Genomic DNA, 56,035 nt, shown 5'->3' with positions numbered 1-56,035 from the left:
GCGGTACCTGCGGCGTGAAGCAGGTGGTCTCCGAGGACGGGCCGGAGCGGCACATGTTCGAGCATATCGCCAGCCAGGGCCGCCGCATCGCCGAACTTCGCCACCGCCTGTCGCGGTCCGAGACGGGGCTGGCCGAGTTCCACTGCCTGCTCGCCCGCACCGAGGTCGCGCAACGGGAGGGCATGATCGACCGGCACATCCTCAACACGCGCGAGCATGTGGATTTCTGCCTCAACGTCACCGAGGCGGGCGGCACGATCTGGCTGGAGCCGGACAGCATCGTGACCTACCTGCACGACACGCCGCTGCGGCGATCGGACCTCGCCTATTTCATGCTGCGCTGGAGCGATGCCTGGGAGCGACGCAGCATCGAGCACGTCATCGCCAAGCGGGGCCTCACCACGCGCGGCACCATCGGCCGGCGGCTCAACAATGCCGGCTGGCGGCGACGGCAGTATCTCGTCGGCCCCTTCGTGGACCGCCTGGCGGCGAAGCTCCCGGTGGGGCGGCTGCGCTGGCCCGCAAAGGCGCTGATGATGCGCGGCGAGGCGGCGCTGAACGCGCTGTTGACGCGCGCGCATGCCCGCAAGTCCGGCGAGGCGCCCGTGGCCGCGCCGGAGGCGAAGGGCGGCGGCCCGGCTCCGTCGGCGCGTTGACGCCGTGGCCCCGGTCGCCTCCATCCTGGTCGCCGCCTACCGGGCCGAAGCACACCTGGCGCACGCGCTGAGCTCGGCGCTCGCCCAGACCTGCCGCGAGATCGAGGTCGTGGTGGTGGATGACGGGTCGGACGACGCCACCTTCGCCGTCGCCGAAGCTTTCGCGCGTCGTGATCCGCGCGTCGTCGCGCTGCGCCATGCGCGCAATCTTGGCCCGGCCGCCGCGCGCAACACCGCGCTCGCCGCCGCCCGCGGACGCTGGCTCGCGGTGCTGGATGCGGATGACGGGCTGGCGCCGGACCGCATCGAGCGGCTGGTCGCGCAGGCGGAGGCGCGCGGGGCCGACCTGCTCGCGGACGAGCTGATCCAGACCGATTTCGCGACCGGCGAACGCCTGCCGCACGAGCTTGCCGGCCGGATCGTGACCCATCCCGGCCCGGTGACCCTGGCCGAGATGGTGCAGAAGGATCGCCCGGACATGATCGGGCGGACGCAGTTCGGCTTCCTCAAGCCGGTGCTGCGGAGCGATTTCCTCCGCCGCACCGGTGTGCGCTACCAGGAGGACCTTCGGGCGGGCGAGGATTTCGTGTTCGCCTACGAATGCGTGGCGCGCGGCGGCCGCTACATGCTGACGCCGGAGCGCGGCTACATCTATCGCGTGCGGGCCGATTCCGTCTCGGGCCAGACGCGCTCGCATGTCGATCTCTGCATCGGCAACCGCCGCCTGCTCGCGCTCGCCGATCCGCGCGACCAGGCGCTGCTGCAGGCGCTGCGCCTGCGGCAGGGGCTGCTCGACTTCGCCTGCTTCAAGCTGCACTACGAGAACGGCCAGCGGCGCAGGGCATTGTCGCACGCGATCCGCGTGCCGCTCGGCTACATGGCGCGGCGGCTCGGGGCCGCGGCGGGGCGACGGGCCTCGGCGGCCTGCGGGCCGTTGCTCGGCCGGGCGGCGCGCCCGATCCGCGAGGGCGGGGCAGCCGAGTGACCGCCGTCGTCTTCGCCACGCGGAACGGGGCAAGGACGCTGCCAGCGATGCTGCCGCGCCTGCTCGGGCTGCGGGCACCGCCGGGCGGGCACCGCATCGTCGTGGTGGACAACGGCAGCACGGACGCGACGTCGGATCTGCTGCGCGCGGCGGCGGCGGCGAGCGCCGTGCCCTTCGCCGTCCTGGAGGAGCCGCGGCCGGGGAAGAACCGCGCGCTGAACCTTGCGCTGCCGTTCGTCGCAGATGAGCCGCTCGTCGTTCTCACCGATGACGACGTGCTGCCCGAACCCGACTGGCTGCAGCGGCTCTGCGCGGCGGCGGAGGCGAATCCCGACGCCGACCTGTTCGGCGGGGCGATCAGGCCGGTCTGGCCGGGTCCGATGCCGCGCTGGATCGCCGAATACGGCGTGCCGCTCGGCGTGGTCTACAGCGCGACGGATGCCGGGCGCACCGCCGGCCCGATCGGGGCGGACCTGGTCTGGGGGCCGAACATGGCCCTACGCGGCGCCGTGCTGCGCGCCGGCCATCGCTTCGACGAGAAGGTGGGGCCGGATGCCGGCAGCGCCGCGTACGGGATGGGCAGCGAGACCGAGCTCACCACCCGCCTCGCCAGCGCCGGCCATCGCGCCGTCTTCGTGCCGGATGCGGTGGTGGGTCACCTGGTCCGCCCGGAACAGCTCGAGGAGGGCTGGATCCTCGGCCGCGCCTTTCGTCACGGGCTCGGCTTCTTCCGCTACCATCCGCGCCCCACGCGTGGGCAGCTGCCATGGATCGCGGGCCTGCCACCCCGCTTCGCCGCCGATCTCGCCGCGCATGCGACAGGGGCGGCGGCGCTCCGGCATCTGCCGCGGGGCCGCCTGCGCTTTCAGATCCTGTGGCAGGCTGCCTGGCTCCGCGGCGCCGCGCGGTACCTCCGCAGCTGACCTGCCCACGCCGGACGGCGCGCCCGGCTCAGCCCACCCGCCGCGTCTCGGCGGCGAAGACGCTCAGGCCCAGCCATTGCTGCATGCTGCGGGCAAGCCCGACGTCGCCCAGCAATTCCAGCCGCCCTGCCTCCACCTCCTGGCGGATCGTGGCGAGGCCCATCCACACCGAGGTCATGCTGCGCAGCGAGCCGGTCACCGTCAGGTCCACCTCGAATCCCGGATCGACGCCGCAGAGATCCACGACCCCGCCATCCACCACCAGCCACCAGTTCCGGCGATTCTCCGGCAGTTCGGGGTATTGGAACTGAATCGTGCAACGCCGCGGCGGCAGCGGCTTCGGGTTGAGGTTCCGCCGCATGTCCCACATCAGCAGCGAGGGATCGAGGTTCTTCAGCGACAGCTGCGATTCCACCCAGCGCTGCCCCCAGAACCCGAAGCCGAGCACGATCGGCCGCAGATCCTCGCCCGCCGGGGAGAGGCGGTACTCGATGACCCCCCGCTCCCCAGGCGCCGCCACCACCACGCCGGCGCGCTCCAGCTCCTTCAGGCGTTTCGACAGCAGCGCCGGCGACATGCGCGGCACCCCGCGGCGGAGTTCGTTGAAGCGCGTGGTGCCGCAGAGCATCTCGCGCAGCACCAGCACCGTCCAGCGCGAGCAAAGGATCTCGGACGCCATCGCAACGGGGCAGAACTGCCCGTAGCTGCCGCGGTCTTCCACCGCACCTTCCTCCCGCCGACCCGCGCGCAGCCTGGCCCGGATCGCCCCCTGACCGTAGTTCAGATCGTGAACTGGCGGCAGCCCACGACGCGGCGCAATGCTCCCCCCGGCCAATCAATTCGGGAGGAACGACCATGAGCAGCACCATGAGCATCACCGGCCTGGCGCCCCGCGCCACCGATCCCGCCGACGACCTCGGCGCGCAGCCCGTCATCGAGCGCGCCCACCGCCTGGTGCCCGAACTCGCCGAGCGCGCCGCCGAATGCGACGCCGAGGACCGGTTCGTCGCCGCCAACTACGCGCTGCTGAAGCAGGCCGGGCTGGTGGAGGCCGGCGTGCCGCGCGAACTCGGCGGTGCCGGCGCCGATGTGCGGGAGCTTGCCGCGATGCTGCGCGTGCTGGCGCATGGCTGCAGCTCCACCGCGCTCGCCTTCTCGATGCACACCCATCAGGTCGCGGTGCCGGCCTGGCGCTGGCGCCACCAGAAGGTCGCGGCGGCGGAGCCGCTGCTGCGCCGCATCGCTGCCGAGCGCATCATCGTGCTGTCCAGCGGCGGTTCCGACTGGATCGGCGGCTCGGGCGAGGCGGTGCGGGTGGAGGGCGGCTACCGGGTGACCGGCCGCAAGGTGTTCTCCTCCGGCTCGCCGGCCGGCGACATCCTGATGACCGGCGCGGTGGTGCACGAGCCGGAGGGCGACGCCGTCATCCATTTCGGCGCCTCGATGAAGGCGCCGGAGGTGCGTGTGCTCGACAATTGGCGGGCGCTCGGGATGCGCGGCACCGGCTCGAACGACGTGGTGCTGGATGGCCTCTTCGTCGCCGATGCGGCGGTCGCCTTCAAGCGCAAGGCGGGCGAGTGGCATCCGGTGTTCCAGATCATCGCCACCATCGCCTTCCCGCTGGTCTATGCGGTCTATCTCGGCGTCGCGGAGCGGGCGCGGGACCTGGCCATCGGCATCGCGGGGCGCCGCCCGCCGGGCGAGGACGTGCTGCACCTGGCCGGCCGCATGGACACGGCGCTGCGTGCCGCCCGCCTGGCTCATGAGTGGATGATCTCGGCGGTGGAGCGCAACGCGCCCTCGGCCGAGACGGTGAACGAGGTGATGATCGGCCGCACGCTGGTGGCCGAGCACGCGATCCGCACCGTCGAGCTGGCGATGGAGCTGGCCGGCGGCGCGGCGTTCCAGCGCGGTGTGGGTCTCGAGCGGCTGTTCCGCGACGTGCAGGGCGCCCGCTACCACCCGCTGCAGGCGGGGCCGCAGGCGCGCTACGCGGGCGCCATGGCGCTCGGGCTGGATGTGTCGCGCATCTTCTGACGCGGTCGGAGCCGCGGAGGGGCGCCGCCCCTCCGCGCCGCCCGGCCAGGGGCGTCGGGAACGCCGGGTTCCGGCCGAGGTGCCGGCGAGGAGCAGGGTGGCTAGCCGAACACCTCGCCCCAGGCCGCCATCAGCGCCGAGTCCGCCTCCTCCATCGTCGCCGGCACGCCCAGCCGGTGCAGGCTGGTCACGCCGTGCTCGGCCACGCCGCAGGGCACGATGCCGCCGAAATGGCCGAGCTCCGGGTCCACGTTCAGCGCCACGCCGTGCCAGCTCACCCAGCGCGTCACGCGCACGCCGATCGCGCCGATCTTGTCCTCGGTGCCGCGCGTACGGTCCACCACCCAGATGCCGACCCGTCCCTCGCGCCGCTCGCCCTTGACGTTGAACCGATCGAGCGCGCGGATCAGCCACTCCTCCAGCCCGTGCACATAGGCCCGCACGTCGCGCGCCCGCACCGTGCCGTGCGGCCGGGTCAGGTCCAGCATCACATAGGCCGTCCGCTGCCCCGGGCCGTGGTAGGTCCACTGGCCGCCGCGGCCAGCGGCGAAGACTGGGAAGCGGGTCTCCAGCAGATCCTCCGGCCGGGCGGAGGTGCCGGCGGTGTAGGTGGGCGGGTGCTCCAGCAGCCAGACCAGCTCCTCCGCCTCGCCGGCGCGGATCGCCGCGACGCGTGCCTCCATCGCGGCCATTGCCGTGGCATAGGGCGTCAGGCCGGGGGCCGCGATCCAGGCCACGGAATCCGGTGCCGGCGGGGCGTGCGGGGGCGTTGTCGGGTCCGGAGTCATGGGCTATACGCCCCGCCTCTACCGGCTTTGCGGTCGTGGCGGAATGGTAGACGCGCCAGCTTGAGGTGCTGGTGGGGGCAACCCCGTGGAAGTTCGAATCTTCTCGACCGCACCAGTGCCCGCGACCGGAGTTCATTCCTCACGGAAAGTTGAGCCGCGTGGGCGCCGCGCCCCGGTCCTGACGGGCTAAGCTGCTGGCCGAACAGGAACTTCCGCGCCGGAGGCCAGCATGCCCGTGCCGCTTTTCCGGCCTCGTTCCGGTTACAACGCCTGCCGGGTATCGCGCGGGTGAACGGCGGCATGGATCCGGTGCCGGCCTTCGGTGAGGCCGACGTCAGCAATTGCGACCGCGAGCCGATCCACATCCCGGGCTCCGTCCAGCCGCATGGCCTGCTGCTGGTGCTGCACCCGCAGACATTGCAGGTTCTGCAGGCCGGCGGCGATGCCTCCCTGATCGCCCCCGCCACGGCCCGCCCCGGCCAGCCGCTGGCCGCCCTGCTGCCGGAGGCGGCGCGCGCGCAACTCGGCCGCCTGATGCACGATGCGTCGGAGGGGCTGCCGCGCGCGGTCGCGGTCACGCTGCCGGATGGCCGGCGCCTCGACATGACCACCCATCGCGCCGAGTGCGGCGTGATCGTGGAATTCGAGGCGCTGGCCGCCGCCGAAGCCGTCCCGCCGAGCCGGCTCGCGATCCTGCAGGACATGGTCGCCTGCCTGCAGCGCGCCGACAGCATCGACGGCTTCTGCCAGACCGCGGTGGAGGAGGTCCGCCGCGTCACCGGCTATGACCGCGTCATGATCTACCGCTTCGAGCCCGACGACAGCGGCGTCGTCGTCGCCGAGGCGCGGGAGGAGGCCGCCGAGCCCTATCTCGGCCTGCACTACCCCGCTTCCGACATCCCGCAGCAGGCGCGCGCGCTCTATCTGCGCAACTGGCTGCGCATCATCCCCGATGCGCGCTACGTGCCGGCACCGCTGGTGCCGCCGGTCTCGCCGCTCACCGGGGCGCCGTCGGACCTGTCGGTCTGCCTGCTGCGCAGCGTCTCGCCGCTGCATCTTGAATACCTGGCGAACATGGGCGTGCGCGCCACCATGACGCTGTCCGTCATCCGTAGTGGCGAACTGTGGGGGCTGATCGCCTGCCACCACGCCACGCCGCGCCACGTGCCGGCAGCAACCCGCGCGGCCTGCATGCTGTTCGCGCAGATGTTCTCGCTCCAGTTGGAGGCGAAGGAGCAGGCGGCGGCCTTCGCCGATGCCGAGCGCATGCACCGCCTGCGCGAGGCGCTGGTGCAGGCCACCGCACGGGAGGAGGACCTGGCGGCCGGACTGCTGCGCCAAGCGCCCGCGCTGCTGGAACTGGTGCCCGCGGAGGGCCTCGCGCTGCTGGTGGAGGGCAGCTACACCGCCATCGGCCAGGTGCCCGGGGAAGCCGCTGTGCGCGACTTCGCCGCCTGGGCGAGCGCGCTGCCGGGGGATGGCGTGCTGGCGCTCGATGCGCTGGCCGAAGCCTGGCCACCGGCGGCGGCCTTCGCCGAGGTGGCGGCCGGTGCACTGGTACTCTCGGTCTCGCGCGAGCCGCGGGACTGCCTGATCTGGTTCCGCCCGGAGCACCTGCGGACCGTCACCTGGGCCGGGGACCCGCGCAAGCCGGTGGAGGTCTCGGCGGCCGGTGCGCGACTGTCGCCCCGCCGCAGCTTCGAGGCCTGGCGCGAGACGGTGCGCGGCCGTTCCCGCCCCTGGCGCGCGACGGAGCAGGAGGCGGCGCAGGCGCTGCGCGCGGGGCTGCTGGAGGTGGTGCTGCGCCGGCTCGACCAGGTGGCGCAGGAACGCGCCCAGGCCCGGGAGCGGCAGGACCTGCTCCTCGCCGAGCTCGACCACCGGGTGAAGAACACCCTGGCCAATATCCAGGCGCTGGTCCGCCACAGCAGCAGCGGCGCGGCCGGGCTCGAGACCTTCGTCGCCGACCTGCACGCACGGCTGCGCGCGATGGCGCAGGCGCATAGCCTGCTCTCCTCCAGCCGGTGGGAGGGGGCGGGGCTGCGCAGCATCGCGGAGGAACAGCTGCGCCCCTATCTCGGCGGCGAGCCGGGTGCACACCGCATCAGGATCGAAGGGCCCGATGTGCGGCTGCGGCCGAAGCCGGCGCTGGCGCTGAGCCTGGCGCTGCACGAGCTGGCGACCAATGCGGCGAAACACGGTGCCCTCTCGGTGCCGGCCGGCCGCGTGCGGCTCTCCTGGCGGATCCAGGATGACCGGCTGCTGCTGGACTGGCAGGAGCGCGGCGGCCCCGCGGTGGCACCGCCCGGCCGTCGCGGCTTCGGCACCCTCGCGATCGAGCGTGGTCTTGCCTACGAGGTCGGCGGCAGCAGCCGGCTGAGCTTCGAGCCGGAGGGCGTAACCTGCCGGGTGGTGATGCCGCTCCGCCAGGTGACGGAGGCCGGCGCGGTGCTCGCCCGGCGCGCCACCCCGGCCGGCCTGCGCGGCCTTCGCGTGCTGGTGGTCGAGGATTCGGCGCTGGTCGCGATGGAGATCGAATCGGCGCTGCGGGCCGAGGGCGTGGAGATCCTCGGCCCGCTGGCGCGGCTGGGCGAAGCGCTCGCCGCGCTGCGGGGCGCGCCGCCGGATGCCGCGCTGCTCGACATCGACCTGGATGGCGTGCCGGTGTTCCCGGTCGCCGACCGGCTGGTGGAGCAGGGCGTGCCGGTGCTGTTCACCACCGGCTATGAGCCGCGCCTGGTGCTGCCGCCGCGCTACGCCACCGCCAGCGTGCTGGCCAAGCCGTTCCGCGGCGAGGATGTCGTGGCGGCGTTGCGGTCCCTGCTGGCGTTGCGCCCGCCGTCCGCGACATAGCCTGCCGCACTTCGGCCCGTGAACGGCTGGGTTGACAGCCGCGCCGTCAAAGCCTCTTGAAGCCGAGTGCAGTGGTCGGATACCGTCCGACCGTCGGGGTCGGGGAGTGGTGCGCGGTGAATCCGCTGGACGCAGCCCGCCGCATGACGCGCGATGCGTTGGGCGAGGGCGAGATTTGTGGCGCCTGTGGGTCCAGGGTCGCGGGCCTCTGTCATCCGCTGGATGCGGCCGGGCTCGACGATGTGCTGGCCGAGGCCGAGCAGCTGAACTTGTCGCATCGCGACGCCCTGTTCCATGAGGGTGACAGGGCGGCGCATGTGTTCACGCTGGTGCAGGGCACCGCGAAGCTGACACGGCTGCTGCCGGACGGGCGGGAGCAGGTGCTGGGCTTCCGCTTCGCCGGCGACGTGCTCGGCTATACCGGTGCGGCGCACTATCCCTTCGCGGCGCAGATGCTGACGCCGGCGCAGGTCTGCCGGTTGGAGCGTCGGAAGCTCGATGTGCTGCTGCGGCGCTACCCGGCGCTGGAGCGCCGGCTGCTCGACCTCTGCGTGCAGGAACTGGCGGCGACGCAGGACCAGCTCGTCACCGTCGGCCGCCGCACGGCGGAGGCGCGCGTGGCAGCCTTCCTGCTCTCGCTGGCGGAGGCCGGGCGGCGGCGCCACCATGTCGGCACCGTGCTCGACATGCCGATGACGCGCAGCGACATCGCCGACTTTCTCGGCCTGACGCTGGAGACGGTGAGCCGCACGCTGACTGCGTTCCGCCGTCGCGGCTGGGTGCGGGAGCCGAGCCATGGCCGGATGGAGATCCTGCGCCGCGACCCGCTGCTGGAACTGACGGAGGGTGGCGCCGAGGGCTGAGCCTCAGCCGGTGCGACGATGCGCGCCCCAGGCCACCGCCGCGCCGGCCAGCGGCAGCGCCGCGATCAGCGCGAAGGCTGTTGCGTAGGAGCCCAGCAGCGAGACCGCAGCGGCGAAGATCAGCGGCCCCAGCACGACGCCCGTGAAGGTGACGCTGAGCACGCCGCCGGTTGCCGCGCCCGCGGCGCCGGGCGGCGCACGGCGTGCGACCTCCGCCATGGCGATGCCGGTCCAGCCGGCGGCGCAGGCGCCGAACAGGCAGAGCAGCAGCAGCACCGCCGCCGCGGGCCAATGCAGCGCAAGCGGCATCGCCAGTGCTGCCGCGGCGGTGCCCAGCCCGATCGCGGCCAGCAGCGCCAGCCCCGAGCGCGCGCGATCGGCCAGTACCGCCCAGAGCAGCCGTGCGGCCGCGCCGCTGGCCTGCACCGCGGCGGCCGCCGCGCCGGCCGCCACCGCGCCCCAGCCGAACTCCTGCACCAGCATCGTCACCGCGAAGGCGCCGAGCGAGAGTTGGACGGCCGAGAAGCTCGCGCCCATCACCGCGAGCGCCATCAGCCCGCGCCCGGACCGGAGCGCCGCCAGCGCGCCGAGCTGCGCCCCTGCTTCGGGTGCGGCGTCACGCGCTGCATCCCAGGGCCGGCGGAACACGCCGAGCCCGAGCGCCGCAGCGGCCAGCACGACCGCCACCGTCGCCAGCGCGCCGTGCCAGCCGAGCAGCAGCGCCGCCGAGGGAAGCAGCAGCCCCGCCAGCGTGCCGCCGACCGGCACGCCCATCTGCTTGATCGAGAACACCATGTTGCGCCGTGCCGGCGGCGCCAGCCGGCTCAGCACCAGCGTCGCCGGCGGCGAGGTGAGGCCATAGGCGACGCCGAGCAGCACGGAGCCGGCCGCCACGCCCGGAAGCCCGCCAAGCGCGACCGCCGCTGCACCGGCCGCGCCGGCGCCGAGCGCGAGCTGCGTGCAGCGCGCCGGGCCGAGCCGCGCCGGCAGCCGACCGAACGCCATCGAGGTGACCGAGGCCGCGGCATAGACGATGGCGACCTGCGTGCCGACCATCTCCGCCCCGACGCCGAGGTCGCGTGCCGCCATCGGCGCCAGCACCGGCAGCCCATAGACCGCCATGGTGGCCAGGACCTGGGCGAGGGTGGTCGCCATCAGCGCCGCGGCGAGGCCGTGCAGGCCGCCCGCCATCAGCCATCCTCCAGGCGGCGCGACAGCGCGGCGGCCTCGGCGCGCAGCTCCTCGCCGAGCGTGGCGAGGCCGGTGCGGCGCAGCTGCTCGCTGACGCCCACCATCACCAGCGCGTGCGAAACCCGCCCGCGCGGCATCACCGGCGCGGCGATCACGGTGACGCCCGCAATGTAGCGCCCCTCGTCCACCGCGTAGCCGGCGCGCGCCGTGGCGGCGATGTCGGCGCGCCATTCGGCGAGGCTCGGCGCGTTCTGCCAGCGCAGCGCGGCGAAGCGGCGTTCCAGCGCCGGCCAGGCGTGCCCGCCGAAGGCGGCGATGCAGCGCCCCGTGGCACTGATCAGCGCAGGGTAGCGGCTGCCGATATCCACCTGCAGCCGCAGCGCCTGGCCCGGGCGGGAGATCGCGACGACGACGATGTGCTCGAGGCCGGTCGCCTCCACGCCGATGGCGGTGGCGCCGTGGCGGGTGGAGAGCCTGTCGAGCACCGGTTGCGCCAGGTTGCTGAAGGCGTCGTGGCGCAGCATGCCGCGCGCGAGCGCGACGACGCCGCTGGCCAGACCGTAGCGCTTGGTCGCAGGATCGAAGGCGACGAGTTCCTCCGCCACCAGCGCGCGCAGGATGTGCAGGCAGGTGCTGGGCACGAGGCCGAGCGCGCGCGCGATCGGCTGCACGCCGAGCGGGCCCTCGCTGCGCGAAAGCAGGCGCAGGATCGCCGCGGCGCGCGCCACCGCAGGCACCTGGCGGATCACCGCCTCGCGCGCGGCGGGCTCGCGGAGGGGAGGCTGTTGAGCAGGAGGCACGTTGTCTCCATACAACAGCACATGTTATTTGACAACAGGGTCGGAGCCAGGGTTCACTGCCCGCGCGGCCGAAGCCGCAGGGATGGAACGCTGGATGCCGCGGCTGACCGACAGCACGGACTACGCCTTCGCGCAGGCGCACTTCGCGCCGGAGAAGCTGTGGGAATTCTTCGACGGCGATCGTGCCAGCCTGAACATCGCGCATGAATGCATCGACCGGCACGCGACGGATGCTGCGCGCATCGCGGTGCGCGTGGCGCATGCCGATGGCCGCGACGAGGCGGTGACCTTCCGTGACGTCGCCGACGCATCCGCCCGTTTCGCGCATTGGCTGGCGCGGCGCGGGATCGGCCCTGGCGAGCGGGTGGCGATCATGCTCGACCCATCGCACGCCTTCTATGCCGCGATGTTCGGTGCGATGAAGCGCGGAGCCGTCGCGGTGCCGCTGTTCACCCTGTTCGGGCCGGAAGGCGTGCGGCTGCGGGTCGCCGACTGCGCGCCGCGCGTGCTGCTCACCACCGCGGAGAAGGCCGAGGCCGCGTCCGGCATCCCGGGTGTCGAGGTGGTGGTGGCCGATGACGCCTGGTGGGCCGAACTCGCCACGCTGCCGACCGGATGGGAGGTGGCGACGCGCGCCGACGACATGGCGCTGTTCCAGTACACCTCCGGCACCACGCGCGAGCTGCCGGCGGCGGTCAAGCACACGCATCGCTCGATCGTGGTCCTGATGCTGGCCGCGCTCTACGGCACCGGCATCCGGCCGGGCGACGTCTTCTTCTGCCCTTCCTCGCCGGCCTGGGGGCATGGGCTGGCGCATGGCACGCTGGCACCGCTGGCGCTCGGCGTGACCACGGGCACCTATGCGGGCCGCTTCGATCCGGTGCGGCTGATGCAGGCGCTGCAGGAGTATCGCATCACCAACCTCTCCGCCGCCGCCACGCATTACCGCATGATGCGCACCAGCGGCGAGGCGCACCGCTTCCGCTTCGCGATCAGCAAGCTCTCCTTCACCGGCGAGCCGATCGACGCCGAGACCCTGCGCTTTATCGACGCCACCTTCGGCGTGCCGGCCTGCAGCATGTACGGCACGACGGAAGTCGGCGTCGTGCTGGTGAACTATCCCGGTGCTGCGGATTTCCAGGTGAAGCCGGGCTCACTGGGCAAGCCGGTGCCCGGGCTGCGCGTGGAGGTGCAGCGCGCCGACGGCACGCCCTGCGCAGCGGGCGAGATCGGCGAGATCAAGCTGTTCCGCCGCGGCGAATGGGTGCCGACCAAGGATCTCGGGAAAGTGGACGAGGACGGCTATTTCCACCACGCCGGCCGTGCCGACGACGTGATCATCTCCGCCGGCTGGACGATGAGCGCGGTCGAGATCGAGGATGTGTTGCTGCAGCATCCGGACGTGAAGGAGGCGGCCGCGATCGGCGTGCCGGACGCGGTGCGCGGCCAGGTGGTGAAGGCCTTCATCGTCAGCCCGCGCGCCGCGGACGATGCCTTCGCGAAGGAGCTGCAGGACTTCACCCGCATGCGGCTCAGCCAGCACGAATACCCGCGCCAGGTCGCCTTCACGGCCGAGTTGCCGAAGACGCCCGCGGGCAAGATCAACCGCAAGCTTCTCCGGGATGCCGAAGCCACTTCGGCCCCGGCCCGACATTGAACCGCTCGTGAAGGATAACGCCGTGTCCGCTGCACTGGCAGAACCGAAGAACCGCCTCTTCCCGAAGATCACCGACCAGGCGCTGGACGAGCTGCGCGCGCGCATCGGCGTGAAGATCGAGAACACGCTCGAGCCGTGGTGCCACGAGGCGACGCGCGACAACATCCGCCACTACGCGCATGGCATCGGCGACGACAACCCGCTGTGGTGCGACCCGGCTTATGCGGCGAAGAGCGCGCTGGGCGGCATCGTCGCGCTGCCGAGCTTCCTCTTCGCGACCAGCCGCATCATCTCCGGCTATGTCGGCGGCATCCCCGGCGTGCATGCGATGTGGGCCGGCGCCGACTGGACCTGGCACCGCTGGGTCCGCCGCAACGAGGCGATCACCACCGAGGCCTCGCTGAAGGACCTCGTCGAGCACAAGACGAGCTTCGCCGGCCGCTCGATCCAGCAGATCTACCATGTGCGCTTCTTCGGCGAGGGCGGCGAGCTGGTGGCCGAGGCCGACAGCTGGTGCTTCCGCACCGACCGCGACGCGGCGCGCGAATCCGGCACCAAATACAGCGCGCTGAAGGACAAGCCGCCGCGCCGCTACAGCGATGCCGAGCTCGAGCGGATCTGGAGCCTCTACGCCGCCGAGAAGCCGCGTGGCGCGACGCCGCGCTACTACGAGGACGTCGAGGTCGGCGAGGCGCTGCCCACCATGCCGAAGGGGCCGATGACCGTCACCGGCTTCATCGCCTTCGCCCAAGGGTGGGGCGGGCTCTATATCCGTGCCAACCGCCTCGCCTGGAAGCAGGTGCAGGCGCATCCGGGCCTCGGCATCCGCAACCGCTTCAACATCCCCGACTGCCCCGAGCGCGTGCACTGGGAGCCGGAAATGGCATTGATGGTCGGCGCGCCCGGTGCCTACGATTACGGGCCGGAGCGCTGCTCCTGGCTGACGCATCACCTTACGGACTGGATGGGCGACAGCGGATTCCTGGTGCGCGCGACGAGCAAGCTGCGGCGCCACAACCCTGAAGGCGACCTGCTGTTCATCGACGGCAAGGTCAGCGCCAAGCGCGTGGAGAACGGCCGCCACCTCGTGGAGGTGCAGCAGGAAGCGCGCAACCAGGACGGCGAGCTCTCCGTGGTCGGCAGCGGTACGATCGCGCTGCCGTCGCGCGGCAACTGAGACCAACGAGAACACGCTGAGGAGGAAACGTCGCATGAACCGAAGGGCAATACTGGCGCTGCCGCTGGCCGCTCTGGCACGGCCGGCACTCGGGCAAAGCTGGCCGACGCGGCCGGTGCGCATCGTCGTGCCCTATCCGGCGGGGCAGGGCACCGACATCTTCGGAAGGCGCTTCGCCGAGTTCTACCAGCGACGGTTCAACCAGCCCTTCGTCGTGGAGAACCGCGCCGGCGCCGGCGGAAATGTCGGCTCCGCCCACGTCGCGCGCGCGGAGCCGGATGGCTACACCCTGCTCTGGGGCACCAACGCCACCCATGCGGCGAACGAGTTCATGTTCGCCTCGCTCGGCTTCGACCCGGTGGCGGATTTCGCACCGATTGCCGCCATCCTGAGCCTCGGCATGGTGCTCTACACGCGCCAGGAATCGGAGCTGAAGTCGCTGCCCGAGCTGATCGCCGCTGCGCGTGCGCGTCCTGGGCAGGTCAGCGTGGGCGTGCCGAGCACCACCGCGCGCGTCGCCGCCGAGATGCTGCGCCGCGCCGCCGGCATCCAGATCCAGCAGGTGCCCTACAATGGCAGCGCCCAGGCGCTGACCGGCGCCCTGCGGGGCGATGTGCAGGCGGTGGTGGACACCATCGCCAGCTCGCTTGGCGGTATCCGCGGCGAGCGCATCCGCCCGCTCGGCGTCTCGCTGGGCAAGCGCTCGGAATCGCTGCCGCAGGTGCCGAACTTCCGCGAGCAGGGCGTGGACGTGGAGGTCACCGCCTGGAACGCCTTCTACGCGCCGAAAGGCACGCCGGCGGTGATCGTGCAGGCGCTGAACGAGGCCTCCAATGCCGGTCTCGCCGACCCCACGCTGCGCGCCAGCCTGATCAACAGTGGCGCCGAGCCGCTTGGCGGCACGCCGGAGCAACTCGCCGCCCTGATGCGCACCGATCGTGCGAAATGGCAGCCGGTGATCGAGAGCCTCGGCCTCAGGGCGGGCTAGCAGCCATGGCGGGTGAGGGGGAGGGTTGGGCCGGCCCGCTGGCGGGTCTCTGCGTGCTCGACCTCACCCGCGTTCTCGCGGGGCCGCTGGCGACGCAGTTCCTCGGCGATCTTGGCGCCGAGATCATCAAGATCGAGCCGCCATCTGGCGACGAGACACGCGGCTTCGCGCCCTTCATCGGCGGGGAGAGCCACTATTTCGTCGGGCTGAACCGCGGCAAGCGCAGCCTGGCGCTGGACCTGCGCCAGGCGGACGGCGCCGCGATCCTGCGCCGGCTTGCGGCGCAGGCCGATGTGCTGGTGGAGAATTTCCGCCCCGGCGTGATGGACCGCCTCGGTCTCGGCGCGGCTTCGCTGCTGGAAGCCAATCCGCGGCTGATCTACTGCGCGATCAGCGGCTTCGGGCAGAGCGGGCCGCTTCGCGACAAGCCTTCCTTCGACATCGTGACGCAGGCGCTGACGGGCGTGCTGAGCGTGAACGGCGTGGAGGGGCAGGCGCCGGTGAAGCTCGGCCTGCCGATCGGCGACATGTCGGGCGGCATCTTCGGGTCGATCGCCATCCTCTCGGCGCTTTATGAACGCCAGGCGACAGGGCGCGGCCGGCTGATCGACGTCAGCCTCTACGACGGCACCATGTCGCTGCTCGGCTACCTCGCGCAACTCGCCGTGCTGACGGGCAAGGACCCGGCGGCGATGGGCTCGCGGCATCCTTCCGTCGTGCCGTATGACGGTTTTCCGGCAAGCGACGGCACCATCATCATCGCCTGCCTCGCCGACCGCTTCTGGCCGAAGCTCTGCGCCGCGCTGGGCTGCCCGGAGATGGGCGATGATCCGCGCTACGCCACCATGGCGCTGCGCCGCGAGCATCGCGGCGAGATCGAGCCGCGCATCGCCGCCATCACGCGCACGCGCAGCGTGGCGGAGTGGGAAAGCGTGCTCGCCGCGCATGACGTGCCGCATGCGCCGGTGCTCGGCGTGACGGCGGCGCTGGCGCATCCGCATGCGGCGGCGCGCGGCATGGTGGAGGAGGTGGCGCATCCCACCGCCGGCACGCTGAAGCTGCTCGGCCGGCCGGTGAAGTTCCCCGGTGCGGCGCAGGTACCGCTGCAAGCGCCGCCCCGCCTCGGCGAGCATGGCGAGGCGGTGCTGCGGGAGATGCTCGGCCTCGACGAGGCCGAACTGGCGTCGCTGCGCGCGCGCGGGGTGATCGCCTAGGTCAGAGGCTGCGCGGCGGCAGCGCGAACCCGTCCTGGCCCGGCGTCTCAGCCCAGGCGCGGAAGGGCGGGGAGGGTTCCACCCGACCGCTGCGCAGCAGGTCGAGCCAGACGCCGGCAGCTTCGAGAAAGCGATTCACGCCGCAGGGCCAGAGTGCGAGGCTCATCGCCTCCGCCATCTTCGGCTCCGGCACGCCTTCCGCATAGGCGGCCTCCAGATCCGCGGTGAGCGGCCAGTGATGGCCGAGCGCCGCATGCGTGCCGATGAGCGCGAGCCGTGCGAGCGGCGGCGGCACGTCGAGGCCCGTGATCAGTGCCGCAGTGCCGTCGCGATAGGCGCGCGCCGCCGGCACTTCGGGGAAGTAGCCCTGCCAGTGGCGCTCGAGGAAGGCGAAGGTCGAGGAGCCGCGCGCCCAGCCAACCAGGCGGAACGCTGCCTCCGCCTGACGCCCGGTGCCGCCGGTGCGGAAGAACAGGTCCACGTGATGCGTGCCGACATGCTCCTCGGCCGCCGTCAGGATGGCGAGCCAGACGAATTCCTTCTCGAAGGCATCGAGATGGCGCTCCGCCAGGGTCAGCGCGCGGTACATGACGCCATAGGCGTCCTGCAGCTCGGGCAGGGCGGCGGCCATCGCGCCCTGGTGCGGCAGCAGGTAGCCGCGCCGCGCGCGGAACTCGGCAAGCCGCGCGCGCACGCTCTCCGGCGTGGGCGGGCCGGCGATCTCAGGATCAGCCGGCACGGATGCCTGCCGCCTGGATCACGCCGCCCCAGCGCTGCCGGTCGCGCGCGATGCGCGCGTCGAAATCGGCGGTGGAGCCGCCGAGGATTTCCATCCCCGCCTCGATCATTTTGCCGCGCGTCGTCGGATCGCGCAGCGCGGCCTGCAGCGCGGCGTTCCATGCAGCGCGGATCTCGGCCGGCATGCGGCCGGGACCGGAGAAGCCGAACCAATTGGTGACGTCGTAATCGGGCAGCCACTGCTTCACCAGCGGCAGGTCCGGCAGTGCCGGTGCCGCGGCGCTGCCGCCGAAGGCGATGGCGCGCAGCCCGCCTGCGCGGATCTGCCCGAGGAATTCCGGCATGTTGCCGAACATGAACTGCACGCGCCCGGCGACCAGGTCGGTCATGGCCGGCGCGCCGCCGCGATAGGGCACATGGGTGAACTCCACGCCCGCCATGCGCGCGAAGAGCTCCGCGGCGAGATGCGGCGCCGAGCCGGCGCCCGCCGATCCATAGGCCAGCCTCTGCGGGTTGGCGCGCGCATGGGCGATCAGCCCGGGCACGTCGCGGAACGGCGCCTGGGGGTTCGCCACGAGCACCGTGTAGATGCCAGCCAGCGCGGCGAGCGGCGTCAAGTCGGTCTCGACCGCGATCGGCAGGCTGACGCCCGGGATCTGGGGCGTGACGGTGAGCATGCCCATCGTCGTCATCACCACCGTATGCCCGTCCGGCGCGGCGCGCGCGCAGGCCTCGGCCGAGATCATGCCGCCCGCGCCGGAGCGCGTCTCGACGACCACCGTCTGGCCCCATTGCGGCCGCAGCGCATCGGCCATCAGGCGGCACAGCAGGTCGCCCGCGCCGCCGGGGGCGAAGCCACAGATGATGCGGACCTCGCGCGTCGGCTTCCAGGCCGGCTGCGCGGCCGCCGGCAGGCCGGAGCATGCCAGCAGGGCGCTGCCGGCCAGCAGGGTGCGGCGCAACAGTCGGGGCGGGGCTGCGGTCATCTCGATCCACTCCGTCTCGGGCGCCGCGGCTTGCGGCTGATGGCGAGGAGGAGCAGCCTATCTGGGATACAATGCGGATACAAGAACGCGGCGCCGCCCCCGGGCCGGCGCCGCGTTCGCGATCGGATCTACTCCGGCGTCACCGTCAGCACATTCGTCGCGATCGTCACCGTGCCCGGACCGGCGACGGTCACCGGCGAGGAGAGCAGCGACCAAGTCAGCGGATTGCCCCCGGTCGCCGCGTCGAACAACCCGATATGGGAGAGCGTGCCGGCGGCGGTGGTGAAGGTGAAGCTGAACGCCGCCGCATTGCGCTGCGTGCCGGTGCCGGTGAAGGTCACGCGCTGCCGTGCATAGCCGGTGCCGGCCGGCTCGCCGGTCAGGCCCGTGCTGTCGGCGCCGCCGGTGCCGATCGCCGCCCAGGCCGCCGTCGGCAGGCTCGGCAGCCGGCCGCAGAGCGCGCGTGCCAGCAGGTTCTTCGCGTGGTCGGTGAGGTCGGTCATCGCAATTCCTTTCAGAAGCTGCCGAGCAGGGAGATCGAGAGGTCAGCCGGCGTGTCGGCCAGGCCGTCCGGCGTGGCCAGCGGCCCGCGCGAGACGAGGGCGGCATAGGCGATGCCCTCCACCACGCATGGCGGCTCGCCCGCCGAGGGGATGAAGCCGCCGATGCGCGAATCGGCATCGGCTGCCGATTCCTCCTCGGGGCCGTGCCAGCCGAGGCCGCGCAGCGCCGCCTCCAGCACGGCGGGCGGGCCGTGCCAGCGGCAGAGCGTCCAGTCCGTCATGTCGCGTTCCTTTCGGCGTTCTTCAGGGCGCGCAGGCGCCGGCCAGGAGCAGCACCTTCGTGGTGCCGCCATCGGGGCTGAAGGCAAGCAGCGTGGCGAGGCCGCCGGCCCGGATCTTCGTCAGCCCGTCCGGGTTGGAGGGGGTCGCGCCGGTGAAGCCGCTCATCGCGATGCCGAGGTCACCGCCGGTGCGGTTCGCCACCAGGCACGAGAAGCCGTCACCCGTCGCCGCCCAGTCGATCGAGAGGGTCGCGCCGGTGTTGGCGCTCACCAGCCTGCCGTTGTGCGCGGCGAGCGTCAGCGGCGTGGCGCCGGCGGTGCCGACCACCGGCAGGCGACGCGCGGTGAACTGGGTGTCCACATAGCCCTTCGTCGCGGCCTGCTGCGTCGTGCTGGGATCGGCGGGCAGCACCAGCGGGCCCTGCAGCGTGACGGTGCCGGTGGAGGCGATGCGCAGCCTCTCCGCCATGCCGCCCGTGCCGCGCGTCTCCACCACGAAGGCGCCGGCCTCGGCACCCTCGGCCACCGTCTCGCTGATGCCGCCGGCGCGGGCGAAGGCGGTCTCGGTGCCGGCGGAGTTGTGGCCGCTGAACACCACCTCGCCCAGCCGGTGGCCATTGGCCGGCGTGGTGGAGACGCGGCGCAGCGTGACCGTCATCGGCGCCGTCATCGCGGCGGAAGCGCCGAACACTAGGCCGCCATCCGGGTTCACCCCCGGCAGGCCACCGATCTGCAGCGGCGCCAGGGCGCCGGTGCCGACCGAGAGCGCATAGGCCGTCGCCTGGTCCTGGTTCTCGAAGTCCAGCTCCGCGCCCTGCGTCTCCGACCGGCGCGTCAGCACGGTGATGCTGCCGTCGCCGCCGGCGCGCAGTGCCTGGGTGCGGTTGGCGACCAGCACGATGCGCGAGGCATCGGCGGTGGTCTGGCCGCTGAAGGTGGTCGTGCGCGTGTCGGATGCGACGACCGAGAGGCTGTCGCCGGCGGTGCCGAGATACACGCTGGCGCTCGGCAGGTCGCAGGCGACGAGGGTGAGGCCGCCATCCAGCACCTCCACCGTGCGCGCCGCGCCGCCGCCCCCGACCATCACGCCGACGAACTGGTTGTCGCCCTGGTTCGGCGCCGTGCTCTGCACGCGGATGGCGGTGGCCATGCTGCTGATGAAGCCGCCGACCCATTTGGTGCGGAACGCGCTGCCGCGGATCCAGGCGCCGATGGTCAGCGGATCGCGCAGGGTGAGGAGATCGTCCACGCTGCAATTGTGCAGCTGGATGGATTGCGCGCCGTCGCCGAGGTCGAAGCCGATATCGTAGCCGTAGCAGAAGCAGTTGATGAATTCGGCGACGTCGCTGGTTTCGATCCGGAATGCTGTGCCGGTGCGGCGGTTGTTCCAGACCGCCAGCGTGCCGTTGCCGGTCCAACTGCCGGAGAAGCTGCTGCCCTGCAGGTCCACCGTGGTGGTGTTCACCACCGTCGCCGTGGCGCGGATATTGGCGCCCGGCACCCCGTTGACGCCGTAGATGTTGACCACATCCCCGGTCACCAGGCCATGCGCGCTGCCGGTAGTGATGCGGATCAGTCCCGCGCCGTTGTTCGTCACCCCGGCGATCGACAGCGGAACCACCGAGACGTCGGCGAGGTTGCCGGTGAGGAACGGCCAGAAATGCACGTCGCTCATCCGGGTGATGTCGAAGGTGCGGCTGAGCCAGATGCCGTTGCGGTTGTCGCCGCGCATGCGCCGCAGGTTCAGCCGCTGCGTGTTGTCGGCGCGCAGCGCCAGGTCGAAGCCGAGCACCAGCAGATCCTCGAGCAGTGCGTCGTGATGGCTGCCCGATCCGTTGCCGATGGTGATCGCCGTGCCCGCCATGGCCCCGCGCAGCGTGATGGCAGCGCGCATGGTGGAGGGCGGCGCGCCCATGCCGTCCCGGATCACCGCGACGCGGCGCAGCGTGGCGGCGCGCAGCACGCGGATGGTGCGCGCGGCATCCAGCAGGATGGTGCCGGGGATCGTGCGGTAGTCGGCCGAGGGGCGCTGGCCGCCGGGGAAGATCGGCCCTTCGAGGCAGACATTCTCCTTCACCACGATCTCGGCCGCAGCCACGCGGTAGCGCTTCGGGCCGAGCCGCACGATGCCGCCGCCGGCCGCGGCCGCAGCGTCGATCGCCGCCTGGATCGCGGCGGCGTCATCGGCGGTGCCGTTGCCGATGGCGCCGTAGTCGCGGACATGGAACATGCGCTCGGCGAAGACGCCGGCGGTGATCTGCGCGAAGCTGGCGCGCCGCGTCTGCGCCGATCCGCCGCTGCCCTGCACCACGGGGGTGAGGTCGGCGGCGGCCAGCGCCGTGGCGGCCGGCAGGTCGGAGATTCGTGTGTCGGACATCGTGCCCTCTCGGCTGTTGGGAAGGTGGGAGCGGCGCGGCCGCTCAGATCAGCAGGCGGCCGTCATCCTGGGTGAGCAGCGCGAAGCCGCCCTGGTCGAGCAGCGCGAAGGGCTCGCCGACCGAGAAGGGGACGGAGGTGTCAACCAGCAGCGGATGGCCAACCGCTTCCACGCGCAGGCGGTAGCCGGTGCCAGCCGCCGGCGCAGACAGGGTGGTGCTGGCATTGCCGCCGCTCACCACCGCGGTCTGCGGCCCGCGCACCGTGGTGCCCTCGGCGTCGCTGATCGAGAAGGCGACCTCGGCCACCGGGCCCACCACGGAGGCCTCGGCGAGCAGCGTCCCGCCGGCGACGTAGCCGCCGGCGAGCGGCGCGAGCAGCACCGTCATCGCCACCGCGCTGGCCAGCGTGCGCACCGAGAAGAACTGCGCGGCGGAGCGGTTGACGCGGAAGGGTACGGCGAAGGTGTCCACCACCAGGCCCGATGCGACCTCGGTGCCGACACGCACGGTGGTGAGCGTCAGCGCATCCGCCGCCTGCAGCAGCATCGTGTCGCCGCTGGAAAGCCGCGCGGCGGCCGGCGCGAAGTAGTCGGGTGCCACCGCCTCCGCGCGCGTATCGGTGGTGCGGTACAGCCACAGCGTGAAGCCGCTGTTCACCAGCAGCGGGACGAGGGCATTGTTGTCGTAGGGCATGCGTGGCTCCGGTCGGACGCACGTGGCCGCGGCGCGCCGCAGCGGCGGGCCGGGACCAAGGGGCGAGGAACTTCGTCCGGCCGCGCGATGCGCGCGGCCGGTGCGGAGGGACGCTCCGGGAGAAGTGGGATGTGGGGGAAGCCGGGGCGGAGGCTGGACGCACCTCGCCCCGTGGCGGAACGTGTCTAGGCCGCAGCAACGCGGGAAGTCAAGAACTAAATCCTAGACTGGGACTTTCTGCCGCCATGCTGCGCCGCGATGCATGCGTGGTAGGGTTCTGGCGGAATCGGACTGGGAGGACATCGCGACATGCCCTTCATGCGACGCCTGGTGCCGCTCGGCGCCTGCCTCGCGATCCTGCTCGCCGCCCTGCCGGCGCGCGCGCAGGAGAAAGTGGTCAACGTCTTCAATTGGAACGACTACATCGACCCCTACATGGTCCAGCGCTTTACGCGCGAGACCGGCATCCGCGTGCGCTACGACGTCTTCGACAGCCTGGAGACGCTGGAAGGCCGGCTCTCCGCCGGGCGCACCGGCTACGACATCGTGGTGCCCACCAACGAACCCACCTTCTCCCGCCTCGCCCGTGCCGGCGCTTTCCGCCCGATCGACCGCGCGCTGGTGCCGAACCTCGCCAACCTCGATCCGGACTTGCAGCGCCAGGTCGCGACATCCGATCCCGGCAACCGCTTCGGCGTGCTGTATCTGTGGGGCACGATCGGGCTTGGGGTGAATGCGGAGCGGGTGCGTGCGCTGGCGCCAGATGCGCCGCTCGACAGCCTGGCGCTGCTGATGGACCCGCAGCACGCGCGGCGCATCGCCCGCTGCGGGATCACCATGATGGACAGCGCCATCGACGTGATCCCGACCGTGCTGCACTACCTCGGCAAGGATCCCAACAGCACAGAGCCGTCCGACCTGCGGGAGGTGGAGCGCGCCTTGCTGGCGATCCGGCCGTTCATCCGCAACTTCTCGACCGGCGGCGCCATTGAGGCGCTGGCCTCCGGCCAGTCCTGCCTGGCCTTCGCCTATTCCGGCGACGTGCTCCAGGCGGCATCCCGCGCGGAGGAGGCGAATCGCGGCGTGGAGGTGCGCTACGTCACGCCGAAGGAGGGTGCGCAACTCTGGTTCGATCTGCTGGCGATCCCCGCCGACGCCCCGAACCCGGAAGAGGCGCATGCCTTCATCAACTTCGTGCTGCAGCCGGAGGTGATGGCGAACATCACCAACCATGTCGGCTACCCGAACGGCATTCCGGCCAGCCGCCCCCTGGTGGAGCCGGAGGTGGCGAACGATCCGGCGGTGTTCCCGGATGCGGCGCTGCGCGCGCGCTTCTTCACCATCGGCCCGGTGCCGCAGGCGGCGGAGCGCGCACGGTCGCGCATGTGGGCGCGATTCAAGGCGGGGCGGTGACTCGCGTCGGATCGCGGGAGGGCGCAGGCCCACAGGGCCGAGCACCGGACGCGTGAATCCGCCGCGCGACAAGACGTTCCTTCGCGTCGAGGGATTGCGCAAGCGTTTCGGCGCCACCGCGGCGCTGGACGGCGTGGAGCTCGAGATCGCGGAGGGCGAGTTGTTCGCCCTCCTCGGCGGCTCCGGCTGCGGCAAGTCCACGCTGCTGCGCTGCCTCGCGGGGCTCGAGCAGCCGGATGCCGGGCGCGTGCTGCTGGCCGGGCAGGACATCACCGCCATGCCCGCCTTCGCGCGGCCGGTGAACATGATGTTCCAGTCCTATGCGCTGTTCCCGCACATGGATGTCGCCGGGAACATCGCCTTCGGCCTCCGCCAGGACCGGCTGCCGAAGCGCGACATCGCAGAGCGCGTCGCGGCGATGCTCTCGCTGGTGCAGCTGGAAGGCTTCGGCGGCCGTCGCCCCTCGCAGCTCTCGGGCGGCCAGCGCGCGCGTGTTGCGCTTGCGCGCGCCCTGGCGAAGCGGCCCCGCCTGCTGTTGCTGGACGAGCCGCTCTCGGCCCTCGACCGCAACCTGCGCGAGGCGATGCAACGCGAGTTGGTCGGCATCCAGGCGCGCACCGGCACCACCTTCGTCGTCGTCACCCATGACCAGCAGGAGGCGATGGCGATGGCGACACGGCTGGCAGTGATGGATCGCGGCCGGCTCGTGCAGGTCGGCAGGCCGGCCGAGGTATACGAGCAGCCCAACAGCCGCTTCGTCGCCGAATTCCTCGGCGCGGCGAACATCCTGGAAGGCACCGTCACGGCCAGTGGCGCGGAGGGGCAGCACATCGCCGGACCGGGCTTCGGCATCCTCGCCGCCGGCAGCGCGGCGCCCGGCGCGCAGGTGGCCGTGGCGATCCGGCCGGAGCGGCTGCGCCTGGAACGCGCGCCCATGCCGGCACCGCCTGCCCCGAACCAGGCCCGCGGCACCTTGCGCGGCGTCGCCTATCGCGGCGAGGGCTTCACCTTCCATGTCGTCCTGGAGGGCGGCGCGGAACTGCGCGTCAGCCAACCCAACCAGCGCCGTGTCACCGAAGCCCCTGTCGCCCCGGGCGAGCCGGTGCTGGTCAGCTGGGACGACGAGGCGCCGGTGGTGCTCACCTCGTGAGTGCGCAGGCGCTGCGCCGCCTGGTGCTGGCCGTGCCGGCGCTTTGGATGGCGGCCTTCTTCCTCGCCCCCTTCGCGATCCTGCTGACCATCGCCTTCGGCCAGGTGAGCGAGGGACTGCCGCCCTACACGCCGCCGCTGCGCCAGACGCCGGAGGGCTGGCGCTTCGTGCCCAGCGCGGAAAGCTTCGCGCTGCTGCTGGAGGACCCGTTCTACATCGAGGCGCTGCTGCGCTCCTTCCGTGTCGCCGCCGTCTCGGCGGCTCTCTGCCTGCTGCTGGGCTATCCGATGGCGCTGGCGATCGCCCGCGCGCCGGAGCGCGCGCGGATGCAGCTTCTTCTGCTGGTGATGCTGCCCTTCTGGACCTCCTTCCTGCTGCGGATCACCGCCTGGATCGGCATCCTGCAGGACCAGGGCTGGCTGAACGCGGCGCTGCTCGCGCTCGGCGTGATCGCGGAGCCGATTCCGCTGCTCTACAGCGAGTTCGCGCTTTATCTCGGCATGACCTATGGCTACCTGCCCTTCGCCGTGCTGCCGCTCTACGCCAGCCTTTCGAGGCAGGACCCCGATCTGCTGCAAGCCGCGGCGGATCTCGGCGCGACGCCGTTCCGCGCCTTCCTGCAGGTGACGCTGCCGCTCTCGCTGCCCGGCCTGCTGGCTGCCTTCCTGCTGGTGTTCATCCCGGCGGCCGGGGAGTTCGTGATCCCGGAGCTGCTCGGCGGCCCTTCCGCGCAGCTGGTCGGACGCGTGCTCTGGACCGAATTCTTCCAGAACCGCGACTGGCCGCTGGCCTCGGCGCTGGCGCTGGCGCTGCTGGTGCTGCTGGTGGCGCCGATCGTGCTCCTCCAGCGGCGACTGGGGGGCGCATGACCCGCCTCGGCAAGCTGGCGCTGCCGCTCGGGCTCGGCTTCGCCTTCCTCTACCTGCCGCTCGTGCTGATGGCGCTGTTCTCCTTCAACGACAGCCGGATGGTCACTGCCTTCACCGGGTTCTCCACGCGCTGGTACGCTTCGCTATGGCAGGACGAGGCGCTGATGCGCGCGCTGTTCCTCTCGCTGCGCATCGCCGCGGTCTCGGCGACGATGGCGACCGTCCTCGGCGTGCTGGCCGGGTTCGCGCTGGCGCGCCTCGGGCGCTTCCGCCTGCGCGGCGGCTTCGCGGCAGTGATGGCTGCGCCGCTGGTCATGCCGGAAGTCATCATCGGCCTGTCGCTGCTGCTGCTGTTCGTCGCCATGGAGGCGGCCTTCGGCTTTCCCGCCGGGCGCGGCGCCGGCACGGTGGCGATCGCGCATGCCACCTTCGGCGCGGCCTATGTCGCGGTGGTGGTACAGGCGCGGCTCGCCGAACTCGACACCGTGCTGGAGGAGGCGGCGATGGACCTCGGCGCGCGTCCCTGGACGGTGTTCACCCGCATCACCCTGCCGCTCGCCTCGCCCGCCATCACGGCGGGCTGGCTGCTGGCCTTCACCCTTTCGCTTGACGACCTGGTGGTGGCGAGCTTCGTCTCCGGCCCCGGCGCCTCCACCCTGCCGATGGTGGTGTTCTCCGCCGTGCGGCTGGGGCTGACGCCGGAGCTCTACGCGCTGGCGACCTTGCTGGTCCTGGCCGTGGCGGTCGGCCTGGCGCTGGCGTGGCGGCTGCTGCTGCGCCCGCCGCGCGCGTGAACGCCGCCACAATCCTGGCACGCTGACGGGCGAGGCTCCGCGCCATGTCTCGCCTTGCGCCCGGCCTGCTGCTGATCCTGCTGCTCGCCGGTTGTGCCGAGCGCTGGGTCCGGCCCGGCACGACCGAGGCCGAGGCGGATGCCGCCAATGCCGCCTGCCTGGACCGCGCGGCGGTCGCGGTGCCGCCGAACCTGGTCTTGACGATGATCGAGCCGGGCGGGTTCGACCGCGACCGCTACTGCCGCCGGGTGGACGGGCGGGATGTGTGCCGCACCTACACCCGCTACCGCCCGCCGCGCTATGACTGGGTGGACGCCAATGAGGGTCCGCGCGACGCCTGGCGGCGGCAGTGCATGGTCGAGCAGGGCTTCACCTTCCAGGGGTATCGCCCGCTGCGGCTGGAATAGGCGCCGGACCGGTGGACGCCCCCGTCTGTCGGGGTTAGGAAACATCCCGGCCGCGCCCCCGGGACCTTGACCCCTAGGGCGGGCAGGGAACGCCGGACCGCCATGAACCTGATCGCCGATCGCCTCGACCGCATCTCGCCCTCGCTGACCATCGCCATGTCGGCGAAGGCCCGCGCGCTGAAGGCCGCGGGGCGCGACGTCATCTCGCTGGCCGCCGGCGAGCCCGATTTCGACACGCCGCGCAACGTCAAGGACGCCGCCATCGCCGCCATCGAGCGCGGCGAGACGAAGTATACCGACGTCGCCGGCACCATGGCGCTGCGCAAGGCCTGCGCCGAGAAGTTCAAGCGCGACAGCGGCATCGACTACAAGCCGGAGGAGATCCTGGTCGCCACCGGCGGCAAGCAGGTGATCTTCGACGCGCTGATCGCCACCATCAATCCCGGTGACGAGGCCATCATCCCCGCCCCGTGCTGGGTGAGCTACCCCGATATCGTGGCGCTCGCCGAGGGCAAGCCGGTGATCGTGCCCTGCGGCCCGAACCAGGGCTTCAAGATCACGCCCGAGCAGCTGGAAGCCGCGATCACGCCGAAGACCAAGTGGTTCATCCTGAACAACCCCTGCAACCCCACCGGCGCCGGCTACACCGCGGCGGAGCTGAAGGGGCTGACGGATGTGCTGCTGAAGCACCCCGATGTCTGGATCTTCAGCGACGACATCTACGAGAAGCTGCATTACGGCGACTACAAGCCGGCGACCATCGTGCAGGTGGAGCCGCGGCTGAAGGACCGCACGGTCACGATGAACGGCTGCTCCAAGGCCTATGCCATGACCGGCTGGCGCATCGGCTTCGCGGGCGCGCCGGTGAACCTCATCAAGGCGATGGACAAGCTGCAGAGCCAGTCCACCTCCAACACCTCCTCCATCTCCCAGGCCGCGGCGATCGAGGCGCTGACGGGCCAGCAGGACAGCGTGGAGGAGATGCGCAAGGTCTATGAGCGCCGGCGCGACCTGGTGGTCGGCATGCTCAACAAGGCCGAGGGCGTGCGCTGCCCGACGCCGGAAGGTGCCTTCTACGTCTTCCCCGACATCCGCGGCTGCCTCGGCAAGACCAGCGCGTCGGGCAAGAAGATCGAGACCGACGAGGATTTCTGCCTGGCGCTGCTGGAAGAGCAGGGTGTGGCGGCGGTGCATGGCGCGGCCTTCATGTTCCCCGGCCATTTCCGCATCAGCTACGCCACGGACGATGCGTCCCTGAAGGATGCCTGCGGGCGCATCCAGGCCTTCTGCGCCGGCCTCAAGTGACCGCATGCGATGACCGCGGGGCCGCAGGCCCGACGGTCTGAATCGCATGGGCAGCCCGATGTTCCGCCTCCGTCCCGCGACGGAGGCGGATTTCGAGGCGGTGCTCGCGCTCTCCATCCGGACGATGCGCGGGCACCTGGAACGCATCGGCCGCTTCGACCCGGACCGCCGGCGGGCCCGCATGCGCCAGCATCTCGAAGCCGGCAGCCTGCAGGTGATCGAGCGCGACGGCGCGCCGATCGGCTGCCTCGGCCTCTATCCGCGCGGCGCGCAGCTCGAGCTGCACAGCTTCTTCCTCGAACCGGCGCTGCAGGGGCGCGGCCTCGGCGCCGAGGTCTTCGCCTGGCTGTGCGCGCAGCATCCCGGGCGCAGCTGGTGGATCGAGGTGTTGAAGGAAAGCCCCGCCCGCCGCTTCTGGGAGCGACAGGGCTTCACACTGATTGGCGAGCAGCCCTTCGACTGGGTGATGGAGCGCCCCGCGGATTGAGCACGGCCGGTCGCCGGACTAGGTTGCAGCCCGCTTTCCCGCCGGAGATTTCGCCCCGATGCCCGCCCTTGCCAGCCGCCTGAAGGATATCGAGGTTTCCGCCTCCGCCGTGATGACCGCCCGGGCACGCGAACTCGCCGGCCAGGGCATCAAGGTGATCAGCTTGGCGATCGGCGAGCCCGATTTCGACACCCCCGCCCATGCCATCGAGGCGGCGCACCAGGCGGCGCTCTCGGGCGACACCAAGTATCCGCCGCAGGACGGCACGAAGGCGCTGAAGCAGGCGGTGCAGCGCAAGTTCAAGCGCGACAACAACCTCGACTACGCACTCGACGAGATCATGGTCTCCAATGGCGGCAAGCAGGTGATCATGGATGCGCTGTTCGCCACCTGCGATCCGGGCGACGAGGTGCTGATCCCCGCCCCCTACTGGATCAGCTACGCGGAGATGGCGAAGCTCGCCACCGGCAAGCCCGTCACGGTCAACTGCCCGCAGAACAACGGCTTCAAGCTGCGGCCGGAGGACCTGGAGGCGGCGATCACGCCGAAGACCAAGTGGCTGGTCCTGAATTTTCCGAACAACCCCACGGGTGCGGCCTGCTCCCGGGAAGAGATGAAGGCGCTCGCAGACGTGCTGCTGCGCCACCCGCATGTCTGGGTGATGACCGACGACATGTACGAGCACCTCGTCTATGACGGCTTCGAGTTCTGCACTATTGCCCAGGTGGAGCCGCGCCTGAAGGATCGCGTGCTGACGGTCAACGGCGTCTCCAAGACCTATGCGATGACGGGCTGGCGCGTCGGCTTCTGCGGCGGGCCGAAGCCGCTCATCGCGGCGATGGTCAACATGCAGAGCCAGATCAGTAGCGGCATCAGCACCGTCGGCCAGGCCGCCGCGGCCGCCGCGCTCGACGGGCCGCAGGACCTTGTGGCGGAGCGTGCAGCGATCTACCGCGAGCGCCGCGACCTGGTGGTGGAGATGCTGAACGCAGCACCCGGCGTCGCCTGCCACAAGCCCGAAGGCGCCTTCTACGTCTTCCCCAACATCGCCGGCTGCCTCGGCCGCACCAGCGCCGGCGGGCGGAAGATCGCCAACGACACCGACTTCGCCCTGGCCCTGCTGGAGGAGAAGCATGTCGCGGTGGTGCAGGGCGCCGCCTACGGCATGAGCCCCTATATCCGCATCTCCTACGCCACCGACACGGCGAGCCTGCGCGAGGCCTGCACGCGCATCCAGGAGTTCTGTCGCTCGCTCGCATGAACACCCCGCTCATCCGCGCCGGCCGCAACTCCGATGCCGAGGGCTTCATCGCCCTGATCGACGCCTGCTGGTCCGAGTATCCGGGCTGCGTGCTCGACGTGGATGGCGAACTGCCGGAACTGCGCGCGCTGGCCACCTATTTCGCCGAGGCCGGCGGTGCGCTCTGGGCTGCGGAGGAGGGCGGCCAGGTCGTCGGCATGGCGGCGACGCGCCCGCTCGGCCACGACGCGGCGTGGGAGATCTGCAAGGTATATGTCGCGAAGTCCTCGCGCGGCAGCGGCCTGGCGCATCGCCTGATGCAGCAGGCGGAATCGCATGCGCGCGACGCCGGGGCGCAGCGCCTGGTGCTCTGGACCGACACCCGCTTCGAGGCCGCGCACCGCTTCTACGAGAAGCGTGGCTTCGTGCGTCAGGGCTCGATCCGCATCCTCGACGACATCTCCAACAGCCTGGAGTTCCGCTACACCAAGCCGGTGGCGGGCCTGGTGGTGGAGGCGCTGGACGCCGCCGCCGCCGCAAGCGCGGAACGACGGCTTTCCGAGATCCTGATCGCCTGCGTCGAGGCAGGCGCCAGCGTCTCCTTCCTGCCGCCGCTCGCGCCCGCCGTCGCGCGCGCCTTCTGGCAGCGCGTCTCCTCCGATGTCGCGCTCGGCAAGCGCCTGCTGCTCGTGGCCTGGCTGGAGGGCGAGTTGGTCGGCACCGTGCAGCTGGCGCTGGACATGCCGCAGAACCAGCCGCACCGCGCCGATGTCGCCAAGCTGCTGGTGGATCCCGCGGCGCGCCGCGCCGGCGTCGGCCGCGCGCTGATGCGCCGGGCGGAGCAGGCGGCGCGCGGCATCGGCCGCCGCCTGCTGGTGCTCGACACCTGGAGGGGTGATGCGGGGGAGGCGCTGTATCGCAGCATGGGCTGGAACGAGGTGGGCGTCGTGCCCGGCTTCGCGCTGCTCCCCGATGGCAGCTACGGCGACACGGTGTTCTTCTGGAAGCAGGTGAGCTGATGATCACGCCAGCCTGGGTGCGGATGATGGCCGCCTACAACAGCGAGATGAACCGCCGGCTCTACGCTGCCGCCGACCGCCTGACGCCGGCGCAGCGCTGCGCGGATCGCGGTGCCTTCTTCGGCTCCGTGCAGGGCACGCTGAGCCATCTGCTCTGGGGCGACCGCACCTGGATGCACCGCTTCGACGGCTGGGAGCAGCCGCCGGGCGGCATCCCGGCCAGCCCCGCGCTCTACGCCGACTGGGCGGCGCTGAAGGCGGAGCGCGCCGCGACCGATGCGGCGATCGAGGCCTGGGCGGCGCGGGTGGATCCCGCCTGGCTGGCGACCGACCTGACCTGGTTCAGCGGCGCCGCCAATGCGGAGCGCACGCGCCCCGTGGCCATGCTGGTCACGCATTTCTTCAACCACCAGACCCACCATCGCGGCCAGGTGCATGCGCTGCTGACCGGGTTCGGCGAGAAGACGGGCGATACCGACCTGCCCTTCATCCTCGATCCCGCCGCGCTCGCCCGAGGCTGACCGCTTGCGCGCCGCGCCCCCCGCGCGGCATGTTGCGCTACCGTGGCGGTTCGGGGGAGTGGGCGTTGGACGATACCGAGCGCACCAGCATCCGCCGCCCCGGCACGGCCGCCCAGCCGGCCGAAGAACCCGTGCTGCACGTGCTGCAGCTGGAGAACGATACCACCTCGCCGCCGCGACGCGTCCTCCTGGGCGCGCTGCCGCTGCGCATCGGAAGGGTGGAGGGCAACGATCTGGTGCTGCCCTCGCCGGAGGTGTCGCGCGGCCATTGCAGCGTGGTGCTGCAGGAGGGCCGCGCGGTGGTGACCGATCTCGGCTCCACCAACGGCACGCTGGTGGACGGGCAGCGGATCGCCCAGCCCACGGTTCTGGGGGAGGGGGCGCGCATCGTGATCGGCCCCTTCACGCTCGCCTATCTGCGCGGCCCGCGGCGCACGCTGGAGCGCGCGGCGGAGATCGAGCGCGACCTCGAACGTGCCGCCCGCTACGTGCAGGCGCTGCTGCCGCGGGTGGTGCCGGAGGGACCGGTGCGGGTGGACTGGCGCTTCGTGCCCTCGGTGGCGGTTGGCGGTGACGGCTTCGGCTATCGCACGCTGGCGGATGGCCGCTTCGCCGTCTGGCTGCTGGATGTGGCAGGGCACGGCGTTGGCTCGGCGCTGCTCGCCGCCTCGGTGATGACGATGCTGCGGGAGGGCGGGCCGCCCGGCGCCGATCCCGGCGATTGCGCCGCCGTGCTCGGCGCGCTGGATGCGGCCTTCGAGATGGACCGGCATGGCGGGCTGTTCTTCACGCTGTGGTACGGCGTGTACGAGCCGGCAACACGCCGGCTCTCGCATGTCGCGGGCGGGCATCACCCGGCCTATCTCGCGGTGCCCGGCAGCCCGTTGCGGCCCGTGGGCACGCGGAACCCGCCGGTCGGCGCAGGCTTTCCCGGGCGCGTCGCGCAGGTGGGCACCGAGGTGCTGCCGCCCCGTGCGCGGTTGCACCTGTTCAGCGATGGCGCCTTCGAGACGATGACGCCGGCCGGCGTGCAGAACGCGCTGCCCGATTTCCTGCGCGCGCTGGAGGCGCCGCCGGTGCCCGGCCTGCCCGAGCCGGAGCGGCTGTTGCGCATCGCGCAGGCGCTTGCTGCCGGCGCGCCCTTCGACGACGACGTCTCGATCCTGACGCTCGACTTTCCCTGAGCCAGACCCGAGTTGCCCGGACCGGGCCCGGGCAACTCGGGTCTCGCCCTTTCGAGCCGGCGATTCACGCCCTGGCGTGCCCGCCCGCGGCGTCCACACTCAGGGCGATCGCAGGCTATCCGCCGGTCGGGTCCAGGAAGCCGTCGAGCGCCGCCAGCACCTCCTCTGGCGCTTCCTCCGGCAGGTAGTGGCCGGAGTTCACCGCTGCACCGGCGACGGGGCCGGCGACGTAGCGGCGCCACACCTCCAGCGGCTGGTACCAGGCGCCGACCTTGCCCTTCGCGCCCCACAGCGCCAGCAGCGGGCAGGCTATGCGCTGGCCCGCTGCGCGACTGGCGCGGTCATGCGCGAGGTCGATGGTGGCGGCGGCGCGGTAATCCTCGCAGATCGCCTCCACCGTGCCTGCCAGGTGCAGCGCGGCGAGGTAGTCGGCGCGCGCCTCGGGGTGGAAGAAGCCGCGGTCCTTCGGCTCGCGCGAGGTCTGGATGTCGAACCAGTCCTCGACATCGCGCAGGATCATCCGCTCCGGCTTGGGATGCGGCTGGGCGAGGAAAAACCAGTGATAGTAGCCCATCGCGAAATCCATGTCGGCGGATTCGAAATGGTGCAGCGTCGGCACGATGTCCATCGTGCAGAGCCGCGCGACCGCCTGCGGCGCGTCCAGCGCCAGCCGGTGCGCCACCCGCGCGCCGCGGTCATGCGAGACCACCTGGAACCGTGCGAAGCCAAGCCCGCGCATCAACGCCAGCATGTCCGCCGCCATCGCGCGCTTGGAATACGTCGCATGATCCGCCGAGACCGGCGGCTTCGCGGAGAAGCCGTAGCCGCGCAGGTCCGGGCAGACCACGGTGAAGCGCTGCGCGAGCACCGGCGCGACCTTGTGCCACATCACATGCGTCTGCGGGTTGCCGTGCAGCAGCAGCAGCGGCGGGCCCTCGCCGCCGCGGCGCAGCCGGAGTTCCGCCCCGTCGCCGGCGCGTCGTTCCTCGACGAATCCCTTGAACATGCCTGCCGCCTCCACCCGTGTTCGCGGTCAGCCTAGCCGCTTCGGCCTCGCCCGTTGACCCCTGCCAGGCCCCGGCGCAGCTTCGCGCTTCGACCAGTGGGAGAAACGGCATGAACCGCGTCGGCTTCATCGGCATCGGGCGCATGGGGTGGCCGATGGCGCTGCGCTGCCTCGGCGCCGGCTTCACCGTGACGGTGCAGGATGCGGTGCCCGGCCGTGCGGAGGCGTTCGCGGCGCAGCATGGCGGCATTGCCGCGCGCGATGCCGCCGCGGCGGCCGAAGGTGCCGACGCCGTCATCACCATGCTGCCCACGAGCCGCGAGGTTGCCGAGGTCGTCGCCGCCATCCGCCCCGTGCTGGCGCGCGGCGCGGTGGTGGTGGAGATGTCCTCCGGCGAGCCCTCCGCCACGCGCGGCATGGCTGAAGCGCTGGCGGCGCACGGCATCGCGATGGTTGATGCGCCGGTCTCCGGCGGCGTGTCGCGGGCGGAGACCGGGCAGCTCGCCATCATGACCGGCGGCGACGAGGCGGCACTGGCACGCGTGGCCCCGCTGCTCGGGGCGATGGGCACCAGCATCACCCGCTGCGGCGATATCGGCGCCGGCCAGGCGATGAAGGCGCTGAACAACCTGGTCAGCGCAGCCGGCTTCCTGGTGAGCGTGGAGGCGCTGCTGATCGGCAGCCGCTTCGGGCTGGATCCCGCGGTGATGGTTGACGTGCTGAACGCCTCCACCGGCATGAACAACTCGACGCAGAAGAAGCTGAAGCAGTTCGTGCTGTCGCGTGGCTTCGATTCCGGGTTCGGGCTCGACCTGATGGTGAAGGACCTCTCCATCGCGCTGCAGGTAGGCCGCGAGACGGCGACACCCGCGCCGCTCGCCGCGCAGACGCGGGAGCTCTGGGCGGCGGCCGCATCGCTGCTCGGCCCGGGCCAGGACCACACCGCCGCGGCCCGCTTCTCGGAGGCGCTGGCGGCGGACGAACTCTCCTCTCACCAGGTCGCGCGGAAGGGATGAGCACGATGTGGCAGGTCTTCGCGCTGCGCTACGGGCGCCACGAGCGTCCCGCCCAGGCCAATTTCCTGATGCCGGTCGCGGATGCGCATGATGCCATGCCGATCGACTACTTCGTCTGGCTGCTGCGCAACGCGGAGGGCCGCGAGATCCTGGTGGATACCGGCTTCGATCCCGAGACCGCGGCGCGCCGCAACCGCCCGCTGCTGCGCACGGTGCAGGATTGCCTCCGCTCGGTGGGCAGCTCCGCCGAGGCGATCCGCGACGTCATCATCAGCCACCTGCATTACGACCATGCCGGCAATCTCAGCGCCTTCCCCAATGCAACGTTCCACATCCAGGACCGCGAGGTGTCCTTCGCCACCGGCCGGCACATGTGCGCCGCCTGCCTGCGCGCCACCTTCGAGGTCGAGGACGTGGTGAAGCTGGTGCGCGCCGTCTATGCCGACCGCGTCTGCTTCCATGACGGCGAGGGCGAGATCGCGCCCGGCATCACCGTGCACCATGTCGGCGGCCATTCGGATGGGATGCAGATGGTGCGCGTGATCACGGCCCGCGGTCCGCTGGTGCTGGCCGTGGACGCCGCGCATTTCTACGCGAATGTAGAACGGGGGAATCCGTTCTCCATCATCTTCGATGTCGGCGCCACGATCCAGGGTTGGCGCCGGGCGCGGCAACTCGCCGGCGGCGACGAGAGCCTGGTCATCCCCGGCCACGACCCGCTCGTGCGCGCGCGCTACCCCGCCGTGGATTCGGAGGCGGAGATCATCCGCCTCGATCTGCCGCCGCTTCAGCCCGGCGGGCCATCCTCGGCATAGGGGTTGTCCGTGCCGCGCAGGTTCAGCCGGATCGGCACCCCGGGCATGCCAAAGACCTCGCGGAACGAATTCACGAGGTAGCGCCGGTAATCCTCCGGCAGCTGGTCCGCGCGGGTGCCGAACACCACGATGGTCGGCGGGCGCGCCTTGGGCATCGTCGCGTAGCGCAGCTTGATGCGCTTGCCGTCCACCAGCGGCGGCTGATGGCGTTCCTTGATCGCCTCGAACCAGCGGTTCAGCTCGCCGGTCGGCACGCGGCGGTTCCACAGCGCATAGACCTCGCGCACCGTCGGCATCAGCTTCTCGACACCCTTGCCGGTGGCCGCCGAGAGCGGCACCACGAAGACGCCCTTGGATTGCGCGAGGCTCGCGGTCAGCACATCCTCGATCCCCCGCCGGGTGGCGGCGCGGTCCTCCACCGCATCCCACTTGTTCAGCGCGATCACCACGGCGCGGCCCTCGCGCTCGGCCAGGCGGGCGATGCGCAGATCCTGCTCGTCCATGCCGAGCAGCGCGTCCACCACCAGCACCACCACCTCCGCCTCCTTCAGCGCGGCGAGGGTGGCAGCGACGGACATCTGCTCCAGCTTCTGCTCGATGCGCGCCTTCTTGCGCATCCCCGCGGTGTCCACCAGGCGCACCGGGCCTTCCTCGTCGCGGAACTCCAGCGCCACGGCGTCGCGCGTCAGGCCCGGCTCGGGGCCGGTGATCATCCGCTCCTCGCCGAGCAGCGTGTTCACCAGCGTGGACTTGCCGGCATTCGGCCGGCCGACGATGGCGAGGCGGAGCGGCCGGTCGGCCGCGTCGCGGGGGGCGCGGCCGGTGTCGGTCAGGCGGTCGCGCACCTCGTCATGCAGCGTGCCGATGCCCTCGCCGTGCTCGGCGCTGAGCGGCACCGGATCGCCGAGGCCGAGCTCATAGGCTTCCAGCGCCATCTGCGGGCCGAGCCGTCCCTCGGCCTTGTTGGCGACCAGGATCACCGGCAGCCCGGAGCGCCGCAGCCAATTGGCGAAGGCGCGGTCGGGCGGGGTGAGGCCGGTGCGGGCATCCACCACGAACAGCACCAGGTCCGATTGCCGCAGCGCCGCCTCGCTGCTCGCGCGCATGCGGCCGGGGATGGTGTCGGGCGGCGCCTCTTCCAGCCCGGCGGTGTCCGCCAGCAGCACGTTCACGCCGCCGATGATCGCCTCCGCTTCCTTGCGGTCGCGGGTGACGCCGGGGGTGTCGTCCACGATGGCAAGCTTGCGGCCGACCAGCCGGTTGAACAGCGTGGACTTGCCGACGTTCGGACGGCCGAGGATGGCGATTCGTTGCATGTGTTCCCAGACCCTCGTCTCGGCCGTCTTCCGCAGGCGGAAGACGGCGGAAAGGATCAGCGTAACGCGATAAGCGTGCCGTCGTCGGCAAGGGCGACCAGCGTGCCCTCGGCGGTCGCCATCGGCAGGGTGACGCCGGAGCCGAGCGAAATCCTGCCGACGATCTCGCCCCCCGCCGGGTCGAGCATCAGCAACTCCCCGCGTGAGGACGGCACCAGGATGCGGCCACCGGCCGCCAGCGGCTTGCCGAAGCGCGCCGGCTCGCCGCGACGGCCACCATCCGGGGTGGCATCGAGCTCCGTGACCCAGCGGATCCGCCCATCCTCGCGGCCGATGGCCAGCGCCTCGCCGCCGCCGGTGACGGCGAAGACCCACTCGCCCGCCGAGGCGACGCCGGCGCCGCCGCCCAGGCTGCGTTCCCACAGCCGGCGGCCGCTGCGCAGGTCCACCGCGATGGTGGTGTTGCCCAGGCCAACCGCGAAAACCCGCCCATTGTCGATCACCGGCAGGCCGGTGATGCCGACGATATCGGCCAGGCTGACGCTGCCCACCCCCCCCAGGCTCTCCGCCCAGAGCAGCCTGCCATCGCTGGTGCGCAGCGCGACGAGCTCGCCGGAGCCGAAGCCGGCCACCACCGCCCCGCCCTCCACCGCCGGCGCCGGCAGTCCGAGCGGCAGCGTGGTCTGCGGCCCGCCGCGATGCGTCCAGAGCCGCCTTCCATCCTCCGCGGAGAGGGCGATCAGCTGGTTCTCCGTGGTCGGCACGAAGATCCGCCCCTCGGCGACGGTGGGCGCGCCGCGCGCCGGGGCGGGCAGCCGCACCCGCCAGGCAATGGCGCCATCGGCGGCGTTCAGCGCCAGCACCTCCGCCGCGCCGGTGGCGACGAACACCGTCTCGCCGACCACCGCGGCGCCGCCGCCGAGGCCGACTGCGCTCTCATCCTCGGGCGTGGTCTCGGTGCGCCAGCGCTGGCGGCCATCGGCCAGGGCATGGGCGCTCACCGTGCCCCAGGCATCCACCGCATAGACCACGCCACCGGCGATCACCGGGCCGGCGGTGATCCGCTGGCGATAGGCCGAGCCGCTGCCGACCGAGGCGCGCCAGGCGACCGCAGGCTGCTCGGCGAGCGCGACATGGCCAGGCGCGTGGCTCGGCGGCCCGCCCACCATCGGCCACTCGGCCAGCGGCTGCGCCGGCGGCAGCGCGACATTGGCGGCATCGGTGCCGGTATCGGGGCCGAGCACTGGCTCCGGCCGCAGCACGCTGCGCCGCTCGCCGGGCAGGGGGCGCTCGGTTGTGCCGAACAGGGCATCATAGGTGCTGCAGCCCGGCAGCAGGGCGATGGCGCCGAGCAGGGCCATGCGGCGGGTGGTGCGGTTCGTCATGAGCGCAGCCCCGCCGCGACGCGCTGGGCGCGTTCGCGGATGCCCTGCGGCGCCCCCTGGTCGGCGACCAGCGCCTCCAGGATTCGGCGCGCCTCCTCGTTCTGGCCCTGGCGCAGGGCCAGCAGCGCCTGCGCCTCGCGCGCCGAGGCGCGCCAAGGGTTGCCCTCGGCGGTGAGCGGGCCAAGGCGGGCGGCGAGCTGCGCCGGGTCGCCGCTGTCCAGCGCATGCGTCACGGTCAGCAGCGTGGCGAGGTCCCGGTAGAGCGGGCCGGCCTCGGAATCGGTCGCCACCTCCTCCCACAGGGAGAGTGCGGCGGCGCGGTCGCCGGTCTCGGCCTTGAGTGCGGCGGCGCGCAGCCGGGCCAGGGTGCGGTACCCCGCGGGCGCCTCGCGCGCCAGGGCGGCGAAGCCATTGGCGGCATTGGCCAGGTCTGCGCCCTCGCGTTCGGCGGCGCGGTGCAGGGTGAGGTAGGTCTCCGCGGCGGCGGTGGCCTGGCGGGCCTCGTTCCAGCGCCAGGCCTGCCAGGCGCCGGTTGCGGCGATCGCCAGCAGCGCCACGCCGAGCGCGACGCCGCCCCATCGCTGGGCCAGCTTGCGCGTGCGTTCGGCGCGGAGATCCTCCTCGACCTCGTCGAAGATGTCGGGCACGTGGTGTCCTTCTTTCTGCCGGGCTCGTGAGCTGGCGGGCGGACCATACAGGCGCGGTCACGGTGCGTTAAGCCCGCGGGGTGGAGCTTCGCGCCATGGCCCGCCGCAAGACGCTGCTTTCCGCCCTATTCCTGCTGCTGCCGGCCGGCTGCGGGCTGGAGCCTGCGCTCGGCCCGGCCGCAGTGGTCGGCGGCGCCTCGCTGGTCTTCACCGGCAAGACGCCGCTGGACCATGTGGCGGGCTGGACGACCGGCCAGGACTGCTCCGCCGTCCGCTGGGAGCGGCACGGGCCATGGTGCGCCGCGCCACCCCCGCCGCCGGGCCCGCCGCCCTTCTGCACGCGCTCGCTGGGCGGCGTGGATTGCTGGACCGCGCGACCACCAGGGGCGCCCTTGCGCGGCGTGGCGGATCCGGCGCGGTAGAGGGGACCTTCCGGTGCGGCCAAGGAGGCGATAGCCGCCTGCACATCCTCGCCCGGCGCGACGACGCTGCGCGCCGCGGCGGTGCCGCGGCGAGCAGCGCCCAGCCAGGCTGCAAGATGCTCGGCTACTCGCACGATTGGCGACGAACCCGCACCCCGCAGGAGCCAGTGCCCAGCCCTTGAACGAGGCCGAAAACGCGACGGGCCCCGCGAAGGGAACCGGGAATCGAGAGCCGGCGACGACCGGAGCAGCGGGAGCAGCGCAGGAACGGAGTTCTCCGCGTTGGCTGCGTCGTCACCTCGTCAGCGCCGTCCTGTCGGCCACCGTCGCACCGTCTGCGCCGCGTCGCAGCTTTCCCTTCTGTTCCAGCCCGGCGAGAGCGCGCGACAGCGTCTCCGGCGTCATCCCCAGGCGGGCCGCGATCGCCGCCCGCGGTTCCGGCATGGATGCATTGCCGGCACCGGCTTCCTCCGAAACCCGCCGCGCGACGAAGCGCGCCACGCGATCCTCTGCGCTGCGCAGCTTCAGGTCCACCACCTGGTCCACCATCAGCCGCCAATGCCGCGCCAGCAGCTGCGAGGTGGCCCTGCACAGATCATGCGAACGGCTCACGCCCTCCCGGAAGAGGTCCGCGGGGATCATCAGCACGCGCACCTCCGTCAGGGCGACCGCGGAGGCAAGGTAGGGAAGCCGGAGCATCACGGCCGGCGCCAGGAACAGCTCCCCTGGCCCGAACAGCTCGACCATGGTGCGGCCGGACCCCTCGACACTGGCCTGCAGGCCGATGCTGCCTTCCAGCAGCATGTGGAGGAATTCAGGCTCCTCATCCTGTTCGAACAGTGTGGCGCCGCGCGGCAGCAGCTGGGTGAAGCTTGGCCGCAGCACCTCCGCCATCGCCGCAGGGCCGGCCGCCTGGAAGAAGGGCGAGCTCTCAAGAAGGAGTCGCGTGCGTGAGGCATGCGGCATGGGGGGATCTCCGGGACAGGCCCCAGCTAGCAGCGCTGGATCGCCCGCCGCCTTGATCTGGATCAACGCGAGAGCTCGCCGCCGTCAACACGCGCCTTGTTCCAGTCGGTCTCCAGCCGAATTTGCCCGGCGCGGGGGGGCAGGACTTGATCCGGATCAAGCTCGTTCGCGCGCCGCGCCTTCATTGCTCCGCCAGCCTCGGAAGGATGACGGAGGAGGGCATGTCTCAGACAACCATGGCGCCAGACCCTGGCGCGCAATCGCGGGCGTTGTGGCTATCCACAATCGCCTTCACGGTGTGCTTTGCCGTCTGGACGATCTTCTCGATCATCGGCATCCAGGTGAAGCGCGACCTCGGGCTCAACGACACGCAGTTCGGCCTGCTCGTCGGCACGCCGATCCTGACGGGCAGCCTGGTCCGGCTGATCCTCGGCATCTGGGCGGATCAATACGGCGGCCGCACCGTCTATGCCGGCACGATGGTGGCCGCGGCGCTGGCGACCTTCCTGCTGACCTTCGCCTATGACTACCCGACCTTCCTGATCGCCGCCCTCGGCGTCGGCATCGCCGGCGGCTCCTTCGCGGTCGGCATCGCCTATGTGTCGAAGTGGTTCCCGAGGGAGAAGCAGGGCACCGCGCTCGGCATCTTCGGGGCCGGCAATGTTGGGGCCGCGGTCACCAAGTTCCTCGCCCCGGTGGTGATGGTGGCCTTCGGGTGGAAGATGGTCGCGATCATCTGGGCGGTCGCGCTGCTCGTCACCGCGGTGGCGTTCTGGTTCATGACGGAGGACGACCCCGACCTCGCCAAGCGACGCGCGACGGGCCAGAAGCCCGAGCCGATGTCGGCGCTGCTCGAGCCGCTGAAGAACGTGCAGGTCTGGCGCTTCAGCCTCTACTACTTCTTCGTCTTCGGCGCCTTCGTCGCGCTGGCGCTGTGGCTGCCGCGCTACATCATTGACACCTACGGCTTCAGCATCACCGCCGCCGGCATGATCGGCGCGGCCTACTCGGTGCCGGCCTCGATCTTCCGCGCCTATGGCGGCGTGCTGTCTGACAAGTACGGCGCGCGGCGCATCATGTACTGGACGCTCGGCGTCTCGGTGGTGGTCAGCTTCATCCTCTCCTACCCGCCGACCAGCTACGTGGTGGACGGCATCCAGGGCCCGATCGCCTTCCGCTTCGAGATCGGCGTGATCCCCTTCATCATCCTCGTCTTCGTCCTCGGCTTCTTCATGAGCCTGGGCAAGGCGGCGGTGTACAAGCACATCCCGGTCTACTACCCGAACCGCGTCGGCCCGGTCGGCGGCATCGTCGGCCTGATCGGCGGCCTTGGCGGCTTCGTCCTGCCGATCGTCTTCGGCCTGCTGAACGACCTGACGGGCATCCGGCAGAGCTGCTTCATGCTGCTGTTCCTGGTCAGCGCGGTGGCCCTGGTGTGGATGCACCTGGCGATCCTGCGCATGGAGCGCGAAGCCGCCGCGCCGGAGCTGGAGCGGCTGCCCGCGCTGCCGGAGATGCAGCCGATCCACGGCGCAGCGCAGGAAGGCGCGCTGCGCGGCAGCGCCATCCAGGATTGGCGACCGGAGGATCCGGTGTTCTGGCAGGAGAAGGGGCGCGCGATCGCACGGCGCAACCTGTGGGTCTCCATCCCCTGCCTGCTGCTTGCCTTCGCGGTGTGGATGGTCTGGTCGGTCGTGGTGGCGAAGCTGCCGGCGGTCGGCTTCCGCTTCGACACCGGCCAGCTGTTCTGGCTCGCCGCGCTGCCCGGGCTTTCCGGCGCGACGCTGCGCATCTTCTACTCCTTCATGCCGCCGGTCTTCGGCGGGCGGCTCTGGACCACGCTGTCCACCTGGTCGCTGATGATCCCCGCGGTCGGCATCGGCTTCGCCGTGCAGAACCCGGCGACGCCCTACTGGGTGTTCCTGGCGCTGGCGCTGCTCTGCGGCCTCGGCGGCGGCAACTTCGCCTCCTCGATGGCCAACATCTCGTTCTTCTTCCCGAAGCGGGAGAAGGGCAACGCGCTGGCGCTGAATGCCGGGCTCGGCAATCTCGGGGTCAGCGTGGTGCAGTTCGTGGTCCCGCTCGTGATCACCGCGGGCGTGTTCGGCGCGCTCGGCGGGGATCCGCAGTCGGCGCAGGGCGGCGCCACGCTCTGGCTGCAGAATGCCGGCTTCATCTGGGTGCCCTTCATCGCCGCCGCGGCCTTCGCCGCCTGGTTCCGGATGGACGACATCGCCTCGATGAAGGCGTCCTTCTCCGACCAGGCGGTGATCTTCCAGCGGAAGCACAACTGGATCATGTGCCTGCTCTACACCGGCACCTTCGGTTCCTTCATCGGCTACTCGGCCGGGTTCCCGCTGCTGGCGCGGACCCAGTTCCCCGCGGTAGACGCGCTGCAGCTGGTCTTCCTCGGGCCGCTGGTCGGCGCCGTCTCGCGCTCCCTGACCGGTTGGGTCTCGGATCGCTGGGGCGGCGGGCGTGTCAGCCTGCTGGTGTTCATCGCGATGGCGGCGGGCGTCTACGGCGTCATCCACTTCATCGGCATCAAGGAGCAGCCCGGCGCCTTCTGGGGCTTCTTCGCGAGCTTCATGTTCCTCTTCTTCGCAAGCGGCGTCGGCAACGCCTCCACCTTCCAGATGATCCCCGCGATCATGGGGAAGGACATGGCACGGTTGATGCCGGGCGCGGACGCGACGCAGCGCCGCGTCCAGGCGGAGAAGGAAGGGGCCGCGATCATCGGCTTCACCTCGGCGGTCGCGGCCTATGGCGCCTTCTTCATCCCCAAGAGCTACGGCACCGCCATCGCGATGACGGGCAGCCCGGTCGCGGCGCTCTGGGGCTTCTTCGTCTTCTACCTGATCTGCATCGCCGTGACCTGGGGCGTCTACACGCGCCGGGGCGGCCTCCTCCACGACGTCGAGCGCAGCCGCGCCAGCGGCCCCGCCGTGCCGGCATGACGCGAAGGGACACCGCAAGATGAGCCACTTCCTCGACCGCCTGACCTTCTTCAGGAAATACGCAGGCACCTTCAGCAACGGCCACGGCGAGACCACCGTCGAGAGCCGCGCCTGGGAAGACGCCTACCGTTCGCGCTGGGCGCACGACAAGATCGTGCGCTCCACCCACGGCGCCAACTGCACGGGGTCCTGTTCCTGGAAGATCTACGTCAAGGGCGGGATCGTGACCTGGGAGACGCAGCAGACCGACTACCCGCGCACGCGCCCCGGCCTGCCCAACCACGAACCGCGCGGCTGTTCGCGCGGCGCGTCGTACTCCTGGTATCTCTACAGCGCGAACCGGGTGAAATACCCGATGATCCGCAAGCGCCTGCTGCGCCTGTGGCGCGAGGCGAAGGCGCTGCACGGCGATCCCGTGACGGCCTGGAAGTCCATCCAGGACGATCCGGCGAAGCGGCGCGAGTACCAGCAGGTCCGCGGCCAGGGCGGCTTCGTCCGCGCGAACTGGGAGGAGGCGGAGGAGATCGTCGCCGCCGCCAATGTCCACACCGTGAAGCAGTGGGGGCCGGACCGGGTCATCGGCTTCTCGCCGATCCCGGCGATGAGCATGGTCAGCTACGCCGCCGGCAGCCGCTACCTCTCGCTGATCGGCGGCGTCTGCATGTCCTTCTACGACTGGTACTGCGACCTGCCTCCCTCCTCGCCGCAGACCTGGGGCGAGCAGACCGACGTGCCGGAATCGGCCGACTGGTACAATGCCGGCTTCATCATGATGTGGGGATCCAACGTGCCGCAGACGCGCACGCCGGATGCGCACTTCATGGCCGAGGCGCGCTATCGCGGCACCAAGGTGGTGACCGTCACGCCGGACTATTCGGAGGCGTCGAAGTTCGCCGATCTCTGGCTGCACCCGAAGCAGGGCACCGACGCGGCGCTGGCGCTCGCCATGGGTCATGTGATCCTGACCGAGTGGCATGCGCAGGGGAAGGGCGACTACTTCCTCGACTACTGCCGCCGCTACTCCGACATGCCGATGTTGGTGCTGCTGGCGGAGAAGGATGGGCGGCTGGTCGCCGACCGGCAGCTGCGTGCCTCCGACCTGGCGGAGGAGATGGGCCAGGCCAACAACCCGGACTGGAAGACCGTGGCGGTGGATGGCGCGACGGGCGCGCTCTACGTGCCCACCGGCTCCGTCGGCTTCCGCTGGGGCGAGCAGGGCAAGTGGAACCTCGAAGGGCGCGACGCGCGCACGCTGGAGACGGTGACGCCGCGGCTCAGCCTGGCGGGTGGCGAGGCGGCGGATGTCACCTTCCCCTATTTCGGCGATGGCGCACCGGAGTTCTTCAATCCGACGCAGCTCGGCAACACGGTCACGCATCGCGTCCCGGTGCTGGATGTCGAGCTGAAGGACGGCAGCACCGCCCGCGTCGCCACCGTCTACGACCTGTTCCTGGCGAATTACGGCGTGACGGGCAGCGCGGAGTACGACGCGATGCGCCCCTACACGCCGGCCTGGGCCGAGGCGGTGTGCGGCGTGCCGCGCCAGCAGATCATCACCGTGGCCCGGGAGTTCGCCGACAACGCCGAGAAGACGCGCGGCAAGTCCATGGTCATCCTCGGCGCCGCGCTGAACCACTGGTACCACTCGGACATGAACTACCGCGGCATCATCAACCTGCTGGTGATGTGCGGCTGCATCGGGCAGTCGGGCGGCGGCTGGGCGCACTACGTCGGGCAGGAAAAGCTGCGGCCGCAATCCGGCTGGATCCCGCTGGCCTTCGCCACCGATTGGGGCCGGCCGCCGCGGCAGCAGAACTCGACGAGCTTCTGGTACGCGCATACCGACCAGTGGCGCTACGAAACGGTGCAGGTGAGCGACCTGCTCTCCCCGACCGCGCCGAAGCCCATGACCGGCGCCCTGATCGACTTCAACATCCGGGCCGAGCGGATGGGCTGGCTGCCCTCCGCACCGCAGCTCGCCACCAACCCGCTCCGCATCGCCGCCGACGCCGAGCAGGCCGGTGTGCCGGTGCCGCAGTATGTCGCGAAGGGGCTGCAGTCCGGCGCGCTGGAGATGAGCTGCGAGGATCCCGACCACCCGGCGAACTGGCCGCGCAACCTCTTCGTCTGGCGCTCCAACCTGCTCGGTTCCTCCGGCAAGGGACACGAGTATTTCCTGAAGCACCTGCTCGGCACGCAGCATGGCGTGCAGGGCAAGGATCTGGGCGAGCAGGGCGCGGTCAAGCCGGAGGAAGCCGCCTGGCACGACGAGGCGCCGAAAGGCAAGCTGGACCTTCTGGTGACGCTCGACTTCCGGATGAGCACCACCTGCATGTATTCCGACATCGTGCTGCCGACCGCCACCTGGTACGAGAAGCACGACCTGAACACCTCCGACATGCATCCCTTCATCCACCCGCTTTCCGCGGCGGTGGATCCGGCCTGGGAGAGCCGCACCGACTGGGCGATCTTCAAGGGCATCGCGAAGCGCTTCTCGGCGATGGCGGCCGGCCATCTCGGCAGGGAGCGCGACGTCGTGCTGACGCCGCTGATGCATGACAGCCCCGGCGAGCTGGGCCAGACGCACGAGATCCGCGACTGGAAGAAGGGCGAGTGCGATCCGATCCCCGGCAAGACGATGCCGGCGGTCACGGTGGTGGAGCGCGACTACCCCAACACCCACGCCCGCTTCGCGGCCCTCGGCCCGCTGATGGACAAGCTCGGCAACAACGGCAAGGGCATGGCCTGGAAGACCAGCGACGAGGTGGCCTTCCTGCGCAACCTCAACGGCACCACCGAGGTACCCGGTGTCGAGGGCAAGCTCGCAAAGATCGAGACCGACATCGATGCCTGCGAGGTGCTGATGCATCTCGCACCCGAGACCAACGGCCATGTCGCGGTGAAGGCATGGGAAGCGCTGGGCAAGGCGACCGGCCGCGACCACACGCATCTCGCGCGGCCGAAGGAGCACGAGGCCATCCGGTTCCGCGACGTGCAGGCGCAGCCGCGCAAGATCATCTCCTCGCCGATCTGGTCGGGGCTGGAGAGCGAGGAGGTCTGCTACAACGCAGGCTATACCAACGTGCACGAGCTGATCCCCTGGCGCACGCTGACAGGGCGGCAGCAGCTCTACCAGGACCATCCCTGGATGCTCGCCTTCGGCGAGGCGCTGTGCCTCTACCGCCCGCCGGTGGATCTCCGTGCCCACCAGGCGCTGCACAATGCCAAGCCGAACGGCCACAAGGAGCTGGCGCTGAACTTCATCACGCCCCACCAGAAATGGGGCATCCACAGCGTCTATACCGACAATCTGCTCATGCTGACGCTCTCGCGCGGCGGGCCGATCGTGTGGCTCAGCGAGACCGACGCCACCACGATGGGCATCGAGGACAATGACTGGGTGGAGGCCTTCAACGCCAACGGCGCGCTCTGCGCGCGTGCCGTCGTCTCCCAGCGCGTCCCGAAGGGGATGATCATGATGTATCACGCGCAGGAGAAGATCGTGAACGTGCCGGGCAGTGAGATCACGCATGCCCGCGGCGGCATCCACAACTCCGTCACGCGCGCCACCGTCAAGCCCACGCACATGATCGGCGGCTACGCGCAGCTCGCCTACGGCTTCAACTACTACGGCACGATCGGCACCAATCGCGACGAGTTCGTGCTGGTGCGCAAGATGGCGAATGTCGATTGGCTCGACGGCCCGCGCGTGACGCCGCAGGCCGCCGACCTCAAGGCAGCCGAGTGAAGGGATCAGGAAGATGAAAGTCCGCGCGCAGATCGCGATGGTCCTCAACCTCGACAAGTGCATCGGCTGTCACACCTGCTCCGTCACCTGCAAGCAGGTGTGGACCAGCCGGGAGGGCGTCGAATACGCCTGGTTCAACAATGTCGAGACCAAGCCCGGCATCGGCTACCCGAAGGATTGGGAGAACCAGGACAAGTGGAAGGGCGGCTGGGCGCGCAAGCGCAACGGCACGATCCAGCCCCGCATGGGCGCGAAGTGGCGCATCCTGGCGTCCATCTTCGCCAACCCCCACCTGCCGGAGATCGACGACTACTACGAGCCCTTCACCTTCGACTACACGCACCTGCAGACCGCGCCCGAGAGCGAGACGATGCCGGTGGCGCGCCCGGTCAGCCTGCTGACCGGCGAGCGCATGGAGATCAAGTGGGGCCCGAACTGGGAGGAGATCCTGGGCACGGAGTTCCGCAAGCGCTCCAAGGACCGCAACTTCGAGGGCATCCAGAAGCAGATCTACGGGCAGTTCGAGAACACCTTCATGTTCTACCTGCCGCGGCTCTGCGAGCATTGCCTGAACCCGGCCTGCGTCGCCTCCTGCCCCTCCGGCAGCATCTACAAGCGCGAGGAGGATGGCATCGTCCTCATCGACCAGGAGAAGTGCCGGGGCTGGCGCATGTGCGTCTCGGCCTGCCCGTACAAGAAGATCTACTACAACTGGCAGTCCGGTAAGGCGGAGAAGTGCATCTTCTGCTACCCGCGCATCGAGGCGGGCGAGCCGACGGTGTGCTCCGAAACCTGCGTCGGGCGCATCCGCTACCTCGGCGTGATGCTCTACGACGCCGACCGCATCCAGGAAGCCGCAAGCGTCGAGAACGAGCAGCACCTCTACCAGTCGCAGCTCGATGTCTTCCTCGACCCGGAAGACCCAGCGGTGATCGCGCAGGCGCGCGCCGATGGCGTGCCGGAAGCCTGGCTGGAGGCGGCGCGGAACAGCCCGACCTACCGCATGGCGATCGACTGGAAGATCGCCTTCCCGCTGCATCCGGAGTACCGCACGCTGCCGATGGTCTGGTACGTGCCCCCGCTCTCGCCGGTGCAGGCCGCCGCCGAGGCCGGCCATATCGGCTGGAAGGACGGGCTGCCGGATGTGGAGAGTCTGCGCATCCCGGTGAAGTACCTCGCGAACCTCCTGACCGCGGGTGCGGAGGCACCGGTGATCAACGCGCTGCAGCGGATGATGGCGATGCGCATGCATATGCGCGCGCGCACCGTCGAGAACCGGGAGGACACCGCCATCCTCGCCCGCGTCGGCATGACGGCGGAGCAGGTCGAGCAGATGTACCAGACGCTGGCGATCGCGAACTACGAGGATCGCTACGTCATCCCCACCACGCACCGCGAGTATGCCGAGAACGCCTTCGACCTGAAATCGTCCTGCGGCTTCAGCTTCGGCCAGGGCTGCTACGACGGGCGCACCGTCGGCAACCTGTTCAGCGCCTCCGGCCCCTCGGCCGGGCGCATGGCGCCACCGGCGATCCGGGAGGCGAACGAGGCCGCCGCGCAGCAGGGAACCAACCGATGAACCGCCGCCTTGCCATCCTGTCCACGCTGCTGCGCTACCCGGACGAGGCGCTGCGCGCCGACCTGCCGGACATCGCCGCAGCCATCGCCGCCGCGGGCTTCCGGCCTGACCTTGCGGCGAAGCTCGGCCGCCTGGTCCGCCGGCTCGGCCTCGGCGACGGGCTCGACCGCGAAGAGGGGTATGTGCGCCTCTTCGATCGCGGGCGCGGCACCAGCCTGCACCTGTTCGAGCATGTGCACGGCGACACCCGCAACCGCGGCCCGGCGATGATCGAGCTCGCGCAGGTGTACGAGCAGGCGGGCTTTGCGCTGGATGCGCGCGAACTGCCCGACTACCTGCCGCTGTTCCTGGAATTCTGCGCGCATGCGCCGGCGGAGACGGCGGCGAACCTGCTCGGGCAATGCGCGCCGATCCTGGACCAGCTGCACGCCCGATTGCTCGGCCGCGGTACGCCCGATGCCCGCGCCTATGCCGCCGTGATCGCCGCGGCCTTGGCCGAGGCCGGCACGCAGCCGGCCATGCAGCCCACAGCGGAGCAGGAGCAGAGCGACGCGGACGAGATGGCCGCGCTCGACGCCGCCTATGAGGCGGAGCCGGTGGTCTTCGGCCCGGAATCGGACCCGGACCAGAAGGGTGCCCGCGCCAAGCTCTCCGCCATGATCGATCGCCTGCGGAAGGTCCGCGGCGCCGCCACCCACGCTCGTTGAAGGAGAGCGACCATGTCCGCCTTCTGGAACGGCTTCACCGACTACCTCCACACCTTCCTGTTCGGCATCTATCCCTACATCTGCATGGGCGTCTTCGTCATCGGGTCGCTCATCCGCTTCGACCGCGACCAGTACACCTGGCGGTCGGGGTCGTCGCAGCTGCTGCGGCGGCGGCAGCTGGTGATCGGGTCCAACCTCTTCCACTTCGGCATCATCTTCCTGTTCTTCGGTCACTTCGTCGGCCTGCTGACGCCGCACTGGGCGTATGACTGGCTGATCTCGCCCGGGCAGAAGCAGATTGTCGCGGTCACCGCAGGCGGCATTGCCGGCGTGATCTGCTTCATCGGCCTCTCGATGCTGCTGCACCGCCGCCTGTTCGACGGGCGCATCCGCCGCACCTCGACCTATGCGGACACGGGCATCCTGGTCCTGCTCTGGGTGCAGCTCTCCCTCGGCATCATCACGCTGCCCTTCTCGATCGGGCATTCGGACGGCGCGGCGATGCTGCAGCTCTCAGCCTGGAGCCAGGCGATCGTCACCTTCCAGGGCGGTGCCGCGGACCTGATCCGCGGGCTCGACTTCCCCTATTACGCGCACCTCGTGCTCGGCATGACCCTGTTCCTGGTCACGCCCTTCACGCGGCTGGTGCACATCTTCTCCGCGCCGGTCTGGTACTTGTTCCGCGCCTGGCAGATCGTGCGGGTTCGCGGCGGCGCCACGACCCGGCCGGGGCCGGTGATGCCGCCTGGCATGGTGGCGCCCCCGGCGCGCCCGTTGCCGGCCGACACGCGGCCAAACGTCGCGGTGGTGGAGTAGAAGCCATGGCCATCCACATCCATCCCCCACCGCCCCCCGCGCCGCCTGCCGCCGCACCGGCCCAGGCGGCCCTGCCGGAGCACGACATCGTCGTGAACGGCACCGTCATCCCGGCGCGCGAGGTCGCGGCCGAGATGCAGCACCACCCCGCGGTGGATGCCTTCGCCGCGTGGGAGGAGGCGGCGCGCGCGCTCGTCGTCCGCCGCTTGCTGCTCGACGCCGCGGCCGCTGCGGGACTCGATCCCGCCGAGGAGGATGACGCGATCGGCGCGCTGCTTGCGCGGGAGATCCGCGTGCCGGAGCCGGACGAGGCGGCGGCACGCCGCTGGTTCGCCGCCAACCCCGACCGCTTCGGCACGCCGGAATGGTGGGATGCGAGCCACATCCTGCTTGCGGCCGACCCGGAGGACGCGGAGGAACGTTCCGCCGCCCGCACGCGCGCGACGGCGCTGCTCGCACAGGTGCAGGAGGTTCCCGGCAGCCTGCCGGATCTCGCGCGGCTGCACTCGGCTTGCCCTTCCCGCGAGCAGGGCGGCCATCTCGGCCGCATCGAGCGCGGCAGCACGGTGCCGGAGTTCGAGACCTTCCTGGCCGCGCTGGTGCCCGGGCAGGTCTGCCCGGAAGTGGTGCAGACCCGCTACGGGATGCATGTCGTGCAGCTGCACCATCATGCGCCACGCCGCACGCCCCGCTTCGAGGATGCGGTGCCGGAAGTGATGCGGGACCTCGCGCGCGTGTCGTGGCAGTCCGCGGTGCGCCACTACATCGCCGTGCTCGCCGCGCGCGCCACGATCGAAGGCTTCGCCCTGAGTGCCGAGGGCGAGGCGCGCGCCGACGGCCCGCTGGTCAACTGAGCGCGGGGGGCATCGTGCGATGGAAGGCAGGGAGGCGCGGTTCGGGAGGCTCGACCCTGGGCTTCTCGCGGATCCCCTGGATTTCCTGAGCGCCGAGCATGCGCGCCAGCGCGCGCTGCTCGGCCATCTCGAACGGCTCGCACGCAAACCCTCGGGGGCGGCGCAGGTGGCGATGGCACGCGCGTTGGCCGCCTGGCTCGCCTGCGAGCTGCCGATGCATCTGCGGGACGAGGAGGAATCGCTCTATCCGCGCCTCGGCTCCTCGGCGGGCCCGGTGATCCGTACCCTGACCGAGGAGAACCGGGCGGCCGCCGCACTGCGCGCGGAGCTGCGTGCGGAGCTCTCCCTGATCGCGACCGGCCAGCGCCCCTCGGACCGGTTCACCCCGGCTGCGCTGGATTTCGTTGCCGGGTACCGGCGGCACCTGGCCGTCGAAGATGTCGAAGTGATGCCTGCCGCCCGGCGCAGCCTGAGCAGCATCGCCTGCAAGGTGATCACCCGCGAGATGGCGGCGCGGCGGGGCTGAGGAGACAAGCATGCCTGATGGAACCCTGCTCGCCGGCTGCGACGACGCGTCGCGCCTCATCCCGCCCGAGGCGGCGCTCGGCCGGCTGCTGGCGCAGACACGGCAGCTCGGCGTGACCGAGGCCTGCGCCGCGCAGGCAAGCGCCGGGCGCGTGTTGGCTGCCGATGTGACGGCGCCGCGCTGCCTTCCGCCCTTCCACCATGCGGCGATGGATGGCTTCGCCCTGACGGCGGCCGACCTGGCCATCGCGCACCCGCCGCGCGTGCTGCGACGGATCACGGCCGGCGATCCGCCGGGCGCGGCCCTGCTGCCGGGCGAGGCGGCGCGCGTGCTGACCGGCGCGGCCCTGCCCGCCGGCGCCGCCGCGGTGGTGATGGAGGAACATGCACGCGTCGTCGATGGTCGGCTGTGGCTGCGCCGGAAGCCGGAGCCCGGGCAGAACATCCGCCGCGCGGGAGAGGATGTCGCGGAAGGTGCCGCCGTGCTCGCGGCCGGGCGTCGTGTGGTTGCGCGCGACGTGGCGCTGCTGGCCGCGCTCGGCATCGCGACCGTGCAGGTGCGCGCGCGCCCGCGCGTCGGCGTGCTTTCGAATGGCAACGAGCTGGCGGGCGGCCTGGTCCACGACAGCAACCGCCCGATGCTGCTCGCGCTGCTGCGCGGGGCCGACGTGGAACTTGTGGACCTCGGCCTTCTGCCGGATGACCCGCGCCACATCGCCGCGGCGTTGCGTGCGGCGGCGGCCGGCACGGACCTCATCCTCACCACCGGCGGCCTCTCGGGCAGCGATGCGGACCACCTGCCGGCGGCGCTGCTTGCCGCTGGCGGCACGGTGGAGGTGCTGCGCCTGGCGCAGAAGCCGGGCAAGCCGCTGGCGCATGGGCAGCTTGGCGCGGCGCGGTGCCTGCTGCTGCCCGGCAACCCGGTCGCGGCGCTGGTCGGGATGCTCACCCTCGGCCTGCCGCTGCTGGCGCGCCTGGCCGGTGCCGAGGCATGCGCCCTTCCGCCGCAGCCGGTGAGGCTGGCGCGGGATCTGCACCGCACACCGGGGCGCGTCGAGTTCCGCCCGGCGCGACGCGTCGGGCTGGACGCCTCCGGCCTGCCGCTGGTCGAGCCGCTCGGCCGCGGCGGCTCCGCCAGCCTCTCGCCGCTCGTCGAGGCCGACGGGCTGGTCCGGCTGCCGGCGGAGGCGGCGCGGTTCGAGGCCGGCGAGCGGCTCGGCTTCCTGCCTTTCCCCGAGGGGTGCTGACATGGCGCGTCGCGATCCGCAACCGGCGCCGAGCGGTGCGTTGCGGCGGCTGGTGGACGGCTTCGACCGCTTCCGCGGCCAGCATTTCGAACAGGACCACGACCTGTATGACGCGCTGCTCGACGGGCAGCGGCCGGAGGTGATGATCATCGCCTGCTCGGACAGCCGGACGGACCCCGCCATCATCTATGGCGCCAAGCCGGGCGAGCTGTTCGTGGTCCGCAACGTCGCTGCGCTGGTGCCGTTCTATGAGCCGGATCATCGCCCGCGCGGGACCTCCGCGGCGATCGAGTTCGGCGTGAAGGCGCTGGGCGTGCGGCACATCATCGTGCTCGGTCATTCCTTCTGCGCCGGCGTGCGCTGCCTGCTGGAACACGACCATGGCGGCGAGCGCTTCGAGTTCGTCTCCGACTGGGTGAACATCGCGCGCGAGGTCCGCGACGAGATGGACGGGCTGGTGACCGATGCCGAGCGTGCGGTGATCGCCCGCCGCGCCGAGCAGGCGACGGTGCTGGCCAGCCTGCGCCATCTCGCCACCTATCCCTTCGTGGCCGAGGGCGTGCGCGAGGGGCGTCTCGCGCTGCATGGCTGGTACTTCCATTTCGGCTGGGGGCTGCTGCAGGCGGCGGAAACCCCGGACGGCCCGTTCCGCCAGGTGGATGGCGGCGCGCCGCCCGCCCCGGCGCTCGGTGTCGCCGAGGCCACCCACGCGCTCGCCAGCATCCGCCTCGGGAAAGGCGCGCTGGTCCGGGAGTGCGGCGAATGAGCGATGCAACGGTGCGGATCGGCGTCGTCACGGTCTCGGACCGCGCCTTCCGCGGCATCTACGAGGACCAGGGCGGGCCGGGGATCGAAGCGGCGCTGGCGCGTATCCTGGCCAGCCCCTGGCAGCCGGTGCGGCGCCTGGTGCCGGATGAGCGACCGGCGATCGAGGCCGCGCTGCGCGACCTGGCGGACGTCGAGGCCTGCCCGCTGATCGTCACCACCGGCGGCACGGGCCCCGCGCCACGCGATGTCACGCCGGAAGCCACGGAGGCGGTGTGCGACCGGCTGCTGCCGGGCTTCGGCGAGCTGATGCGTGCCGTCTCGCTGCGCGCCGTGCCGACCGCGATCCTTTCCCGCCAGATCGCGGGCACGCGCGGGCGGAGCCTGATCGTGAACCTGCCCGGCAAGCCCTCGGCCATCGCCGAATGCCTGGACGCGGTGTTCCCCGCCATCCCCTACTGCATCGACCTGATCGGCGGGCCGCGGCTCGAGACGGATCCGGCGGTCTGCGTCGCATTCCGGCCGAAGGGGGCGTGATGGCGCTGTTCGCGCACGGCTTCCGCCCCTTCTTCCTCATGGCGGCGGTGGTGGCGCCGGTGGCGGTGGGCGTCTGGGCGCTGGCGCTGGCGGGGCTGACGCTGCCCGATGGCCCCCTGCCGCCGATGCGCTGGCATGCGCATGAACTGCTGGCGGGCTTCGTGGCCGCTGCCATGATCGGCTTCCTGATGACGGCGATCCCGAACTGGACCGGGCGGCGCGGCTATTCCGGTCCGCCGCTGATCGTCCTTGCGTCGCTGTTCCTGGCGGCGCGCTTCGCGATGCTGCCGGGCTCGCCAGTGCCGATCAGCGTTGCGGCGGTGCTCGCCCTGGCGCCGCTGCCGGCGACGCTGCTGCTGGTGCTGCCGGCGCTGGTGAAGGCGAAATCGCCACGGCTGTTCGGCCCGCCTGCGCTGGTGCTGCTGTTCTGGTCGGGGCAGGTGATGATGCTGGCCGAGGAAGCCGGCTGGTGGATGACGCCGGGCTGGGCGACGGGCCAGATGCTGATGGCGAACATGGCGCTGCTCCTGGTGGTGCTGATCGGCGGGCGGATCGTGCCCTCCTTCACGCTGAACGCGCTCCGCAAGACGCCCCGGCCCGCCGAGGCCCGGCCGCTGCCCGGCGTGGACCGCGGCGCGATCCTCGCGGTGGCTGCGGTGGCGGCGGTGGATGTGGCGGCGCCTGGCGGCGTGCCGGCGGGGCTGGTCGCAGTCGTCGCCGCGGCGCTGGTGGCGCTGCGCCTGTCGCGCTGGCACGGGCAGCGCACGCTGCGCTGGCCTATCCTGTGGGTGCTGCACCTGGCCTATGCGCTGATCCCGCTCGCGCTGGCGGTGAAGGCCGTGTCGCTGCTGACCGGCGCGGCCTGGGCGTCCGCCTGGCTGCACCTGCAACTGGTCGGGCCGGTCGCGCTCATGATCGTCGCGGTGATGACCCGCGCGACGCTCGGGCATACGGGGCGCACGCTGGTCGCCGCGCCGGCGACCGTCGCCGCCTATGTGCTGCTGCCGGCGGCGGCGCTGCTGCGCGCCTTCGGCGGCGTGCCGGGGGAGGATGCGCTGCCGGGTCTGGTTGCCGCTGCGATCTGCTGGGTGGCGGCCTTCGTGCTGGTCCTTGCGGTCCACGCGCCGATGCTGCTCGGCCCGCGACCGGACGGGAAGGCGGGGTGAGGGGCGGCTGTCCGCCTTGAGCGATCGAGTGGCAAGGTCGATGAGGGCGGTGCGGCGCGCAGTTCTCGTTCATGGCGCGCTCATCAGGCGTGCCGGGGTGAGGCAGCATGGTCGCCCCCAGAAGGCCGGGTGGGCGCGCCCGACCCAAGCCCCCGGCTTCTTCTCGGGATTACGAGAGGTGGTGGAAGCGGGCGATGGGAATCGACCCCGCGATATCAGGCCTGGGAACGATGCCCCGGCGGGCCGACGCATCGGGGCCTCCACCGTTGACGATCTGCCTGAGCGACCGATCTGCCTGGCGGAGGTCACGCCGATGGAGAACGCCGCGACCGTCACACTGTCGCCCGACCGGCTGGATGCCGTCCTGTTCGACCTGGACGGCGTGCTGACGGACACGGCCGAGGTACACGCTGCCGCGTGGAGGCCCTGTTCGATGCGGCGCTGCGCCGGATCGCCGAGGGCGGCGGTCCGCCCTTCCGCCCCTTCGACGCACGGGCCGAGTATCACGCCTTCGTGGACGGCAGGCGCCGCGAGGACGGGGTGCGGAGCTTCCTCGCCGCGCGCGGGATCGTGCTGCCGGAGGGCTCCGCCGCCGACGCGGAGGACGCGATGAGCGTCGCCGCCCTGGCGCGCCGCAAGCAGGCGATGTTCATGGCAGCGCTGCGCGAGCGCGGAGCCGACCCCGCGGCCGGCGCGGTGGACCTGCTCCGCGCAGCGCGGCGCGCGCGCCTGCCCGTCGCGGTGGTCTCGGCCAGCCGGAACTGCGCCGCCGTGCTGGCGGCGGCGGGGCTCGACCGTCTGGTGGACCTTCGCGTGGATGGGGTGGACGCGGCGGCGCTCGGCCTGCCGGGCAAGCCGGCGCCCGACACCTTCCTCGAAGCGGCGCGGCGGCTCGGCGTGCTGCCCGCGCGCTGCGTCGTGTTCGAGGACGCACTCGCCGGCGTGGAGGCCGCCCGCCGCGGCGGCTTCGGCCTGGTGGTCGGCGTGGACCGCGGCGGCCAGGCCGAGGCGCTGCGCGAGCACGGTGCGGATCTCGTGGTGCGCGACCTCACGGAGGTCGCGGTGGCAGAAGCCTGAGCCGCCTCACCCCGCCGGCTGCGCCGGCGGTGGCGCGAGGGGGAAGTCCGGCACCGGCTCGGGCGGCGGCGGCAGGGTGGGGCGGGCGGCGACCGGGGCTGCGGCGCTGAGCGCGACCTCCTTGCCGTCGTGGAACAGCGTCAACGCCGCACCCGACTCCAGACGGTAGGTGGTGACGTCGTGGCGGACCTCCACGCGCAGCCGCGCGCCGCGGATTGTCAGCGGGAAGCGCAGCGACCGCCACTCCGCCGGCAGGCGCGGGCTGAAGGCGATGCGCCCGCCATCGTCGCGCAGCCCGCCGAAGCCCTGGACCAGCGCCATCCAGGTGCCGCCGATCGAGGCGATATGCGCCCCGTGCCGCATGTTGCCGCCGATGTCGGAGAG

General features: G+C 71.5%; 52 protein-coding genes and 1 tRNA gene (1 of these 53 cut by a window edge). 37 read left to right on the top strand and 16 right to left on the bottom strand.

Features of this window, described 5'->3' with window-relative positions; translation table 11 throughout:
- The 3 genes in view from ACESM1_RS20985 to ACESM1_RS20975 are tightly spaced (at most 4 nt apart) and all read left to right on the top strand, a layout consistent with a single transcriptional unit that may run on beyond the window.
- A protein-coding gene (locus ACESM1_RS20985) for a glycosyltransferase family 2 protein (protein WP_372623161.1) crosses the window boundary here: on the top strand, positions 1–656 show its 3' portion. Its footprint begins 415 nt before the window's first position; 656 of the gene's 1,071 nt are visible here — the last part of the coding sequence; the start codon falls outside the window, past its left edge; it ends in the stop codon at positions 654–656.
- Positions 657–660: 4 nt separating this feature from the next.
- Complete coding sequence (locus ACESM1_RS20980) at positions 661–1,641, top strand: glycosyltransferase family 2 protein (protein WP_372623160.1); 981 nt, start codon at positions 661–663, stop codon at positions 1,639–1,641.
- On the top strand, positions 1,638–2,564 hold the full coding sequence (locus ACESM1_RS20975) for a glycosyltransferase (protein ID WP_372623159.1): 927 nt from the start codon (positions 1,638–1,640) through the stop codon (positions 2,562–2,564). The genes ACESM1_RS20980 and ACESM1_RS20975 overlap by 4 nt, the downstream gene beginning before the upstream one ends.
- 28 nt (positions 2,565–2,592) lie before the next feature.
- Here ACESM1_RS20975 and ACESM1_RS20970 read toward each other — a convergent pair whose 3' ends face one another.
- The gene (locus tag ACESM1_RS20970) at positions 2,593–3,285 is read right to left on the bottom strand and encodes a winged helix-turn-helix transcriptional regulator (RefSeq protein ID WP_372623158.1); all 693 of its coding nucleotides are present in this window, start codon (positions 3,283–3,285) and stop codon (positions 2,593–2,595) included.
- Positions 3,286–3,419: 134 nt separating this feature from the next.
- On the opposite strand from ACESM1_RS20970, the gene ACESM1_RS20965 reads away from it, so the two are divergent.
- Positions 3,420–4,601 (top strand): acyl-CoA dehydrogenase family protein, encoded by a 1,182-nt coding sequence (locus ACESM1_RS20965; RefSeq protein ID WP_372623157.1) that lies wholly within the window; start codon positions 3,420–3,422, stop codon positions 4,599–4,601.
- A gap of 101 nt (positions 4,602–4,702) precedes the next feature.
- Here ACESM1_RS20965 and lipB read toward each other — a convergent pair whose 3' ends face one another.
- On the bottom strand, positions 4,703–5,389 hold the full coding sequence (lipB, locus tag ACESM1_RS20960) for a lipoyl(octanoyl) transferase LipB (RefSeq protein WP_372623156.1): 687 nt from the start codon (positions 5,387–5,389) through the stop codon (positions 4,703–4,705).
- Between the two features lie 29 nt (positions 5,390–5,418).
- On the opposite strand from lipB, the gene ACESM1_RS20955 reads away from it, so the two are divergent.
- From ACESM1_RS20955 to ACESM1_RS20945, 3 genes are all read left to right on the top strand, one after another.
- A tRNA-Leu gene (locus ACESM1_RS20955) sits at positions 5,419–5,504 on the top strand.
- Between the two features lie 185 nt (positions 5,505–5,689).
- On the top strand, positions 5,690–8,242 hold the full coding sequence (locus ACESM1_RS20950) for an HWE histidine kinase domain-containing protein (protein ID WP_372623155.1): 2,553 nt from the start codon (positions 5,690–5,692) through the stop codon (positions 8,240–8,242).
- A gap of 116 nt (positions 8,243–8,358) precedes the next feature.
- Positions 8,359–9,105: a Crp/Fnr family transcriptional regulator gene (locus ACESM1_RS20945; RefSeq protein WP_372623154.1), complete on the top strand. Its 747-nt coding sequence runs from the start codon at positions 8,359–8,361 to the stop codon at positions 9,103–9,105.
- Between the two features lie 3 nt (positions 9,106–9,108).
- On the opposite strand, the gene ACESM1_RS20940 is transcribed toward ACESM1_RS20945, so the two are convergent.
- Together ACESM1_RS20940 and ACESM1_RS20935 are read right to left on the bottom strand one after the other, a co-directional pair.
- Entirely contained in the window at positions 9,109–10,296 is a 1,188-nt protein-coding gene (locus tag ACESM1_RS20940) for an MFS transporter (RefSeq protein ID WP_372623153.1), read from the bottom strand.
- The gene (locus tag ACESM1_RS20935; RefSeq protein WP_372623152.1) at positions 10,296–11,096 is read right to left on the bottom strand and encodes an IclR family transcriptional regulator; all 801 of its coding nucleotides are present in this window, start codon (positions 11,094–11,096) and stop codon (positions 10,296–10,298) included. The genes ACESM1_RS20940 and ACESM1_RS20935 overlap by 1 nt, the downstream gene beginning before the upstream one ends.
- 94 nt (positions 11,097–11,190) lie before the next feature.
- On the opposite strand from ACESM1_RS20935, the gene ACESM1_RS20930 reads away from it, so the two are divergent.
- The 4 genes from ACESM1_RS20930 to ACESM1_RS20915 are packed head-to-tail and all read left to right on the top strand — an operon-like array spanning position 11,191 to position 16,132.
- Entirely contained in the window at positions 11,191–12,753 is a 1,563-nt protein-coding gene (locus ACESM1_RS20930) for an acyl-CoA synthetase (RefSeq protein WP_372623151.1), read from the top strand.
- Positions 12,754–12,775: 22 nt separating this feature from the next.
- Positions 12,776–13,930 carry a MaoC family dehydratase N-terminal domain-containing protein gene (locus tag ACESM1_RS20925; RefSeq protein WP_372623150.1) on the top strand — a complete coding sequence of 385 codons (1,155 nt, stop codon included), beginning with the start codon at positions 12,776–12,778 and terminating at the stop codon, positions 13,928–13,930.
- 34 nt (positions 13,931–13,964) lie between these two features.
- Complete coding sequence (locus ACESM1_RS20920) at positions 13,965–14,918, top strand: Bug family tripartite tricarboxylate transporter substrate binding protein (RefSeq protein ID WP_372623149.1); 954 nt, start codon at positions 13,965–13,967, stop codon at positions 14,916–14,918.
- Between the two features lie 5 nt (positions 14,919–14,923).
- Positions 14,924–16,132 (top strand): CaiB/BaiF CoA transferase family protein, encoded by a 1,209-nt coding sequence (locus ACESM1_RS20915; RefSeq protein ID WP_372623148.1) that lies wholly within the window; start codon positions 14,924–14,926, stop codon positions 16,130–16,132.
- 1 nt (position 16,133) lies between these two features.
- Here the strand turns inward: ACESM1_RS20915 and ACESM1_RS20910 are convergent, their stop codons facing one another.
- From ACESM1_RS20910 to ACESM1_RS20885, 6 genes are all read right to left on the bottom strand, one after another.
- Complete coding sequence (locus tag ACESM1_RS20910; protein ID WP_372623147.1) at positions 16,134–16,871, bottom strand: hypothetical protein; 738 nt, start codon at positions 16,869–16,871, stop codon at positions 16,134–16,136.
- Positions 16,861–17,856 carry a Bug family tripartite tricarboxylate transporter substrate binding protein gene (locus ACESM1_RS20905; RefSeq protein ID WP_372623146.1) on the bottom strand — a complete coding sequence of 332 codons (996 nt, stop codon included), beginning with the start codon at positions 17,854–17,856 and terminating at the stop codon, positions 16,861–16,863. The genes ACESM1_RS20910 and ACESM1_RS20905 overlap by 11 nt, the downstream gene beginning before the upstream one ends.
- Before the next feature lie 128 nt (positions 17,857–17,984).
- Positions 17,985–18,359 (bottom strand): hypothetical protein, encoded by a 375-nt coding sequence (locus tag ACESM1_RS20900; RefSeq protein WP_372623145.1) that lies wholly within the window; start codon positions 18,357–18,359, stop codon positions 17,985–17,987.
- An 11-nt stretch (positions 18,360–18,370) separates the two neighbouring features.
- On the bottom strand, positions 18,371–18,640 hold the full coding sequence (locus ACESM1_RS20895) for a hypothetical protein (RefSeq protein WP_372623144.1): 270 nt from the start codon (positions 18,638–18,640) through the stop codon (positions 18,371–18,373).
- Between the two features lie 22 nt (positions 18,641–18,662).
- Positions 18,663–21,017 carry a hypothetical protein gene (locus ACESM1_RS20890; protein WP_372623143.1) on the bottom strand — a complete coding sequence of 785 codons (2,355 nt, stop codon included), beginning with the start codon at positions 21,015–21,017 and terminating at the stop codon, positions 18,663–18,665.
- A gap of 43 nt (positions 21,018–21,060) precedes the next feature.
- Positions 21,061–21,711: a hypothetical protein gene (locus ACESM1_RS20885; RefSeq protein ID WP_372623142.1), complete on the bottom strand. Its 651-nt coding sequence runs from the start codon at positions 21,709–21,711 to the stop codon at positions 21,061–21,063.
- 309 nt (positions 21,712–22,020) lie between these two features.
- Here ACESM1_RS20885 and ACESM1_RS20880 point away from each other — a divergent pair, with 309 nt between their 5' ends.
- The 11 genes from ACESM1_RS20880 (at position 22,021) to ACESM1_RS20830 (ending at position 32,100) form a co-directional block, all read left to right on the top strand.
- A complete protein-coding gene (locus ACESM1_RS20880; RefSeq protein ID WP_372623141.1) occupies positions 22,021–23,124 on the top strand; it encodes a polyamine ABC transporter substrate-binding protein in 1,104 nt (367 codons plus the stop codon).
- A 52-nt stretch (positions 23,125–23,176) separates the two neighbouring features.
- Entirely contained in the window at positions 23,177–24,274 is a 1,098-nt protein-coding gene (locus tag ACESM1_RS20875) for an ABC transporter ATP-binding protein (RefSeq protein WP_372623140.1), read from the top strand.
- Positions 24,271–25,143, top strand: a complete 873-nt coding sequence (locus tag ACESM1_RS20870; protein ID WP_372623139.1) for an ABC transporter permease — start codon at positions 24,271–24,273, stop codon at positions 25,141–25,143. The genes ACESM1_RS20875 and ACESM1_RS20870 overlap by 4 nt, the downstream gene beginning before the upstream one ends.
- Positions 25,140–25,937 carry an ABC transporter permease subunit gene (locus ACESM1_RS20865; RefSeq protein WP_372623138.1) on the top strand — a complete coding sequence of 266 codons (798 nt, stop codon included), beginning with the start codon at positions 25,140–25,142 and terminating at the stop codon, positions 25,935–25,937. The genes ACESM1_RS20870 and ACESM1_RS20865 overlap by 4 nt, the downstream gene beginning before the upstream one ends.
- Before the next feature lie 44 nt (positions 25,938–25,981).
- Complete coding sequence (locus ACESM1_RS20860; RefSeq protein WP_372623137.1) at positions 25,982–26,344, top strand: hypothetical protein; 363 nt, start codon at positions 25,982–25,984, stop codon at positions 26,342–26,344.
- 102 nt (positions 26,345–26,446) lie between these two features.
- A complete protein-coding gene (locus ACESM1_RS20855) occupies positions 26,447–27,649 on the top strand; it encodes a pyridoxal phosphate-dependent aminotransferase (protein ID WP_372623136.1) in 1,203 nt (400 codons plus the stop codon).
- A gap of 58 nt (positions 27,650–27,707) precedes the next feature.
- The gene (locus tag ACESM1_RS20850) at positions 27,708–28,136 is read left to right on the top strand and encodes a GNAT family N-acetyltransferase (protein ID WP_372623135.1); all 429 of its coding nucleotides are present in this window, start codon (positions 27,708–27,710) and stop codon (positions 28,134–28,136) included.
- Between the two features lie 58 nt (positions 28,137–28,194).
- Positions 28,195–29,397, top strand: a complete 1,203-nt coding sequence (locus tag ACESM1_RS20845) for a pyridoxal phosphate-dependent aminotransferase (RefSeq protein ID WP_372623134.1) — start codon at positions 28,195–28,197, stop codon at positions 29,395–29,397.
- Positions 29,394–30,395 (top strand): GNAT family N-acetyltransferase, encoded by a 1,002-nt coding sequence (locus tag ACESM1_RS20840; RefSeq protein WP_372623133.1) that lies wholly within the window; start codon positions 29,394–29,396, stop codon positions 30,393–30,395. The genes ACESM1_RS20845 and ACESM1_RS20840 overlap by 4 nt, the downstream gene beginning before the upstream one ends.
- Positions 30,395–30,916: a DinB family protein gene (locus tag ACESM1_RS20835; protein ID WP_372623132.1), complete on the top strand. Its 522-nt coding sequence runs from the start codon at positions 30,395–30,397 to the stop codon at positions 30,914–30,916. Before ACESM1_RS20840 ends, ACESM1_RS20835 begins: the two co-directional genes overlap by 1 nt.
- A gap of 65 nt (positions 30,917–30,981) precedes the next feature.
- Positions 30,982–32,100 carry a PP2C family protein-serine/threonine phosphatase gene (locus tag ACESM1_RS20830; protein ID WP_372623131.1) on the top strand — a complete coding sequence of 373 codons (1,119 nt, stop codon included), beginning with the start codon at positions 30,982–30,984 and terminating at the stop codon, positions 32,098–32,100.
- Positions 32,101–32,215: 115 nt separating this feature from the next.
- On the opposite strand, the gene ACESM1_RS20825 is transcribed toward ACESM1_RS20830, so the two are convergent.
- Entirely contained in the window at positions 32,216–33,106 is an 891-nt protein-coding gene (locus ACESM1_RS20825) for an alpha/beta fold hydrolase (protein ID WP_372623130.1), read from the bottom strand.
- A gap of 110 nt (positions 33,107–33,216) precedes the next feature.
- Here ACESM1_RS20825 and ACESM1_RS20820 point away from each other — a divergent pair, with 110 nt between their 5' ends.
- Positions 33,217–34,122: an NAD(P)-dependent oxidoreductase gene (locus tag ACESM1_RS20820; RefSeq protein WP_372623129.1), complete on the top strand. Its 906-nt coding sequence runs from the start codon at positions 33,217–33,219 to the stop codon at positions 34,120–34,122.
- Positions 34,119–34,937 (top strand): N-acyl homoserine lactonase family protein, encoded by an 819-nt coding sequence (locus tag ACESM1_RS20815; protein WP_372623128.1) that lies wholly within the window; start codon positions 34,119–34,121, stop codon positions 34,935–34,937. Before ACESM1_RS20820 ends, ACESM1_RS20815 begins: the two co-directional genes overlap by 4 nt.
- Here the strand turns inward: ACESM1_RS20815 and der are convergent.
- The 3 genes from der to ACESM1_RS20800 are packed head-to-tail and all read right to left on the bottom strand — an operon-like array spanning position 34,910 to position 38,285.
- Positions 34,910–36,253: a ribosome biogenesis GTPase Der gene (gene der / locus ACESM1_RS20810; RefSeq protein WP_372623127.1), complete on the bottom strand. Its 1,344-nt coding sequence runs from the start codon at positions 36,251–36,253 to the stop codon at positions 34,910–34,912. The genes ACESM1_RS20815 and der overlap by 28 nt on opposite strands.
- A gap of 56 nt (positions 36,254–36,309) precedes the next feature.
- On the bottom strand, positions 36,310–37,638 hold the full coding sequence (locus ACESM1_RS20805) for a PQQ-binding-like beta-propeller repeat protein (protein ID WP_372623126.1): 1,329 nt from the start codon (positions 37,636–37,638) through the stop codon (positions 36,310–36,312).
- Positions 37,635–38,285 (bottom strand): tetratricopeptide repeat protein, encoded by a 651-nt coding sequence (locus tag ACESM1_RS20800; protein ID WP_372623125.1) that lies wholly within the window; start codon positions 38,283–38,285, stop codon positions 37,635–37,637. The genes ACESM1_RS20805 and ACESM1_RS20800 overlap by 4 nt, the downstream gene beginning before the upstream one ends.
- Positions 38,286–38,380: 95 nt before the next feature.
- Between ACESM1_RS20800 and ACESM1_RS20795 the strand changes: the two genes are divergently transcribed.
- The gene (locus tag ACESM1_RS20795) at positions 38,381–38,707 is read left to right on the top strand and encodes a hypothetical protein (RefSeq protein ID WP_372623124.1); all 327 of its coding nucleotides are present in this window, start codon (positions 38,381–38,383) and stop codon (positions 38,705–38,707) included.
- Between the two features lie 294 nt (positions 38,708–39,001).
- On the opposite strand, the gene ACESM1_RS20790 is transcribed toward ACESM1_RS20795, so the two are convergent.
- Positions 39,002–39,673, bottom strand: coding sequence for a cyclic nucleotide-binding domain-containing protein (locus ACESM1_RS20790; protein ID WP_372623123.1), 672 nt, complete (start codon positions 39,671–39,673; stop codon positions 39,002–39,004).
- 221 nt (positions 39,674–39,894) lie between these two features.
- On the opposite strand from ACESM1_RS20790, the gene ACESM1_RS20785 reads away from it, so the two are divergent.
- The 12 genes from ACESM1_RS20785 (at position 39,895) to ACESM1_RS20730 (ending at position 55,651) form a co-directional block, all read left to right on the top strand.
- Positions 39,895–42,630: a nitrate/nitrite transporter gene (locus tag ACESM1_RS20785; protein ID WP_372623122.1), complete on the top strand. Its 2,736-nt coding sequence runs from the start codon at positions 39,895–39,897 to the stop codon at positions 42,628–42,630.
- Between the two features lie 19 nt (positions 42,631–42,649).
- On the top strand, positions 42,650–46,378 hold the full coding sequence (locus ACESM1_RS20780; RefSeq protein ID WP_372623121.1) for a nitrate reductase subunit alpha: 3,729 nt from the start codon (positions 42,650–42,652) through the stop codon (positions 46,376–46,378).
- A 13-nt stretch (positions 46,379–46,391) separates the two neighbouring features.
- A complete protein-coding gene (gene narH, locus ACESM1_RS20775; RefSeq protein WP_372623120.1) occupies positions 46,392–47,957 on the top strand; it encodes a nitrate reductase subunit beta in 1,566 nt (521 codons plus the stop codon).
- Complete coding sequence (gene narJ / locus ACESM1_RS20770; protein WP_372623119.1) at positions 47,954–48,664, top strand: nitrate reductase molybdenum cofactor assembly chaperone; 711 nt, start codon at positions 47,954–47,956, stop codon at positions 48,662–48,664. Before narH ends, narJ begins: the two co-directional genes overlap by 4 nt.
- A gap of 12 nt (positions 48,665–48,676) precedes the next feature.
- Positions 48,677–49,480 carry a respiratory nitrate reductase subunit gamma gene (narI, locus tag ACESM1_RS20765; RefSeq protein ID WP_372623118.1) on the top strand — a complete coding sequence of 268 codons (804 nt, stop codon included), beginning with the start codon at positions 48,677–48,679 and terminating at the stop codon, positions 49,478–49,480.
- Between the two features lie 5 nt (positions 49,481–49,485).
- A complete protein-coding gene (locus tag ACESM1_RS20760) occupies positions 49,486–50,334 on the top strand; it encodes a peptidylprolyl isomerase (protein ID WP_372623117.1) in 849 nt (282 codons plus the stop codon).
- Between the two features lie 19 nt (positions 50,335–50,353).
- A complete protein-coding gene (locus tag ACESM1_RS20755) occupies positions 50,354–50,860 on the top strand; it encodes a hemerythrin domain-containing protein (RefSeq protein WP_372623116.1) in 507 nt (168 codons plus the stop codon).
- 10 nt (positions 50,861–50,870) lie between these two features.
- Positions 50,871–52,106: a gephyrin-like molybdotransferase Glp gene (gene glp, locus ACESM1_RS20750; protein ID WP_372623115.1), complete on the top strand. Its 1,236-nt coding sequence runs from the start codon at positions 50,871–50,873 to the stop codon at positions 52,104–52,106.
- Between the two features lies 1 nt (position 52,107).
- Positions 52,108–52,872, top strand: coding sequence for a carbonic anhydrase (locus ACESM1_RS20745; RefSeq protein WP_372623114.1), 765 nt, complete (start codon positions 52,108–52,110; stop codon positions 52,870–52,872).
- Complete coding sequence (mog, locus tag ACESM1_RS20740) at positions 52,869–53,408, top strand: molybdopterin adenylyltransferase (RefSeq protein WP_372623113.1); 540 nt, start codon at positions 52,869–52,871, stop codon at positions 53,406–53,408. The genes ACESM1_RS20745 and mog overlap by 4 nt, the downstream gene beginning before the upstream one ends.
- Positions 53,408–54,574: an NnrS family protein gene (locus ACESM1_RS20735; RefSeq protein WP_372623112.1), complete on the top strand. Its 1,167-nt coding sequence runs from the start codon at positions 53,408–53,410 to the stop codon at positions 54,572–54,574. Before mog ends, ACESM1_RS20735 begins: the two co-directional genes overlap by 1 nt.
- A 417-nt stretch (positions 54,575–54,991) precedes the next feature.
- On the top strand, positions 54,992–55,651 hold the full coding sequence (locus ACESM1_RS20730; protein WP_372623111.1) for an HAD family hydrolase: 660 nt from the start codon (positions 54,992–54,994) through the stop codon (positions 55,649–55,651).
- A 6-nt stretch (positions 55,652–55,657) separates the two neighbouring features.
- On the opposite strand, the gene ACESM1_RS20725 is transcribed toward ACESM1_RS20730, so the two are convergent.
- On the bottom strand, positions 55,658–56,035 hold a 378-nt coding region (locus ACESM1_RS20725; protein WP_372623110.1), incomplete at its 5' end, for a glycosyl hydrolase family 65 protein.

The organism is Falsiroseomonas sp. (assembly GCF_041690465.1).
Lineage (GTDB): Bacteria > Pseudomonadota > Alphaproteobacteria > Acetobacterales > Acetobacteraceae > Falsiroseomonas.
The sequence above is the reverse complement of the archived record's forward strand: the minus strand, read 5'-3'. Positions and strand labels throughout refer to the sequence as shown.

Bases quoted from the DNA above. Each gene is read 5' to 3' on its own strand.
- ACESM1_RS20865 (WP_372623138.1), top strand. From the start codon at position 25,140: ATGACCCGCCTCGGCAAGCTGGCGCTGCCGCTCGGGCTCGGCTTCGCC.
- ACESM1_RS20860 (WP_372623137.1), top strand. From the start codon at position 25,982: ATGTCTCGCCTTGCGCCCGGCCTGCTGCTGATCCTGCTGCTCGCCGGT.
- narH (WP_372623120.1), top strand. From the start codon at position 46,392: ATGAAAGTCCGCGCGCAGATCGCGATGGTCCTCAACCTCGACAAGTGC.
- ACESM1_RS20950 (WP_372623155.1), top strand. From the start codon at position 5,690: ATGGATCCGGTGCCGGCCTTCGGTGAGGCCGACGTCAGCAATTGCGAC.
- ACESM1_RS20735 (WP_372623112.1), top strand. From the start codon at position 53,408: ATGGCGCTGTTCGCGCACGGCTTCCGCCCCTTCTTCCTCATGGCGGCG.
- der (WP_372623127.1), bottom strand. From the start codon at position 36,253: ATGCAACGAATCGCCATCCTCGGCCGTCCGAACGTCGGCAAGTCCACG.
- ACESM1_RS20755 (WP_372623116.1), top strand. From the start codon at position 50,354: ATGGAAGGCAGGGAGGCGCGGTTCGGGAGGCTCGACCCTGGGCTTCTC.
- ACESM1_RS20855 (WP_372623136.1), top strand. From the start codon at position 26,447: ATGAACCTGATCGCCGATCGCCTCGACCGCATCTCGCCCTCGCTGACC.
- ACESM1_RS20760 (WP_372623117.1), top strand. From the start codon at position 49,486: ATGGCCATCCACATCCATCCCCCACCGCCCCCCGCGCCGCCTGCCGCC.
- ACESM1_RS20930 (WP_372623151.1), top strand. From the start codon at position 11,191: ATGCCGCGGCTGACCGACAGCACGGACTACGCCTTCGCGCAGGCGCAC.
- ACESM1_RS20905 (WP_372623146.1), bottom strand. From the start codon at position 17,856: ATGACCGCAGCCCCGCCCCGACTGTTGCGCCGCACCCTGCTGGCCGGC.
- ACESM1_RS20890 (WP_372623143.1), bottom strand. From the start codon at position 21,017: ATGTCCGACACACGAATCTCCGACCTGCCGGCCGCCACGGCGCTGGCC.
- mog (WP_372623113.1), top strand. From the start codon at position 52,869: ATGAGCGATGCAACGGTGCGGATCGGCGTCGTCACGGTCTCGGACCGC.
- ACESM1_RS20895 (WP_372623144.1), bottom strand. From the start codon at position 18,640: ATGACGGACTGGACGCTCTGCCGCTGGCACGGCCCGCCCGCCGTGCTG.
- ACESM1_RS20790 (WP_372623123.1), bottom strand. From the start codon at position 39,673: ATGCCGCATGCCTCACGCACGCGACTCCTTCTTGAGAGCTCGCCCTTC.
- ACESM1_RS20840 (WP_372623133.1), top strand. From the start codon at position 29,394: ATGAACACCCCGCTCATCCGCGCCGGCCGCAACTCCGATGCCGAGGGC.
- ACESM1_RS20785 (WP_372623122.1), top strand. From the start codon at position 39,895: ATGTCTCAGACAACCATGGCGCCAGACCCTGGCGCGCAATCGCGGGCG.
- ACESM1_RS20795 (WP_372623124.1), top strand. From the start codon at position 38,381: ATGGCCCGCCGCAAGACGCTGCTTTCCGCCCTATTCCTGCTGCTGCCG.
- ACESM1_RS20805 (WP_372623126.1), bottom strand. From the start codon at position 37,638: ATGACGAACCGCACCACCCGCCGCATGGCCCTGCTCGGCGCCATCGCC.
- ACESM1_RS20885 (WP_372623142.1), bottom strand. From the start codon at position 21,711: ATGCCCTACGACAACAATGCCCTCGTCCCGCTGCTGGTGAACAGCGGC.
- glp (WP_372623115.1), top strand. From the start codon at position 50,871: ATGCCTGATGGAACCCTGCTCGCCGGCTGCGACGACGCGTCGCGCCTC.
- narJ (WP_372623119.1), top strand. From the start codon at position 47,954: ATGAACCGCCGCCTTGCCATCCTGTCCACGCTGCTGCGCTACCCGGAC.
- ACESM1_RS20850 (WP_372623135.1), top strand. From the start codon at position 27,708: ATGTTCCGCCTCCGTCCCGCGACGGAGGCGGATTTCGAGGCGGTGCTC.
- ACESM1_RS20780 (WP_372623121.1), top strand. From the start codon at position 42,650: ATGAGCCACTTCCTCGACCGCCTGACCTTCTTCAGGAAATACGCAGGC.
- ACESM1_RS20820 (WP_372623129.1), top strand. From the start codon at position 33,217: ATGAACCGCGTCGGCTTCATCGGCATCGGGCGCATGGGGTGGCCGATG.
- ACESM1_RS20845 (WP_372623134.1), top strand. From the start codon at position 28,195: ATGCCCGCCCTTGCCAGCCGCCTGAAGGATATCGAGGTTTCCGCCTCC.
- lipB (WP_372623156.1), bottom strand. From the start codon at position 5,389: ATGACTCCGGACCCGACAACGCCCCCGCACGCCCCGCCGGCACCGGAT.
- ACESM1_RS20940 (WP_372623153.1), bottom strand. From the start codon at position 10,296: ATGGCGGGCGGCCTGCACGGCCTCGCCGCGGCGCTGATGGCGACCACC.
- ACESM1_RS20900 (WP_372623145.1), bottom strand. From the start codon at position 18,359: ATGACCGACCTCACCGACCACGCGAAGAACCTGCTGGCACGCGCGCTC.
- ACESM1_RS20825 (WP_372623130.1), bottom strand. From the start codon at position 33,106: ATGTTCAAGGGATTCGTCGAGGAACGACGCGCCGGCGACGGGGCGGAA.
- ACESM1_RS20745 (WP_372623114.1), top strand. From the start codon at position 52,108: ATGGCGCGTCGCGATCCGCAACCGGCGCCGAGCGGTGCGTTGCGGCGG.
- ACESM1_RS20835 (WP_372623132.1), top strand. From the start codon at position 30,395: ATGATCACGCCAGCCTGGGTGCGGATGATGGCCGCCTACAACAGCGAG.
- ACESM1_RS20915 (WP_372623148.1), top strand. From the start codon at position 14,924: ATGGCGGGTGAGGGGGAGGGTTGGGCCGGCCCGCTGGCGGGTCTCTGC.
- ACESM1_RS20815 (WP_372623128.1), top strand. From the start codon at position 34,119: ATGAGCACGATGTGGCAGGTCTTCGCGCTGCGCTACGGGCGCCACGAG.
- narI (WP_372623118.1), top strand. From the start codon at position 48,677: ATGTCCGCCTTCTGGAACGGCTTCACCGACTACCTCCACACCTTCCTG.
- ACESM1_RS20920 (WP_372623149.1), top strand. From the start codon at position 13,965: ATGAACCGAAGGGCAATACTGGCGCTGCCGCTGGCCGCTCTGGCACGG.
- ACESM1_RS20965 (WP_372623157.1), top strand. From the start codon at position 3,420: ATGAGCAGCACCATGAGCATCACCGGCCTGGCGCCCCGCGCCACCGAT.
- ACESM1_RS20880 (WP_372623141.1), top strand. From the start codon at position 22,021: ATGCCCTTCATGCGACGCCTGGTGCCGCTCGGCGCCTGCCTCGCGATC.